49 protein-coding genes, 1 tRNA gene and 1 other RNA gene are annotated in these 57,671 nt (G+C 59.3%); 31 read left to right on the top strand and 20 right to left on the bottom strand.

The window, feature by feature from the left end; translation table 11 throughout:
• From AAE029_RS24340 to AAE029_RS24355, 4 genes are all read left to right on the top strand, one after another.
• Positions 1–354, top strand: a 354-nt coding sequence (locus AAE029_RS24340; protein WP_371075483.1) for a TOBE domain-containing protein, incomplete at its 5' end; no start/stop codon positions are given.
• Between the two features lie 18 nt (positions 355–372).
• A complete protein-coding gene (locus AAE029_RS24345) occupies positions 373–1,878 on the top strand; it encodes a GMC oxidoreductase (protein ID WP_371075484.1) in 1,506 nt (501 codons plus the stop codon).
• Positions 1,875–2,654 (top strand): 3-ketoacyl-ACP reductase, encoded by a 780-nt coding sequence (locus AAE029_RS24350; protein WP_371075485.1) that lies wholly within the window; start codon positions 1,875–1,877, stop codon positions 2,652–2,654. Before AAE029_RS24345 ends, AAE029_RS24350 begins: the two co-directional genes overlap by 4 nt.
• A 12-nt stretch (positions 2,655–2,666) precedes the next feature.
• On the top strand, positions 2,667–4,322 hold the full coding sequence (locus tag AAE029_RS24355) for a GMC family oxidoreductase (RefSeq protein WP_371075486.1): 1,656 nt from the start codon (positions 2,667–2,669) through the stop codon (positions 4,320–4,322).
• Between the two features lie 82 nt (positions 4,323–4,404).
• Here the strand turns inward: AAE029_RS24355 and AAE029_RS24360 are convergent, their stop codons facing one another.
• Positions 4,405–4,689, bottom strand: coding sequence for a hypothetical protein (locus AAE029_RS24360; RefSeq protein ID WP_371075487.1), 285 nt, complete (start codon positions 4,687–4,689; stop codon positions 4,405–4,407).
• Between the two features lie 505 nt (positions 4,690–5,194).
• On the opposite strand from AAE029_RS24360, the gene AAE029_RS24365 reads away from it, so the two are divergent.
• Together AAE029_RS24365 and AAE029_RS24370 are read left to right on the top strand one after the other, a co-directional pair.
• Complete coding sequence (locus AAE029_RS24365; RefSeq protein WP_371075488.1) at positions 5,195–6,409, top strand: cupin domain-containing protein; 1,215 nt, start codon at positions 5,195–5,197, stop codon at positions 6,407–6,409.
• 133 nt (positions 6,410–6,542) lie between these two features.
• Positions 6,543–7,454 carry an alpha/beta fold hydrolase gene (locus AAE029_RS24370; RefSeq protein WP_371075489.1) on the top strand — a complete coding sequence of 304 codons (912 nt, stop codon included), beginning with the start codon at positions 6,543–6,545 and terminating at the stop codon, positions 7,452–7,454.
• A gap of 104 nt (positions 7,455–7,558) precedes the next feature.
• On the opposite strand, the gene AAE029_RS24375 is transcribed toward AAE029_RS24370, so the two are convergent.
• The 6 genes from AAE029_RS24375 to AAE029_RS24400 all read right to left on the bottom strand — a co-directional run bounded on the left by AAE029_RS24375 (position 7,559) and on the right by AAE029_RS24400 (position 16,861).
• Positions 7,559–8,857 carry a carbohydrate porin gene (locus AAE029_RS24375; RefSeq protein WP_371075490.1) on the bottom strand — a complete coding sequence of 433 codons (1,299 nt, stop codon included), beginning with the start codon at positions 8,855–8,857 and terminating at the stop codon, positions 7,559–7,561.
• 311 nt (positions 8,858–9,168) lie between these two features.
• Positions 9,169–12,966: a vitamin B12-dependent ribonucleotide reductase gene (locus AAE029_RS24380; protein WP_371075491.1), complete on the bottom strand. Its 3,798-nt coding sequence runs from the start codon at positions 12,964–12,966 to the stop codon at positions 9,169–9,171.
• 535 nt (positions 12,967–13,501) lie between these two features.
• The gene (locus tag AAE029_RS24385; RefSeq protein ID WP_371075492.1) at positions 13,502–14,035 is read right to left on the bottom strand and encodes a hypothetical protein; all 534 of its coding nucleotides are present in this window, start codon (positions 14,033–14,035) and stop codon (positions 13,502–13,504) included.
• Between the two features lie 309 nt (positions 14,036–14,344).
• On the bottom strand, positions 14,345–14,842 hold the full coding sequence (gene gpt, locus AAE029_RS24390) for a xanthine phosphoribosyltransferase (protein WP_371075493.1): 498 nt from the start codon (positions 14,840–14,842) through the stop codon (positions 14,345–14,347).
• A 286-nt stretch (positions 14,843–15,128) separates the two neighbouring features.
• The gene (locus AAE029_RS24395; RefSeq protein WP_371075494.1) at positions 15,129–15,971 is read right to left on the bottom strand and encodes a universal stress protein; all 843 of its coding nucleotides are present in this window, start codon (positions 15,969–15,971) and stop codon (positions 15,129–15,131) included.
• Positions 15,972–16,093: 122 nt separating this feature from the next.
• A complete protein-coding gene (locus tag AAE029_RS24400; protein WP_371075495.1) occupies positions 16,094–16,861 on the bottom strand; it encodes a competence/damage-inducible protein A in 768 nt (255 codons plus the stop codon).
• 306 nt (positions 16,862–17,167) lie between these two features.
• Here AAE029_RS24400 and wrbA point away from each other — a divergent pair, with 306 nt between their 5' ends.
• Complete coding sequence (wrbA, locus tag AAE029_RS24405) at positions 17,168–17,764, top strand: NAD(P)H:quinone oxidoreductase type IV (RefSeq protein ID WP_371075496.1); 597 nt, start codon at positions 17,168–17,170, stop codon at positions 17,762–17,764.
• 270 nt (positions 17,765–18,034) lie between these two features.
• Positions 18,035–18,943 (top strand): hypothetical protein, encoded by a 909-nt coding sequence (locus AAE029_RS24410; protein WP_371075497.1) that lies wholly within the window; start codon positions 18,035–18,037, stop codon positions 18,941–18,943.
• 202 nt (positions 18,944–19,145) lie between these two features.
• Here AAE029_RS24410 and AAE029_RS24415 read toward each other — a convergent pair.
• Positions 19,146–19,231: transfer RNA gene (locus tag AAE029_RS24415), tRNA-Leu, on the bottom strand.
• 410 nt (positions 19,232–19,641) lie between these two features.
• The gene (locus tag AAE029_RS24420) at positions 19,642–20,016 is read right to left on the bottom strand and encodes a VanZ family protein (RefSeq protein WP_371075498.1); all 375 of its coding nucleotides are present in this window, start codon (positions 20,014–20,016) and stop codon (positions 19,642–19,644) included.
• A 180-nt stretch (positions 20,017–20,196) separates the two neighbouring features.
• Between AAE029_RS24420 and ilvA the strand changes: the two genes are divergently transcribed.
• On the top strand, positions 20,197–21,447 hold the full coding sequence (gene ilvA / locus AAE029_RS24425; protein WP_371075499.1) for a threonine ammonia-lyase IlvA: 1,251 nt from the start codon (positions 20,197–20,199) through the stop codon (positions 21,445–21,447).
• Between the two features lie 37 nt (positions 21,448–21,484).
• Positions 21,485–21,811, top strand: coding sequence for an HlyU family transcriptional regulator (locus AAE029_RS24430; RefSeq protein WP_371075500.1), 327 nt, complete (start codon positions 21,485–21,487; stop codon positions 21,809–21,811).
• A 372-nt stretch (positions 21,812–22,183) separates the two neighbouring features.
• Here AAE029_RS24430 and AAE029_RS24435 read toward each other — a convergent pair whose 3' ends face one another.
• Positions 22,184–22,960: an SDR family NAD(P)-dependent oxidoreductase gene (locus AAE029_RS24435; RefSeq protein ID WP_371075501.1), complete on the bottom strand. Its 777-nt coding sequence runs from the start codon at positions 22,958–22,960 to the stop codon at positions 22,184–22,186.
• A gap of 106 nt (positions 22,961–23,066) precedes the next feature.
• Between AAE029_RS24435 and AAE029_RS24440 the strand changes: the two genes are divergently transcribed.
• Entirely contained in the window at positions 23,067–23,678 is a 612-nt protein-coding gene (locus tag AAE029_RS24440) for a TetR/AcrR family transcriptional regulator (protein ID WP_371075502.1), read from the top strand.
• Positions 23,679–23,756: 78 nt separating this feature from the next.
• On the opposite strand, the gene AAE029_RS24445 is transcribed toward AAE029_RS24440, so the two are convergent.
• Positions 23,757–24,371, bottom strand: a complete 615-nt coding sequence (locus AAE029_RS24445; RefSeq protein WP_371075503.1) for an FMN-dependent NADH-azoreductase — start codon at positions 24,369–24,371, stop codon at positions 23,757–23,759.
• A gap of 402 nt (positions 24,372–24,773) precedes the next feature.
• Here AAE029_RS24445 and AAE029_RS24450 point away from each other — a divergent pair, with 402 nt between their 5' ends.
• Together AAE029_RS24450 and metF are read left to right on the top strand one after the other, a co-directional pair.
• Positions 24,774–25,802, top strand: a complete 1,029-nt coding sequence (locus AAE029_RS24450) for an ArsR/SmtB family transcription factor (protein WP_371075504.1) — start codon at positions 24,774–24,776, stop codon at positions 25,800–25,802.
• A 1-nt stretch (position 25,803) separates the two neighbouring features.
• Entirely contained in the window at positions 25,804–26,709 is a 906-nt protein-coding gene (gene metF, locus AAE029_RS24455) for a methylenetetrahydrofolate reductase [NAD(P)H] (protein WP_371075505.1), read from the top strand.
• Between the two features lie 466 nt (positions 26,710–27,175).
• Here metF and AAE029_RS24460 read toward each other — a convergent pair whose 3' ends face one another.
• On the bottom strand, positions 27,176–28,093 hold the full coding sequence (locus AAE029_RS24460) for a DMT family transporter (protein WP_371075506.1): 918 nt from the start codon (positions 28,091–28,093) through the stop codon (positions 27,176–27,178).
• 123 nt (positions 28,094–28,216) lie between these two features.
• Between AAE029_RS24460 and AAE029_RS24465 the strand changes: the two genes are divergently transcribed.
• On the top strand, positions 28,217–29,575 hold the full coding sequence (locus tag AAE029_RS24465) for a cation:proton antiporter (RefSeq protein ID WP_371075507.1): 1,359 nt from the start codon (positions 28,217–28,219) through the stop codon (positions 29,573–29,575).
• An 87-nt stretch (positions 29,576–29,662) separates the two neighbouring features.
• Here the strand turns inward: AAE029_RS24465 and AAE029_RS24470 are convergent, their stop codons facing one another.
• The 4 genes from AAE029_RS24470 to AAE029_RS24485 form a co-directional block, all read right to left on the bottom strand.
• Positions 29,663–30,868 (bottom strand): lytic murein transglycosylase, encoded by a 1,206-nt coding sequence (locus AAE029_RS24470; protein ID WP_371075508.1) that lies wholly within the window; start codon positions 30,866–30,868, stop codon positions 29,663–29,665.
• Positions 30,869–30,946: 78 nt separating this feature from the next.
• Entirely contained in the window at positions 30,947–31,735 is a 789-nt protein-coding gene (locus tag AAE029_RS24475) for a GH25 family lysozyme (protein ID WP_371075509.1), read from the bottom strand.
• 133 nt (positions 31,736–31,868) lie between these two features.
• On the bottom strand, positions 31,869–32,516 hold the full coding sequence (locus tag AAE029_RS24480) for a class I SAM-dependent methyltransferase (protein WP_371075650.1): 648 nt from the start codon (positions 32,514–32,516) through the stop codon (positions 31,869–31,871).
• A gap of 17 nt (positions 32,517–32,533) precedes the next feature.
• The gene (locus tag AAE029_RS24485) at positions 32,534–33,781 is read right to left on the bottom strand and encodes a DUF3419 family protein (RefSeq protein ID WP_371075510.1); all 1,248 of its coding nucleotides are present in this window, start codon (positions 33,779–33,781) and stop codon (positions 32,534–32,536) included.
• Between the two features lie 218 nt (positions 33,782–33,999).
• Between AAE029_RS24485 and AAE029_RS24490 the strand changes: the two genes are divergently transcribed.
• Entirely contained in the window at positions 34,000–35,373 is a 1,374-nt protein-coding gene (locus tag AAE029_RS24490) for a serine hydrolase domain-containing protein (protein WP_371075511.1), read from the top strand.
• A 122-nt stretch (positions 35,374–35,495) separates the two neighbouring features.
• Here the strand turns inward: AAE029_RS24490 and AAE029_RS24495 are convergent, their stop codons facing one another.
• From AAE029_RS24495 to AAE029_RS24505, 3 genes are all read right to left on the bottom strand, one after another.
• Complete coding sequence (locus tag AAE029_RS24495) at positions 35,496–36,623, bottom strand: transglycosylase SLT domain-containing protein (protein ID WP_371075512.1); 1,128 nt, start codon at positions 36,621–36,623, stop codon at positions 35,496–35,498.
• 133 nt (positions 36,624–36,756) lie between these two features.
• Entirely contained in the window at positions 36,757–37,392 is a 636-nt protein-coding gene (locus AAE029_RS24500; RefSeq protein ID WP_371075513.1) for a LysE family translocator, read from the bottom strand.
• 110 nt (positions 37,393–37,502) lie between these two features.
• Positions 37,503–38,714 (bottom strand): pyrophosphate--fructose-6-phosphate 1-phosphotransferase, encoded by a 1,212-nt coding sequence (locus tag AAE029_RS24505; protein ID WP_371075514.1) that lies wholly within the window; start codon positions 38,712–38,714, stop codon positions 37,503–37,505.
• A gap of 399 nt (positions 38,715–39,113) precedes the next feature.
• On the opposite strand from AAE029_RS24505, the gene AAE029_RS24510 reads away from it, so the two are divergent.
• The 16 genes from AAE029_RS24510 (at position 39,114) to murB (ending at position 56,156) form a co-directional block, all read left to right on the top strand.
• A complete protein-coding gene (locus AAE029_RS24510; RefSeq protein ID WP_371075515.1) occupies positions 39,114–39,821 on the top strand; it encodes a TerB family tellurite resistance protein in 708 nt (235 codons plus the stop codon).
• Positions 39,818–40,579 carry an N-acetylmuramoyl-L-alanine amidase gene (locus AAE029_RS24515; protein WP_371075516.1) on the top strand — a complete coding sequence of 254 codons (762 nt, stop codon included), beginning with the start codon at positions 39,818–39,820 and terminating at the stop codon, positions 40,577–40,579. Before AAE029_RS24510 ends, AAE029_RS24515 begins: the two co-directional genes overlap by 4 nt.
• Before the next feature lie 261 nt (positions 40,580–40,840).
• Positions 40,841–41,362, top strand: a complete 522-nt coding sequence (locus AAE029_RS24520) for a lytic transglycosylase domain-containing protein (protein ID WP_371075517.1) — start codon at positions 40,841–40,843, stop codon at positions 41,360–41,362.
• A gap of 159 nt (positions 41,363–41,521) precedes the next feature.
• Positions 41,522–41,919, top strand: an RNA gene (gene rnpB, locus AAE029_RS24525) — RNase P RNA component class A.
• A 407-nt stretch (positions 41,920–42,326) separates the two neighbouring features.
• The gene (gene mraZ / locus AAE029_RS24530) at positions 42,327–42,767 is read left to right on the top strand and encodes a division/cell wall cluster transcriptional repressor MraZ (RefSeq protein WP_371075518.1); all 441 of its coding nucleotides are present in this window, start codon (positions 42,327–42,329) and stop codon (positions 42,765–42,767) included.
• Between the two features lie 14 nt (positions 42,768–42,781).
• Positions 42,782–43,807, top strand: coding sequence for a 16S rRNA (cytosine(1402)-N(4))-methyltransferase RsmH (gene rsmH / locus AAE029_RS24535; RefSeq protein WP_371075519.1), 1,026 nt, complete (start codon positions 42,782–42,784; stop codon positions 43,805–43,807).
• 1 nt (position 43,808) lies between these two features.
• A complete protein-coding gene (locus AAE029_RS24540) occupies positions 43,809–44,234 on the top strand; it encodes a hypothetical protein (RefSeq protein ID WP_371075520.1) in 426 nt (141 codons plus the stop codon).
• Positions 44,234–45,991, top strand: a complete 1,758-nt coding sequence (locus AAE029_RS24545; RefSeq protein WP_371075521.1) for a peptidoglycan D,D-transpeptidase FtsI family protein — start codon at positions 44,234–44,236, stop codon at positions 45,989–45,991. Before AAE029_RS24540 ends, AAE029_RS24545 begins: the two co-directional genes overlap by 1 nt.
• A gap of 61 nt (positions 45,992–46,052) precedes the next feature.
• Complete coding sequence (locus tag AAE029_RS24550; RefSeq protein WP_371075522.1) at positions 46,053–47,516, top strand: UDP-N-acetylmuramoyl-L-alanyl-D-glutamate--2,6-diaminopimelate ligase; 1,464 nt, start codon at positions 46,053–46,055, stop codon at positions 47,514–47,516.
• Positions 47,513–48,943: a UDP-N-acetylmuramoylalanyl-D-glutamyl-2,6-diaminopimelate--D-alanyl-D-alanine ligase gene (locus tag AAE029_RS24555; protein WP_371075523.1), complete on the top strand. Its 1,431-nt coding sequence runs from the start codon at positions 47,513–47,515 to the stop codon at positions 48,941–48,943. The genes AAE029_RS24550 and AAE029_RS24555 overlap by 4 nt, the downstream gene beginning before the upstream one ends.
• Positions 48,944–48,965: 22 nt before the next feature.
• The gene (gene mraY / locus AAE029_RS24560; protein WP_371075524.1) at positions 48,966–50,066 is read left to right on the top strand and encodes a phospho-N-acetylmuramoyl-pentapeptide-transferase; all 1,101 of its coding nucleotides are present in this window, start codon (positions 48,966–48,968) and stop codon (positions 50,064–50,066) included.
• A 7-nt stretch (positions 50,067–50,073) separates the two neighbouring features.
• A complete protein-coding gene (gene murD, locus AAE029_RS24565; protein ID WP_371075525.1) occupies positions 50,074–51,486 on the top strand; it encodes a UDP-N-acetylmuramoyl-L-alanine--D-glutamate ligase in 1,413 nt (470 codons plus the stop codon).
• A gap of 1 nt (position 51,487) precedes the next feature.
• Positions 51,488–52,642: a putative lipid II flippase FtsW gene (ftsW, locus tag AAE029_RS24570; protein WP_371075526.1), complete on the top strand. Its 1,155-nt coding sequence runs from the start codon at positions 51,488–51,490 to the stop codon at positions 52,640–52,642.
• Between the two features lie 5 nt (positions 52,643–52,647).
• On the top strand, positions 52,648–53,772 hold the full coding sequence (murG, locus tag AAE029_RS24575; RefSeq protein ID WP_371075527.1) for an undecaprenyldiphospho-muramoylpentapeptide beta-N-acetylglucosaminyltransferase: 1,125 nt from the start codon (positions 52,648–52,650) through the stop codon (positions 53,770–53,772).
• Positions 53,769–55,181, top strand: a complete 1,413-nt coding sequence (murC, locus tag AAE029_RS24580; protein WP_371075528.1) for a UDP-N-acetylmuramate--L-alanine ligase — start codon at positions 53,769–53,771, stop codon at positions 55,179–55,181. The genes murG and murC overlap by 4 nt, the downstream gene beginning before the upstream one ends.
• Positions 55,182–56,156, top strand: a complete 975-nt coding sequence (murB, locus tag AAE029_RS24585) for a UDP-N-acetylmuramate dehydrogenase (protein WP_371075529.1) — start codon at positions 55,182–55,184, stop codon at positions 56,154–56,156.
• 74 nt (positions 56,157–56,230) lie between these two features.
• Here murB and AAE029_RS24590 read toward each other — a convergent pair whose 3' ends face one another.
• Positions 56,231–57,541: an MFS transporter gene (locus AAE029_RS24590; protein WP_371075530.1), complete on the bottom strand. Its 1,311-nt coding sequence runs from the start codon at positions 57,539–57,541 to the stop codon at positions 56,231–56,233.
• Between the last annotated feature and the right edge of the window lie 130 nt (positions 57,542–57,671).

The raw sequence follows: 57,671 nt of genomic DNA on the forward strand, positions 1-57,671 counted from the left end.
GTCTCGCTCGAACGCTCGAATGCGGACGTCTTGAGACTGCCGGTGGCGCCCGGCAGGGAGATGCTCGAGGCTCACACGGGTCGTCAGGTCGTCTTTGGCATTCGTCCAGAGGCCCTCACCGATCCGGACGGTGCAGACCGTAATGCGAAAACATTGGCGGAAGAGGACTGCCTGATCGAGGTCGTGGAGCCGGCCGGCTCCGACACGTTCGCGGTGATCAAGCTCGGCGGCAAGGAGGTTGTGGCTCGGCTTCGCGCGGATGCCCGCATTCAAGCCGGTCAAAGCGCTCGGCTCGCCTTCAATCTCGACAAAGCGGTGTTCTTCGACCCGCAGAGCCAATTGCGCATCGCGTGAGGGGCAGGATATCGGAAAATGGGCAGGGCTCCTGACATCGTTATCATAGGCTCGGGCGTAGGCGGCTCTACGATCGCCGCCGGACTGGCCGCGACCGGGGCCGAAATCCTGATCCTCGAGGCTGGGGATTACATTGCCGATCGCCCGGAAAACCGCGATCAACGGGCGATATTCCAGCGTGGGTACTTCCGTCCCAAGGAAACCTGGTATGAAGCCGACGGGACCGGGTTCAATCCTGGCAACTACTACTATGTCGGCGGCAATTCGAAATTTTATGGGGCAGTGCTTTCCCGTTACCGCCGGGAGGACTTCGAGGAAATCCAGCACAGGGAAGGGGTGTCGCCCGCATGGCCGTTCCCTTACGAAACTCTCGAACCCTGGTATAGCCGCGCAGAGCGAATGTATCGCGTCCGGGGATGCCTCGGGGAAGACCCCACGGAGCCCGCTCATTCTCTCGACTACGATTATCCGCCGGTCCCCGACGAGCCGCCCATTGCCGAAGTGAGAACACGGCTGAAAAAGAAAGGGCTCCATCCTTTCTCGCTGCCTTTGGGGATCGATCTGGAGAAATGGCTCTCGAAGGCCAGGACGCCATGGGACGCCCATCCGAATTCACGCGACGGTAAAATGGACGCAGAGACTGCAGCACTTGCCCCGGCACTTGCGCATGGCAGTGTTCGACTGGAAACGGGCGCGCGGGTCATGAGGCTCGAGGCCGGACCTGACGGCCGGATTGCCGGTGTTACCTACCGCAAGGACGGCCAGGACGTCACCGTTTCACCCGGACTCGTCATTCTGTCGGCGGGAGCAGTGCAGTCCGCCGTGCTCCTGCTGTGTTCTGCGAATGGGCGGTATCCGAGAGGATTGGCGAATTCCTCCGACCAGGTGGGGCGGAACTTCATGAACCATAACGCGTCAGCGGTGATCGGCGTGTCGCCAACCTACCGCAACACCGCGGTCTATCAGAAGACCTTCGGGCTCAACGATTTCTATCTGTCCGATGGAAACGGCGGTCCGCCGCTTGGGAACATCCAATTGCTCGGTAGGATATCAGGCAAGGTGCTCAAGGGATCGTTGCCAATGGTTCCCGAGTGGATCCTCGAACATATGACCGGCCGGGCGATCGACTTCTATGCGATGAGCGAAGACGTACCAAGCCCGGAGAGCCGCGTAATGGTCGATGGTGACCGCATCATCTTGAAGTGGCGGCGCACCAACTGGGACGCACATCTCGCGCTCGTCGCCAAGCTCAAGGAAATACTGAAATCGATCGGCTTTCCGATCGTGCTCTCGCGCCCATTCGACAAGCGCACGCCATCGCACCAATGCGGCACGGTTCGGATCGGCAATGATCCCGATACCGCTCCTCTCGATCCCTATTGCCGCTCTTACGACCATCAGAACCTCTTTGTGGTCGATGCGAGCTTCCTGCCCACCTCGGCGGCCGTGAACCCGGCGCTCACTATCGCCAGCCAGGCGCTTCGCGTCGCCGATCACATCGCGACGAAGGATTTGAACGCATGACGGACCATGTTGAAAAACCAGTCGCAGTGGTCACGGGAGGGCGTCGGGGTATCGGTCTCGGGATCGCCATCGCGATGGCGAAAGCCGGCTACAACATAGCGATCACCGGCATCGGAGCCGAGGAGAGCGGCGAACACGCGATCAATGGGCTCAGGGCTTTGGGGATTGATGCGATCTACCTCCAGGCGGACATTTCCGATGTCGGAAAGCATGATGAGACCGTTCACGCCATCCTTGCTCGGTTCGGCCGCATCGAGTGCCTGGTCAACAACGCCGGCATGGCTTCGGTCGTTCGCGGTGACTTCCTCGGTCTTCTGCCTGAGAACTTCGACACGATCATCGCCACCAACCTGAAGGGCACGGTTTTCTTCACACAGGCTGTGGTCAAGGCGATGCTGGTCTCAGGCGGCAGCCCGCATCCTCGGTCGATCATCAACATCACGTCCGTATCGGCTGCGGCAAGTTCGCCTGAACGGCTGGACTACTGCATCAGCAAGGCGGGGCTTGCCGCCTTCTCGCAAGGCCTGGCGCTGCGCCTTGCCGATTCAGGCATTTCGGTATTCGAGGTCCGCCCCGGCATCATCCGCACCGATATGACCGCGGGCGTCACGTCCAAATACGACGCCCTCATAGAGAGTGGGCTGGTGCCCATGAAGCGCTGGGGCGAGGCGGAGGATCTCGGCAGGATCTGTACCGCGCTGGCCTCGGGCGATTTCGGTTTTGCGACCGGAACCGTGATCGACGCGGACGGTGGTTTGTCCATTCCCCGGTTATGACAGGATAAGGAAATGCGTTTCGATTATATCATTACCGGAGCCGGCCCCGCGGGATGCGTCCTTGCAAATCGCCTCAGCGAAGATCCTGATGTGAACGTATTGCTTCTGGAAGCGGGCGGCGGGGATTGGAATCCGCTTTTCCACATGCCCGCGGGCTTCGCGAAGATGACCAAGGGCGTGGCGAGCTGGGGCTGGGAAACCGTCCCACAGAAGCACATGAAGGGCAGAGTCCTCCGCTACACGCAGGCCAAGGTCATTGGTGGCGGATCGACCATCAACGCTCAGCTCTATACGCGTGGCAATGCGGTGGATTACGATCTCTGGGCAAATGAGGACGGCTGCGAAGGCTGGGACTACCGCTCAATCCTTCCCTACTTCAAACGCGCTGAAGACAACCAGCGCTTCTCGGATGACTATCATTCCTATGGCGGGCCGCTCGGCGTTTCCATGCCGGTCTCCGCGCTGCCGATCTGTGACGCTTATATCCGGGCAGGGCAGGAACTGGGTATTCCCTATAATCACGACTTCAATGGCCGTCAGCAGGCGGGCGTCGGCTTCTATCAGCTGACGCAGCGCAATCGCCGTCGCTCCTCCGCGTCGCTCGCCTATCTCTCGCCGATCAAGGGTCGGAAAAACCTGAAGGTCAGGACGGGCGCTCGCGTGGCCCGTATCGTTCTCGAAGGCACGCGGGCGGCAGGCGTGGAAATAGCGACGGAGCGGGGCTCGGAGATCGTGCGCGCCGAACGCGAGGTGCTTGTCTCGTCTGGGGCGATCGGATCCCCCAAGCTGCTCCTGCAATCCGGGATCGGTCCCGCCGATCACCTGAGGTCCGTCGGGGTTAAGGTCCTCCATGACCTGCCGGGCGTCGGCGGCAACCTGCAGGATCATCTCGATCTTTTCGTGATTGCGGAGTGCACGGGCGACCACACCTACGATGGAGTGGCAAAGCTCCATCGAACGATCTGGGCGGGGATCGAATATATCCTGTTCAGGACCGGTCCCGTTGCCTCGTCTCTCTTCGAGACCGGAGGCTTCTGGTACGCCGACCCTGATGCGCGCTCTCCCGACATCCAGTTCCACCTCGGCCTCGGATCAGGGATAGAAGCGGGTGTCGAGCGCCTGAAGAATGCCGGTGTCACGCTGAATTCGGCTTATCTTCATCCCCGTTCCCGCGGCACCGTCCGGCTCTCGTCTTCCGACCCGGCCGCGGCACCTTTGATCGATCCGAACTATTGGTCCGATCCTCACGACAAAGCAATGTCGCTGGAAGGCCTGAAGATTGCGCGTGAAATCATGCAGCAGGCGGCGCTCAAGCCCTTCGTCCTGGCCGAACGCCTCCCAGGTCCGAAGGTGATGACTGACGAGCAGCTCTTCGACTATGGCTGCGCCAATGCCAAGACGGACCACCATCCCGTGGGGACATGCAAGATGGGCACCGGCCCGGAGGCCGTCGTCGGGCTCGACCTGAAGGTCCATGGGCTGGAAGGCCTTCGCATCTGCGACTCCTCCATCATGCCTCGCGTGCCCTCATGCAACACCAATGCCCCGACGATCATGATCGGCGAGAAAGGATCCGACCTCATTCGGGAGCTCCCGCCACTGCCCGCGGCGATCTTCGCCCATGAGCGCAACGATACGCGTCCTAGGGCGCGCGCCGGTATCCGGTAGGCCAGACTACAATTTCCCGTCGTCGATCGATGGGCTCGTCCGCTATCGTCTGCCGGCGTCGCGTCGACATTGCAGCTTAGGATTACATGCAGCCCTCACCCTGCGTCAGATGGGAACCGTTGGAGGACTGTGTGTTGTTGCTGTTCTGGTTGGTGCAGCCGGAATCGGTGCGATTGATGCTGTTGGTAAACATCTCGTCGATTCGTGTTCGAGTCCTGGGAGTTTGCGCGTGAGCCTCGCTATTGAAGCCGAAACTCTCTTCATGGGACTGCCGATTCGACGATTGCATATAATCTCTCGCCATGGCGTCGCCCGCCATTCCAGTCGTCAGTACCAGTACTGGCAATGTGATCAATGTCATACGCATGGGAATAACCTCTGTTTTGCATCCGGGCACGTTTTTCGCCCGCTTCGAACATTGGTCCTCTGCCATTTCGTTGATGTGCCAAAACGCGGGAAGGTGAATACAGATGTGATGGCTCGATTTCATCTGCAACTGGGGCGGAGTGCGGGTCCCATGCCAGCGGACCGGCTCCTGCGCATCCGACAAGAGATCCCGGCTTCAGCATTCCGCTGACGGTTGCCCTTCGGTGTGCGCAGCATAGTTGCACTTGCGGCGGAGTGGCAGAACTATACAGAAGGATAGTTCGGATCTTCGCGCAAACGTGCTCCGCCGAGCCCTGATCGGTAAGGAAAAAGCATTACGTTTCGAGTGGATACGGATGGATTCTCAGAATTCACATAACATCTGCGCTCCGCATGCCCGATCTGCCGAATGATGAATGGCAGCGTCAACTATACCAGAGAATAGTTTTGCGGTTGCGATTGCACCCTATCTTCATAGTTGTCTCAACTTGACGAGGTTTACTCCTATGACCGGTTTCTCACGACGCGACGCACTGGTGGCAATTACAGCGGGAGCTGCAGTCTCGCTCGGAGCGGCGGCTGCGGCGGCGGAGGTGCCACAGCCAAAGCGGCCGGGCCTGGGTGGCGATGATCCGGGACCGCGAAACACGACCCTCGACCTGCAGAACCCCGATATGCTGAACCAGCCTTCGACGGACGCGGGCACGCTGCCGAACCTGAAGTTTTCTTTCGCTGATGCACCGACGAAACAGTATCCCGGAGGCTGGACACGACAGATCACCGTCCGCGAGCTCGGCGTATCGAAGAGCATCGCGGGGGTCGGCATGCGACTGAATTCGGGTGCCGTCCGCGAACTGCACTGGCATAAGGAGGGCGAATGGGCCTTCATGCTCTATGGCTCAGCCCGCATCACGGCCGTCGATGCGACCGGCCATAACTTCGTCGACGATGTCGGTCCCGGCGATCTGTGGTATTTCCCGTCGGGCATTCCGCACTCGATCCAGGGGCTGGGCCCCGATGGCTGCGAATTCCTCCTGGTTTTCGACGACGGCGGCTTTGACGAGGATAGTACCTTCCTGCTGACGGACTGGTTCAACCATGTGCCAAAGCCGTTGCTGGCGAAGAATTTCGGCGCATCGCCTGAAGAGTTCGACAAGCTTCCGAAGGAGAGCGAGCGCTATATGTTCCCGCTGCCGCTTCCGCCCCAGAATATCGCCGAGGACAGGATAAAGGGCGCCGAGCCGGTCGCAGTGAAGTTTAGCCACCGCATGACCGCCCAGGAACCGATCAAGACACCCGGCGGCAGGGTCCGCATCACCGATTCGAACAACTTCCCGGCTTCCAAGACGATCGCAGCGGCGCTCGTCGAGATCGAGCCCGGCGCCATCCGGGAACTGCATTGGCATCCCAATACCGACGAGTGGCAGTACTACATCGAAGGGAAGGGACGCATGGGTGTCTTTGCCGCCAACGGGCATTCCCGCACGTTCGACTTCTCCGCGGGCGATGTCGGCTACGTGCCCTTCGCGATGGGCCATTACATCGAGAACACAGGCGACACGACGCTGAAGTTCCTGGAGATGTTCAAGAGCAGCTACTACGCCGACGTGTCACTGAACCAGTGGCTGGCGCTGACGCCTCCGGAGCTCGTGGAAGGCCACCTCGGGCTCGATCCCCAGAAGGTGGCGTTCCGGACGCAGAAGGTACCGGTGGTGAAGTAATCTCTTGGTTCCGGCTGCGACTTCAGCAAAAAACAGCTACGCGGCCATACTCGGCCGCGTTGCTGCTTGACCTGCCATTACAGGGCCGTACCGTCCTATAAGACGCACCAAGGTTGCAGTAAGGGCAGCACCAATGAATTCGATCGCACTTGAGCCCCGCGGCCGCAGCGGCTTTCTTGCCGGCTTCGAACTCTTCGATGCTGCTCTTCCACGATCGGGCGTGACGCTGAGGGCCGCTCTTGGCGGAAAAGGCCCGCCGCTCCTCCTGCTTCATGGGCATCCCCAGAACCACGTGACCTGGAGGAAGATAGCGCCAGTGCTCGCTGAGCGGTTTTCAATCGTGGCCCCGGACCTGCGCGGATACGGCGATAGCAGCAAGCCTGATGGCGGCGAGGATCATATCAATTATTCGAAACGCGCCATGGCGGCCGATGTTCTGGAATTGATGGAGGTTCTGGGGCATTCCCGCTTTCCGGTGGTCGGACATGACCGCGGTGGTAGGGTCGCTCACCGGTTGGCACTCGACCATCCGGACTCCGTCGAGAAGATCGCCGTCTTCGACATCGCGCCCACGTCGACGATGTATGCCCGCACTGACATGGAGTTCGCCACGCGTTACTTCTGGTGGTTCTTCCTGATCCAGCCGGAACCGCTTCCGGAACGCCTCATTGCCGCTGATCCGGAGTTTTTTCTCAGAACGCATATCGACACCCAGAACAAGGTAGCCGGCGCGACCGAGCCCGAGGCCTTTGCGGAGTACCTGCGCTGCTATCTCGACCCGGCAACCCGCCATGCCATTTGCGAGGACTACCGGGCAGCAGCAGGGATCGATCTCGTTCACGATGCTGCGGACGCAGACCGAAAGGTCACCGCCCCGCTGCTTGGGTTGTGGGGGGCCAGAGGGACAGTTGGCGCGCTCTACGACGTTCTGGAGACTTGGCGGGAGAAGGCCGTCGACGTCCGAGGACGTGCGCTCGACTGCGGGCATAACCTTCAGGAGGAGCGCCCGCAGGAGGTGCTCGAAGAGCTGCTGGCGTTTCTATAACGAACACTGGGGATGTATTGAACGGAAGTCCCAGGCATCATCGAACAAGTTAGGCGGGGATCGGATGTCTGTTACGCCAGTTAAGCGTGCAAGTCATAGAACGATCAGAAAGTGGCTGTAGTCTTCAAGCCCAGCACGACGACGTCCTTGTTCTCACTGATACCGCCTGGATCAAGCACGTACTGGATGTTCGGGCGGAAAAGCAATCCGGGCGTAGGACGATACGTATAATATAGCTCGAAAGCATATTCGGAGTCGGGGCGCGGCCGGCCTTGCGAGGCCTGGGCGTCGGCTACGCGATCGTTGACGTGCGTCGTGCCCACGGCAAAGCCGATATCGTCGTTTGGGCGCGCGCTGAACGGGCCTGTGTAGATAAATCCCGCCGCGATCTGACGATCAGTGTTTGCCGTGCGATTATCCGCCACGACGGCATTGAGGAAGAGGCTCAGGTTGCTCGTCACCTGCTGCTGGAAATTGATGTAAGCGCCGTACCGCCCACGGTGCCTGAGCGGGGGCAGGCCTGTCAGTGCGAAAAGATCGCCATTGACGTCGGAGACGACATCGTCCGCGGTAGATGTGTCATACCACCCGCCGATCTTGTAGCTGCCCGGCAACTCCTCATCGCCGAACTTGGGAAGCCATGCGAGTTCCACCGGTATCAGCGCTCCGGTTGAACCGGAAAAGAACACCGGAAGCACTTGGTCATCGACGCCCAGGTATTTGGGGTTTGCATCATAGACCCCGGCCTGCACGTAGCCGAACCCGCCTAAAGCCACCTTGACCCGGGTCGCCCACTGGCTGATAGGCCAGTTAAAAATATAGTCGCCGACGAGGTTGCCGGGATTCGCGCCACAGAATGTCAGATTCTGGAAGTCGCAGGCAAATGACGCGAAGTCCCCGCCGAATGGCATGCGGCCGATCTTCCAGTCAATCAATCCGTCCGCATATTTCTGGTCGAACCAGAATTCGGTCAATCGGATGGTCTGTCCTCGACCGAACACCTCTTGCACTTGCTGAAGCGTGCCGAGCTCGGCGTCCTCGCTGAGGTTGCGACCGAGCCGCTGCGTAAGCGTGACCTGGAATTGTGCGGCCGGGACGTCGAGCAGGCGATCGAGATCGAATGTCACTCCGGCTGTATACTGGTCAGTGTATCTCGTCTTGTGATCGATGCCACCGGCCGGGTTGGATGCGATTTCGCTCGTATATCCGAACTGAAAATCGATACCCATTTCTTGCAAACGGGTTCGTTCTCCGTTCCAGTCGCCAAGCAGCCAGGCAGGCGGCGCCGCGCTGGTGGTCGTCTGATCAACTGTTTTGGCCCCGCGCTCAGCGGCATGGGCAACGCTAGTCGCAAGGATGCCCGCCAGGAGGGTTATTACAGCCGATAGTGTTGCTTGCCGCATACTCGCACCCATCCTACTGGGTCTCCACGAGGCAAACTACCACGATTCGCCAAGGCGCCTATTGTCCATAAGGATATTCAACACAGTTGTCCGTTTTGACCTGCAGCGAAAGCAGGAATGTACGGAAATGCATTTGGCGTCCGCTTCCGCCTTGTCTGAGAACGTGATGCGCCGGTTCCGGTATGGGTATCGGCCTGCGTTATGCGATGTAACGCATAAGAGCGGCCAAGTGGCCGCTCTCTGATTTTTGTATAAAATCTGAGTCCAACGTCTTTTCTGCGGGACCCACACACACTACGGAGTAGGAGCAATCAAGAGCACCCGCTCGTCGCACCGCACGTGTCGCACTTCTCGCATGTCCCGTTGCGCACCATCGTGAAGTTCTGGCACTCGGTGCACATGTTGCCGGTATAGCCCTGCATGATCGAGCGCGTCCGGCGTTCGGCCTCCAGCTTCTTGGCTTCGGACTTCGCCGCTTCCGCTTCCGCGGCGGCCTTGTCGGAGAAGAGGTCGGTTGCTTCGTCGACCAGCTCTTCCGCGATCTCCTCGGCCAGTTCCTTGGCGCGCTCTTCGTAATCGCGCTTGAAGGCGACGATTTCGGATGTGGAGATGGCAGCGGCCGTCTCCAGCTTGCGGACGGCATTGCCGGCGAAAGCGGTGATCGTGGCGCCGGACGAGGCGCGGGCAGGGGCCGCGGTCGCTGCACCCTTGACATCCGCCTGGCGTTCGCCGCCGGTGCCGGAAACCAGCGTCGGCTTATAGCCCCGCGTCAGGCCCTTGGAGACGACATCCGCCTTGCCTTCAGAGACGCCGCGGCCGAGCGCGGTGCTGTTGAAGTCGGACGTGTCGACATGGGCGAGGTCGTGGCGGCCGAGATAGGAGACGGCGAGTTCGCGGAAGATGTAGTCGAGCAGCGACGTGGCGTTCTTGATCGCGTCGTTGCCCTGCACCATGCCGGCCGGCTCGAACTTCGTGTAGGTGAAGGCGTCGACATATTCCTCCAGCGGCACGCCATATTGCAGGCCGAGCGAGATGGCGATCGCGAAGTTGTTGAGCAGGCCGCGCAGCGTGGCGCCTTCCTTGTTCATGTCGATGAAGATCTCGCCGAGGCGGCCGTCATCATATTCGCCTGTGCGCAGGAAGATGGTGTGGCCGCCGATCTTGGCCTTCTGGGTGTAGCCCTTACGGCGGGTCGGCAGCTTCTCCTGCTGGCGCACCACCTTCTCGATGACGCGCTCGACGATCTTCTCGGTGATGGTCACCGCCTGGGCGGCGGTGGGAGCCTGCAGCAGTTCCTCCAGCGCATCCTCATCCTCGTCGTCCTCGATCAGCGAAGCGTTCAGCGGCTGCGAAAGCTTCGAGCCGTCGCGGTAGAGCGCGTTGGCCTTGAGGCCGAGCTTCCACGAGAGCATGTAGGCGCTCTTGCAATCGTCGACGGTCGCATCGTTCGGCATGTTGATGGTTTTCGAGATCGCCCCGGAAATAAAGGGCTGGGCGGCCGCCATCATGCGGATGTGGCTCTCGACCGAGAGATAACGCTTGCCGATCTTGCCGCAGGGATTGGCACAATCGAAAACGGCCAGATGCTCCTTCTTCAGGAAGGGCGCGCCTTCAAGCGTCATCGCACCGCAGACATGGATGTTGGCGGCTTCGATGTCCTTCCTCGAGAAGCCCAGGTGATCGAGCAGGCTGAAGCTCATGTCGGAAAGCTGCTCGTCCGTGACCTTCAGCGTCCCCTTCAGGAAGTCGGCACCAAGTGTCCACTGATTGAAGACGAACTTGATGTCGAAGGCGCTCTTCAGTGCTGCGTTGACGGCGGCGACCTTGTCGTCGGTGAAGCCCTTGGCCTTCAGCGTGCCGGGATTGATGGCCGGCGCCTGGTTGAGATTGCCGTGGCCGACGGCATAGGCCTCGATCTCGGCGATCTGGCTTTCGGAATAGCCAAGCGTACGCAGTGCTTCCGGAACGGCGCGGTTGATGATCTTGAAATAGCCGCCGCCGGCAAGCTTCTTGAACTTCACCAGCGCGAAGTCGGGCTCGATGCCGGTCGTGTCGCAATCCATGACGAGACCGATCGTGCCGGTCGGCGCGATCACGGTCGCCTGCGCATTGCGGTAGCCGTGCTTTTCGCCGAGCTCCAGGGCCTTGTCCCAGGCGGCCTTAGCATGGGCGGCAAGATCCTGGTCCGGATTTTCGGCATGGATGAGCGCGACCGGGTTGATCGACAGGCCCTCATAGCCCGAGGTCTCGCCATAGGCGGCGCGGCGATGGTTGCGGATGACGCGCAGCATGTGCTCGCGGTTCGGCTTGAACATCGGGAAGGTGCCGAGTTCGGAGGCCATTTCGGCCGAAGTCGCATAGGAGATGCCGGTCATGATCGCCGTCAGCGAGCCGGCGATGGCGCGGGCTTCGTCGCTGTCATAAGGAATGCCCGACGACATCAGCAGGCCGCCGATATTGGCATAGCCGAGGCCGAGCGTGCGGTATTCGTAGGAAAGCTCGGCGATGCGGCGCGAGGGGAACTGCGCCATCATGACCGAAATTTCGAGCACGACCGTCCAAAGACGCACGGCGTGTTCATAGTCGCCGATGTTGATGCGCTTCGTCGCGGCATCCTTGAACTGCATGAGGTTCAGCGAAGCGAGGTTGCAGGCCGTGTCATCGAGGAACATGTATTCCGAGCACGGGTTCGATGCGCGGATCGCGCCGGCGGCCGGGCTCGTGTGCCAGGCGTTCATCGTCGTGTTGAAATGCAGGCCCGGATCGGCCGAAGCCCAGGCAGCGTAGGAGATCGATTCCCAGAGGTCGCGCGCCTTCAGGGTCTTGATGACGCGGCCGTCCTTGCGGGCGGTCAGGTTCCAGTCGCCGTCGTTCTCGACGGCGTTGAGGAAGTCGTCCTTGATCGAGACGGAGTTGTTGGAGTTCTGGCCGGAAACGGTCAGGTACGCTTCCGAATCCCAGTCCGTGTCATAGGTCTTGAACTCCATGTCCTTGTAGCCCTGGCGGGCGAACTGGATGACGCGCTGGACGTAGTTTTCCGGAACCTGGTCCTTCTTGGCGGCGCGGATCTCGCGCTTCAGCGCCGGGTTCTTCGCGGGATCGAAGCAATCGCCGTTGTCGCCTTCGCAATTGAAGCAGGCCTTCATGATCGCCTTCAGATGCTTGGCGACGATCTTCGAGCCGGTGACGAGGGCTGCGACCTTCTGCTCTTCCTTGACCTTCCAGTTGATGTAGTCCTCGATATCCGGATGGTCGATATCGACGACGACCATCTTGGCGGCGCGGCGGGTGGTGCCGCCGGATTTGATGGCGCCGGCTGCGCGGTCGCCGATCTTGAGGAAGCTCATCAGGCCGGAGGACTTGCCGCCGCCGGAAAGCTTTTCGCCTTCGCCGCGCAGCATCGAGAAGTTGGAGCCGGTGCCGGAGCCGTATTTGAACAGGCGCGCCTCGCGCACCCAGAGATCCATGATGCCGCCTTCATTGACGAGATCGTCCTCGACCGACTGGATGAAGCAGGCGTGCGGCTGCGGATGTTCGTAGGCCGACTTGGATTTGGTCAGCTTGCCGGTGAAGGGGTCGACATAGAAATGGCCCTGGCCCGGGCCGTCGATGCCGTAGGCCCAGTGCAGGCCGGTATTGAACCATTGCGGGGAATTCGGGGCGACGCGCTGGGTCGCGAGCATATAGGCAAGTTCGTCGCGGAAGGCGGAAGCATCTTCCTCGGAAGAGAAATAGCCGCCCTTCCAGCCCCAATAGGTCCAGGTGCCGGCGAGACGGTCGAAGACCTGGCGGGCATCGGTTTCGGAGCCGGTCTGCTCATCCTTCGGCAGATCCTTCAGTGCTGCTTCGTCGGCAACGGAACGCCACAGGAAGGAGGGGACGTCGTTTTCCTCGACCTTCTTCAGTTTCGCGGGCACGCCGGCCTTACGAAAATATTTCTGCGCCAGGATATCGGCCGCGACCTGCGAGAACTGCGCGGGTACGTCGATGTTTTCGAGCCGGAACACGATCGAACCGTCCGGGTTCTTGATCTCGCTCGTCGCCTTGCGGAATTCGATGTCCGCATAGGCTGATTGATCGGCCTTCGTAAAACGACGTTCTATGCGCATATCCCTTACCTCATCTTCTGAAGCGCGCCCGACCCCCGTGACCAGGGCGCAAAAATCCTTTTCCAGCGTCACGGTTGTCGTGCAGCCAGTGTTCGTATCCGTATTCTGACAGGAGTCTCATCCGGAGATGTTATTCCTGTATCTTGTGGTGATGGTGGCTGCAAACACTAAATATAGTATTAACAGCTTCTTATCGCCAGTGCAGAATGTCGCTTTTTGGGAAGGCAGAAATCGCGCACAAATTCCCTCGGGGCCACACGCCGCCATCGGTGCAAGGCCCTGATTCTACGTTCGATTTCAGTGAGGAACCGGCCTCGTTATGTCCGGTTCAGTCGCCGCCGCAACATCAGAGCCATTAAGTTTAAAACAGGTGATTCCGTCAAGGGGTTGTTTTTGACAGAATTTTTACCACAACATATTGTGCAATGCGGTTGTGGAAAACGGGGAGAAGCCTGAAAGTCCTGTAATCCGGGCATTTGCGGCAAGTGGCGGTGCCGCGCGATCCATGATCCTGCTGCCGCAAGAAAATGGCGATCTAGAGGGCGTCGAGGCAGATTGTGACCGTGACGGCGCCGATCGGCACGTCATTTTCATCGTCTATCGCAAAACTCGCTTGTGTCTGCAGGCACTGAGTCGATTCGTCCCGTTCCGCCCCTTCGATCATGATGCCGCTGGAAGAGGAGGCGACTGTCTTTAGATATTTGTCTTCGTCGCCCTGCCAGTAATCGGCCGTCACCGTGCTCTGCGCGACATTCAGCCCGCGGGCATCCATGACGAAGATCTCGGTAATGGCGCCTTGCGAATCACGTTGCTTTGCCTTCAGCAACTGCGACAGGGGATTGCTGAGCAGCTGGCGGATCAGATGCCAGTTTCCGCTTCTCGCCTCCGCGCGCCACGTTCGGTCGAGCGATTCCAGATCGATCCGCTTGAGGCCGGCCGTTCTGGCGTTCTGCGTGGTCAGCATCGCGGTTACCATGGGATTGTCGATCAGAGGCTTGATGTTGGTTTCGACATAGTCCCGCACGACGCCGATATAGGCGGGTTCGGCCGCTGCCGACAAGACTGGCATGAGAAAAAGCGGCACAATCGAAGTAAGCAGTCGCACTCGGCGTGAATTTGCCCCCAATCTTATTTCCCTCTCTCTCACGCCCGAATCATCAGGCGCCCCGCAGTGCCGCTCCCCGGAGCAGCTTTTGCTCCGATTGCGGCTAGTTAGTTTTGCAAAGCATACGAGCAGAATCGTTCGGAGGAGAGAACATAATTTGGAACAATCTCAGATTGTGCAATTTGCGATCCGAAAATGGTGGCTCAGTTTGCCATGCAAGTCACGAAAAAAGGGGCGCCACTCGCCCCTTATTACTCATCGCTTCTGTCTGGATTAGCCGCGCGTGCCCTTGGATATCGGCTCCTGATAGGTGAAGCCCATGTCCCAGGGGAAGTAGATCCAGGTGTCCTGGCTCACCTCGGTGATGAAGGTGTCGATCATCGGCACGCCCTTCGGTTTGGCGTAGACGCACGCGAAATGCGCCTTCGGCAGCATGGCACGCACTTCCGCGGCCGTTTTGCCGGTATCCGTCAGGTCGTCGATAACGAGGATTCCCTGGCCGCCATCGGCAGTAAGATCAGACGTGATGCCCTTCAAGAGAGTCATTTCACCCTGGTTCACGTAGTCATGATAGGAAGCGATGCAAACCGTCTCGATCAGGCGGATGTTGAGCTCCCGGGAAATGATCGCAGCCGGAACAAGCCCGCCGCGTGTGATACAGACGATCGCTCTGAAATTCTGATTGAGGCCGGAGAGCCGCCAGGCAAGGGCGCGCGCATCGCGATGGAACTGATCCCAGGAGACGGGAAAGGCTTTATCGGGGAGGGACATGAAGAATAGGCTCCGCAGCATGAAGGGCAACGCGTCGGCAGCGCCGACGCCCCTGACGGGAACTCCTACTGCATGTTTCCTTAAATCGGAACCGATTTGAGGATAAAAACATGCAGCAACTCCAAGTGCTACAGCGTCCTTTGTGCGTCTGAAAGACGCACGGCGCTGTAGGAGGCAGGCGGCCGATGCCCCCAAACCGTCACCTCGCCAGTGTTCCATCGATGGTCGCCGCAATTAGCGGGATTTGCAGCGAAAAGGCAAGACCTGCCAATGCCGCTGTTTCTGCCTATCTCGCCAACAGTGTGAGAGCCGTCATAGACTGCAGCAGTGTCTTCGTCACGCCGCCGAAAATCATCTGCCAAAGGCGCGAATGGGTGTAGGCGCCCATGACGAGCAGGTCGATACTGTTGTCGGAGAGGCGGTTCTCGATGATCTGCGATGCGGCGAGGCCGCCACTTTCGGCCGTCTTCAACGTTGCCTTCACGCGGTGACGCGCGAGTGTTGCCGCAATCTCTGCGCCCGCCATCAGCGGCGACTGCGATGATGACTCGGCGGGATCGACCGAGAAAATCTCGACAGTATCGGCACTCTTTAGAAACGGCAGCGCGTCGAAGGTGGCGCGTGCCGCTTCCTTCGATCCATTCCACGCAATCAGCACTCGCTTGATGGGCTTGGGTTCCTTGATGATAAATGGGACCATCAGCACCGGCCGCCCGCTTTCGAACAGGAAGTTGTCGATGTCGACCTGTCGGTCGGAGGATTTGGAAGGGTCCGGCTGTGCGGCGAGCAGAAGGTCTGCGCTGCGGGCGCTTTCGATCAGGGGCGCGGAGCCATAGCCGGTGGCGGTCGAAAAGCTGCGCCATTCAAAGGAAATGCCCTCTCCTTGTGCGCTGCTATTAAAGATATTGCGGACATTTGCCGTTTCCGAATGGGCCATCTCCTGCAGCGCTTGAACGGCGACGGGATCCGGAATTTCCATCGGGGCGACCAGTGGAACAGCGGAAATCGTCTCGGCATGCAGCCCGATGACATGAGCATCGAAGGTGCGGGCAAACGCAATCGCGAAATTCGTGATGACGCGGCAGTTATCCGGCGTATCCAGTATGGCAAGTATGGTTTTATAAGACATATCCGGTCTCCTCGACGGCAGAAAAATACTTATTCCGCATGAGAATAATGCATCAGGTTGCGCTGCGTTCCTTGATCGGCGTCAAGTTTCCCGTAGCGGATCCCGCACCAACTGCCGCAGCGTTATGCCTTAACGGTATGTGTGTCCCTCGCATTGCGAATCGTCTCTATCATGGCACGGACATCGGCGCCTGCCCCATCGAGGGCCTCCTGCGCACGGGCCCGCACGACGATCTCGGTGGAGAACTGCTGGCCGTCATAGCGGGGATAGGAGCCGATGCTCGTCTCAGGGTGCTCTTTCTGAATGGCCGCGAGCGGCGTGCCGATTTCGCCTTCGCCGTAAGGGCAGACGATCGCAAGGGAGAGAATGCGCACACCCATGCGCAGGCGCGGCAGTATGTTGTCGAGCATTGCCTGGAACACCTGCGGCACGCCGGCCATGACGTAGACATTGCCGATGATGAAACCCGGTGCGGTCGAAACCGGATTGGGAATATGGGCGGCACCTCTCGGCATGCGCGCCATGCGCTGTCGTGCTTCGGTAAACTCCATACCGCGGCGGGCATACATCTCTCCCATCAGCCGCATGGCTTCCGCGTCGTGTTCGCACGGTACGCCGAAGGCCGCTGAGACTGCATCTGCCGTTATGTCGTCATGCGTCGGACCAATGCCGCCGGACGTAAAGACATAGTCATATTTGCCGCGAAGCGTGTTCAGGGCCTCGACGATGGCATCCTGCTCATCGGCGACGATGCGCACTTCCTTCAGGTCGATGCCCGACAGGGTCATTACATCGGCAAGATGGCCTATGTTCTTGTCCTTCGTCCTTCCGGACAGCAACTCGTCGCCGATGGCCAGCATCGCGGCGGTGACAATCGTTTTATCATTCATGGAAATATCCGGAGATAGTGAGGCTACGTGAATAGGTAGCGCCATTTGAGCGGATTGCAAACGGGGCCGGTTCACCTAATGCATGTCGCGCAAATAATGCATGTCGCGCAAAAGTGTGGAGCGGTTTTGCGGCAACGACATGCATGTAGGTCCAAAGCCTGTTGCCGAACCCAAAACGGCACCAAATGAATTTTTGTCTACGGTCGTTGAACACTGCGTTCCCGAAGCGGGGGCTGATCCTGACGATGCCCGCTGATACGATCACCTGAACTGCAAGTTCAACCCTTTCGAAAAATGGAGATTTTCATGGCAAAGGTTCTGGTGCTCTACTATTCCTCCTATGGTCATATTGAGACCATGGCCTACGCCGTTGCCGAAGGCGCCAAGTCGGTCGGCGCCGACGTAACTGTCAAGCGCGTGCCGGAACTCGTGCCGGAGGAGGTCGCAAAGGCGTCCCATTACAAGCTGGACCAGGCCGCTCCGATCGCAACCGTCGACGAGCTCGCCGATTATGATGCGATCATCGTCGGCGCCGGTACCCGCTTCGGCACGGTCGCCTCGCAGATGCGCAACTTCTGGGACCAGACGGGCGGCCTGTGGTTCAGTGGAAAGCTTGTCGGCAAGGTCGGCTCCGCCTTCACCTCTTCCGCCACCCAGCACGGGGGCCAGGAATCGACGATCCTGGGTTTCATCACGACGTTTATGCACCAGGGCATGGTGGTCGTCGGCCTTCCCTATGCCTTCCAGGGCCAGATGGGCACGGAAGAAGTCAAGGGCGGCTCGCCCTATGGCGCGTCAACGATCACCAACAGCGACGGCTCGCGCATGCCGTCCGCGATCGAGCTGGAAGCTGCGAAGTATCAAGGCGCTCACGTCGCCAAGATCGCAGCCAAGCTTGGCTGAGGGCCACTCCGTGCAGGATGAAACAGGCGCGGTCTCCCGCGCCTTTTCGTATCAGCTATATTCATCCCTTGGTTGAGGACGTGCCCGATTTCTTACCAACAGCGGTTAGTTGGCTAACTAGTATAAGTATCAACGTTCACCTGCGTTCAACCAATGGCTCAATTCCTCAACTCCTGCGATTCGAGCAAAAATTGGAACTTCTGGGCGGGAAGCGATTGCACGCCGCTTGATTGGGGGAAATCAATGGCAGGTGTATTTATAGATTCAGATTTGAGCGATGAAATCCGGCGCCAGAGGCTGTACTCCGGCGATATATTCATCTGCTCCGCTACCGATACGACGCGTGAGCTGGTAGCGCTCGCCCGGCACATGCTGGACGAGGCGTTTGCACCGCATGATCCGCGTATCATCCATAAGCACAAGACCCCGGAAGAGGTCGCGGCAATCCTTTCCACGACGAAGCCCGCCTTCATCCACCATCCGGAATGCAAGCGCCTGATGCCGCTCATCATGAAGGAAAGCGGTGTCGACATCGAGAAGCTCTATTTCGACGTGCCGCGCATGCGGTCGGCTTACCCTTCGCACTTTCTTTCGTCAGGGATTGCCTACGCGTTCCATCCTCATCGCGATACTTGGTACTCCGCCCCAATGTGTCAGCTGAATTGGTGGCTGCCGATCTATTCGATCGATCCGGAAAATGCGATGGGCTTCTATCCGGACTATTTCAATGTGCCGGTCAAGAACAATTCCGAGATCTACAACTACTATGAATGGAACAGCAAGAACCGCGCCACGGCGGCCCAGCACGTCAAGTCAGACACACGCGAACAGCCGAAACCACAGCAGGAGTTGAATTCGGAATCCCTGCGCTATCTGCCACCGCCGGGCGGCATCATCATCTTCTCAGGCGCGCAGCTGCATGAGACCGTGCCCAACACAACGGACCTCGCGCGCTACAGCATCGACTTCCGTACCGTACACATCGATGATGTCGTCGCCCGTCATGGCGCTGTCAATCTTGACTCGCGCTGCACCGGCACGACGATGCGGGACTATATCTGCGCGGCGACCGGCGAACCTCTGCCTGAAGAGCTGATCAAGCTCTACGACGATGGCACGGCGACGTCCGACAGGATACTTCGCTTCGGCGATCGCATGGTCGCAACTGCAGCGCAGTAAGGCGTCAGCCGAAGTCGGAACGCCACTCTTCAGTTAATGGCGGAGTTCCAAGACTCCGCCACAGTTTTAAGAATTTGATAATGTTCCTAGGTACCTCGTCAGGCATTCCATATGGATGCGAGCCTGCCAACGCTGCACGCAAGAGGTCGTATGAATTGGATTAAAAGTAAGGACATTGGCAATTTTTGTAATTATTTCAAACTGGTGCGGGCGACGGGGGTCGAACCCGTAAGGGCAAAGCCCGAGGGATTTTAAGTCCCTTGCGTCTACCAGTTTCGCCACGCCCGCGCGCCACACTCAATCAACGACTGTGACGATTCCGTCAAGCAGTTGTTTTTGCCCTCTTCCCCATCTCTTTCGAATGCGCTTTTATAGCGCCGCTTAAACTACCGCATGCGGTGGGTGGCATTTCGATGGGACAGGTCGAAGTGCTGTAGCGTTGTCTTATGGGAGTAGGATGATGGTTTACGATTGGGAGGGGATAAGGACACGCCGTATCAGACTTTATAAGACTGGCACGGTGTTTCTGCTGGGATTGGCATTGGTGGGCGCATCCATACTGCTTTTCGCCTCTAGATTCCTAGAGGTTTACGGCTGATCGCAAAGGCAAGTCAGCCTACGATCTAGAGCGCGCGGCGCTTGCGACCGCGACGATCCCGTATGCTCTTTCCAAATCTCTGACCATATAGATGCCATGCTCAGCTTGTCATGGAGACCTTCGCAAGCCTGACCTTGCGGATGTCGGCAAGCTTGAAAAGGATCCATCCCGAAAGAACACCTGTAAATGCGCCGAGTGCTTTGACGTCTGCATCGTGGAGACGCGCATGGCGGCTCGGCGACAGATATTGCAGGCATTCGATGCCGAGAGCACCAAGAACAAGGAGGGCCGCCACAGTCTTCAGGCGTTGCGGATAGGCGAGGGCGAAGAGGAAGCCCGCCGCAGCGTAAGCGAGAGCGCGGTCGAGATCGACAGTGATGATGGTGTGCGGTCTGAGACCGATCGGCGAGACGGTGACGAAGATGATGGCTGCGAGCAGCAGCCATGCGACGGGCTTCACGATTTTAACATTCATGGTGCTGCCATATAATTGCGGAAATCATGAATTGATAGCTGGCGGACGCAATCATTGTGCATTGCAGTTAATAGCGGGATACTTGGCCGTTTGAAGTATCGCCAGCGGGATAGGGGCTTTCTTCCAGGGCGTTCGTTATGCCATAGCGGAAGGTGCATCGAAAACAATGGATCGTCACCCGTGACCAAAGAGCAAGTCGACAGCGCCACCGAGGCAATGCGTGGCCTTTTCCCGATAACGCCGCTTCAATTCAACGATCATCTTTCCGCCCGCCATGGCGCAGATATCTGGTTGAAGCGCGAGGATCTGTCGCCGGTTCGCTCCTATAAGATCCGCGGCGCCTTCAATTTCTTCCGCAAGATCATCGCCTCAGGCGGCAGCGGCAAGACCTTCGTCTGTGCCTCAGCTGGCAATCATGCGCAGGGATTTGCCTTTGTCTGCCGGCATTTCGGCGTGCCGGGCGTCGTCTTTATGCCAGTGACGACGCCGCAGCAGAAGATCGACAAGACGCGCACGTTCGGCGGCCAGTTCATCACGATCAAGCTCTTCGGCGATTTCTTTGATCAGTGCTATCAGGCGGCACGCGACCATGTGGAGGCGATCGACGGCGTCATGGTGCCGCCTTTCGACCACGCCGACATCATCGAGGGGCAGGCGACGGTCGCCGCCGAAATCCTCGAGCAATTGCCGGAAGGCGTCCTTCCGGATCTGGTTGTCATGCCGGTCGGCGGCGGTGGACTTTCGGCCGGGGTGACAGGTTATCTCGACGGCCGCCTGCCGGCGTCAGCCTTTCGTTTTGCAGAGCCTGCCGGCGCGCCCAGTCTCAGGCGCAGCCTCGAAGCCGGCCATCCGATAACGCTGGAGAAGGTGGACAATTTCGTCGACGGGGCGGCCGTTGCCCGTGTCGGCGACTTGAACTTCGCCGCACTCCGCCGTTTTTCGCCCGAGCAGGTCATGCTCATGCCGGAGAATGCGATCTGCGTGACCATCACCGAGATGCTCAATGTCGAGGGCGTCGTGCTGGAGCCGGCCGGTGCGCTGGCGCTAACGGCCATCGAGGCCATGGATCCCGCCTCGATCAGGGGAAAGACGATCGTTGCGGTCGTTTCCGGCGGCAATTTCGATTTCGAGCGTCTTCCCGACGTCAAGGAGCGCGCGATGCGCTATGCGGGGCTGAAGAAGTATTTTATCCTTCGCCTGCCGCAGCGTCCCGGCGCGCTCAGGGATTTCCTCAATCTTCTCGGCCCCGACGACGATATTGCGCGTTTTGAATATCTCAAGAAGACGGCACGCAATTTCGGCTCGGTTCTGATCGGCATCGAGACCAAGGATCCGGACAATTTCAGGCAACTTTTCCAGAACTTCGAAAAGGCCGGTCTCGGCTTCGAGGACATCACGGAAAACGACATTCTGGCGAACCTGATTATTTAAGCTTTCCGGGCCGATGCGCCTATGCTAAACGCGAAGTATGGCTTCGATCCTTTCAAATATTCTTTCGCTTTTTTCCGGCGGCGGGGCGCCAGGCGCCAAGCAGCCGGCAGCCGACGTCGAGCCGCAGCTTTATGGCGATTGCACGATCTATGCGACGCCTCAGAACGAGGGCGGCCAATACCGCCTGGCGGGCCGGATCGAAAAGCAGGTAAATGGCGAGACGCTGGTTCGCACGTTTATCCGCGCCGATATCTTCTCGTCACGCACCGACGCGATCGAGACCACCTTCCGTAAGGCGCAGCAAATCATCGATCAGCACGGACCGGCGCTCTTTTCCGACGGTGAGAAACAGCGCCCGATCTGAACCTGCTTAAGATCCGTTGATCTTGCGTAGGTCCCCTTAACTCGCGGCTCACCAGCGGCCAGACAATTTCGGGAAAGATTTACCCCTTGTTCAAAGCCGTCGGAATTTCCGACGGCAAGCAAAGGGTTTTGTCGCCTTCTGTAGTTTCGAAATCGTTATAAACCAAAAACCAGCCGGAACTGCGTCGTCGGCTTGAGCGGGAGAGTGGCGCCTAATGCATGTCGCGCAAAAGTGTGCAGCGGTTATGCGGCAACGACATGCATGAAAACAACAAGCTAAAGCCTGTCGCGTGAACTTACCTTCACGCGACAGGCTTTATAGGATGAGGCCACCATGTCCGGCGGTCTCATGTCTCTTCTGTTGATGATGGTGTCAGGCGGCGCGGAATATTTTCGCACCGGACGGTGCGCTGGTCGCGCCGCCGTCCACCGTGATCTCGATGCCCGTGACATTCGCCGAATCATCGGAAGCGAAATAGAGAGCGGCCTTGGCGATCTCCTCGGCTTCGCTCATGCGGCCGAGGGCACTCATGCCGCCGATCCGCGCTTCAAGTGCCGACATGTCGTCCTGGGTTGCTGCATAGGGCGACCAGATCGGTGTTTTCGTGCCGCCGGGCGTCACCTGATTGACACGGATGCCGCGCGGAGCAAGCTCGGAAGCAAGATTGCGCGTCATTGAACGCACGGCGCCCTTGGTTGCGGCGTAGGCCGAATAGCCGACCGCGCCGAGGACGGCATGGACCGATCCGTTGAGGATCACGGAACTGCCGTCATTCAGGTGGGGATAGGCTGCCTGTACCGTGAAGAAGACGGATGTCAGATTCGTACGGACGATCGATTCGAATTGTTCGAGCGAGGTCTGCCCGAGGGGCGTCGTGCCGCCGATACCAGCATTGGCGAAGACTACGTCGAATTTTCCAAGCTTTTCCGCCGCTTCGTTGAAAGCCTTTTCCAGGGCTTCGACATCGGTCACGTCCACCTGCAACGGGAGCACGTCGTTGCCGAGCGTCAGCACGGCCTCGGCAAGCGTCTTCGGATTGCGGCCGGTGATTGCGACCTTTGCGCCTTCCTTCAGGAAGACGCGTGCAGTTGCGAGGCCGATACCGCTGTTTCCGCCGGTGATGATGGCAACTTTATTTTCCAAGCGCATCTAGGTTACTCCTTCTTGGCTTTTTTGAAAAACTGGATTACAATCATTTTCCAGAAGGATTACGATCATAATCCAAACAAGTCAAGAGCCTTCCAGGAGAAATTCGATGGGGCATTCACAGATTGAAAAACAGAAGACGCATGAGCGCATCGTATCGATCGCCGCCAAGCGCCTTCGAGAAGACGGGCTCGAGGGTGTCGGCGTCGCGGATTTAATGAAGGAGGCGGGGCTAACTGTCGGCGGTTTCTATAAGCATTTCGCCTCCCGCGACGATCTAGTCGCGGAGGCTATGCGGTCCGCTTTCGGCTCATGGTCGAAAAAACTGGAGGCGAGGGGCCTGAAGCCGGAGAACCTGACGATCGGTCAACTCGCGGAATACTATATGAGCTCCTCCCACCGCGACAATCCAGGCGATGGGTGTCCCTTTCCCGCGCTGACGGCCGATTTTGCCCGCAGCGGGCCGAAGACGCGTGAAATCGCCACGGCGCAACTGATATCCAACTTCGAAAGCTTCCAAAAGAGGCTCGCCAATGGAGACGACGACGTGGCACGTCGTAAGGCCATAATCGCCTTCAGTGCCATGGCGGGAGCGGTGGGTCTTGCCCGCATCTCGGATGACGATGCGCTCTCCAATGAGATTCTGGAGACAGTCAGGGCTTTCGCTGTCGAACTTGGCGAAGAGGCTGAGCAAATGGCTCCGAAATCGAAAACGGTTTGAGAAGACGATATGCTTGGATGAAAGTGAAAACGGCCGGTCGACAACCGGCCGTTTTGCGCTCGCGATCGGGGGCGGCGATCAGGCGGCGCTTGCAAGCTCTTCCGTACGGGCCTTGGCGGCGCCAATGGCCTTCTCAGCGGCTTCCGGCCCGAAAGCGAGACCTTCGACATAGATTGTCTCGATATCGGTGATACCCATGAAGCCGAGGACAGACTTGAGATAGGGGACGGCGTGGTTCATTGGCGCGGCCGGGCCCTGCGAATAGACGCCGCCGGAAGCCAGCACGATGTAGACCTTCTTGCCGGTGGCAAGTCCGACCGGACCTGATTCGGTGTACTTGAAGGTTCGGCCGGCGCGGGCGACATTGTCGATCCAGGTCTTCAGCGACGAATAGATGTTGAAATTGATGAGACCGGTGCCGATGACGACCGTGTCGGCGGCCAGCAGCTCGTCGACCAGGGCGTCGGACGTCTTGACGGCTTCGTTTTCTTCCGCGGTGCGGCTTTCAGCCGGCTTACGGATGGCGGCCGTGAAGAGATCGTCGATATGCGGCAGAGGATGTGCGGCGAGGTCGCGGCGAACAATGACGTTGCCCGGCTTCTGTGCCTTGATCTTTTCGGCCAGCTCCTTGGCAATCGTCGTCGAAAGCGACTCGGCTCGCGGGCTGGAGGTCAAAAGAAGAATGGACGACATGAATATTTCCTTTCGAATTGGGTTTTCGGCGGCTTGCGGGAGGATGAGCCGCGCTGTCGAAGGGAAAAATATGGCTGGCCCCTTATCTAAAAAACCGGGATAATGTCGATTGTAATTATCGATGGATTGGATGAACCGGGGCACTTGGAAATCGCAGGCTACTCCCACCGTCGCCGGGATCGGAAGCTATTCCGCTGCTGTACAATCGCCAATCTTGAAGCCTCTGATGCATGTCGCGCAAAAGTGTGCAGCGATTTTGCGGAAACGACATGCGTAAAGGCAACAGTATGAGGCTTCGGCGGAAGCCGACATCAACACCGCACTGACGTGCGACGGCAAATTGCGCTTGCCACCTTGTGATAAATCACATAAAGATATGTTTATATCTTGATTGGGTGAGGAATGGCGGAATCGAACAAATTCGCAGTGGATGAACTGGTGGACGTACTCAAGGCGGCCGGCGAGCCGACTCGCCTGCGTCTCCTGTCTCTTCTGGCCGCAGGCGATCTCACGGTAACCGATCTCACGGAGATTCTCGGTCAGTCGCAACCCCGCATATCCAGGCACTTGAAGCTTCTGGGTGAGGCGGCACTGATCGACCGCTACCAGGAAGGCGCTTGGGCCTATTTTCGCCTGAAGCAGGAGGGCCGGGCGGTTACGCTTGTGCGCACGCTGTTGCGCTACGCATCTGAAAACGACCCGGTCATACTGCGTGACGGCGAACGGCTGGCTGCGGTGAAACGGCAGCGTGCCGAGCGTGCACAGGCTTATTTCAGCCGCAATGCCGCCGAGTGGGATGAGCTGCGGCGCCTGCATGCATCCGACGAAGATGTGGATGCCGCTCTGATCAAGCTTCTGGGAACTCAGCCTGTCGATTCGTTCCTCGATCTCGGCACAGGTACCGGACGCATGCTGCAGCTTCTTTCCGGCCTCTATCGGCGCGGGATCGGCGTGGACGCCAGCCGCGACATGCTGGCAGTTGCGCGGACCAATCTCGACAAGACCGGTATCACCACCAAGGCTTCGGTGCGGCATGGCGATATATTGAACCTGCCGCTCGATCAGCAGGATTTTGATCTCATCACGATCCATCAGGTACTGCATTTTATCGACCAGCCCGAGGTCGCCATTGCCGAGGCCGGTCGCATGCTGCGGCCGGGCGGTCGTCTGGTCATCATCGATCTCGCCCCGCATCAGCTGGAATATCTCAGGGACGAGCACGCGCATCTGAGGCTCGGCTTCTCACACAACGCCATGGAGGAATGGTTGAAGAAGGCGGGGCTTGATGTCGAACAGGTCATCGATCTCCATCCGGGAAAGCAGGGCAGCCAAGCGCTGACTGTTACAATCTGGCTCGCGCGCGACCCGCGCTTGCTGATCGCCGCCGGCCAGAATGGCCAGTCATCCCCCATTCTTGTCGGGAGCAGTTGATATGACCTCGAAAATCGACACCGACCGCCGCGACATCAGGATTTCCTTCGAATTCTTCCCTCCGAAATCGGAGGAGATGGAGGCCCAACTCTGGTCGGCTGCAGCCGAGCTGCAGGACTGGAATCCCGATTTCATTTCGGTCACCTATGGTGCTGGCGGATCGACAAAGACGCCAACCCTTTCAACCGTCAGGCGTTTTATCACCGAAACACCGCTCGCCACTGCTTCGCACTTGACCTGCGTCGGTGCGACGCGAGAGGACACGCACCGGGTGGTCGAAGATTTCCGCGCGGCTGGCGTGCGCCATTTCGTGGCCCTGCGCGGCGATCCTCCGGGCGGCGTCGGGACAGCCTATCAGCCGCATCCCGGCGGTTATGCCAATGCGGCCGAACTGGTGGCGGGGCTGCGTGATATCAGCGATTTCGAGATTTCCGTCTCCGCCTATCCGGAAAAGCATCCGGAAAGCCACGACACCGCTGCTGATATCGACATGCTGAGGCGCAAGGCGGACAATGGCGCAGATCGCGCTTTGACGCAGTTTTTCTTCGATAACGATGTTTTCGAGCGTTATCTCGGCCGCGTCCGGTCGGCTGGCATTAATATCCCCGTCGTGCCGGGCATCATGCCGATCCAGAATCTCACACAGCTGAAGCGTTTCGCCGGAGCCTGCGGAGCAACCATCCCATCCTGGCTGGACGATCGCTTCGATGGTTTTGATGACAAGCCCGCCGAGCGCGCCGAAGTGGCCGCTGATGTCGCTGCAGAACAGATCGAGGATCTCGTGCGGCGCGGCATCCATGAATTTCATCTCTATACGATGAACCGCGCGCCTTTGATTTCGGCGGTCCTTGAGCGGCTGAATTTGCGGCGCGACGTGAGCCGTGGGCAGGCCGGCGCGGCAGCTTGAGGTCGATGCATCAAACAAAAAGCGCATGCCGTGTTTCCGGCATGCGCTTTTTGTTGGATAGACTTTGTTAGCTCTTAGGAGTCTTGCATTCTTTTGCTTGTGTTTGGTGGTACCCTGCTCAAATGAAGAGCATTGATACCACGAACGCGAACGCTGCACCGACCAGTAGGACATTCAAGGATTGCGTAAGTCCCATGTCTGCCTCCCTGCGTTAACGGTTAGGCATTATGTCAGAAATATGTCTCCTGCAAAGCGGATTTTATGCTGCGCCGCCGAAGGCGATTTAGCAGGCGTTGCAGACTGAATTTTCAAGCTATTGAAATAACAGGGAAAAATAGCCTCATATATGGCTCACACTTTTTAATGGGGTGTTAAGAAAGCGGCGCTGGCGTTAAGACTTGCCTCGCTCTACATCTTGCCTCGGCAACGTTCTGAAAAGATGGGTCTTTTAGCGCTCGGAATGGTTTCACGTCGCTGAGAGCATCTTGCGATGGAAACGCCCGTCGAGGATGACGAGACCTACCCCGATCAATCCCATACCGGCAAGCTCCGGAAATCCCAACCGTTCACCGAGTAAAAGGAAGCCGAGCAGGATTGCGCCTGGCGGAACGAGGAGCGTGACCAGTGACGCATTGGTGGCCCCGGCAAGCGTCATGATGCGGAAATAGAGTATGTAGCCGAAGGCCGTTGACAGCAAGGCCAGCGCGAGGATGGCGAGGACGGTTGCGAGCGGCGGCATGGAGAGCGTCCAGGGCTGATCGGAGAGCAACGATACCGGCAGCATCACGAGGGAGGACGCGGTGAGCTGTCCGGCGGCGGTCACCTGCGGGCTGACATCCTTGAAGCGCTTTGCATAGGTCACGGCAAATCCATAGGAGACTGCCGCAAGAACGGGAAGCAGCAGCGCCCAGAGCGGAACGTCGCTGCCGGTCGTGACGCTCGGGCCGAACAGTATGATCGTTCCTGCCAGTCCTACGAGGCAGCCGAGCAGCTTCGCCGAAGACAATTTTTCGTCTGTGGTGAGGTGGTTGGCGATCAACACGGTCCAGATAGGCGTCGTGGCGTTCAGGATAGCGGCCAATCCGGCGCCGATCTCCGTCTGACCGAAGAAGATCAGGGCATGCGGAATAGCATTATTGACGAGCCCGAGAACGAGGAATTGGCGCCACCGCCGGCGGAGTACTTCGTAAATGCCGAAGCGTCCGACAATATAGAGATGCAAAGCTATCGCCGCGAGCGAGAGCCGCAGAAAGACCAGCGTCAAGGGTGGCACATCCTGAACCGCGATGCGGGCGAAGAAAAAGGAACCGCCCCAAATCAGACCGAGCAGCAGCAATAGCCCCCAGGTCAGAGCGTTCATTCCAGTACCCCGTTGGCCGCCCATCTGTCTCTCCTCTCTTCTGTTTTTCTAGCCTTTGCGTATTGGAGAGCGGATTGCCACCCGATTCCTGTCATGCATCAATGCGATGGAAGATTCGAAGGAAAGATGGGCGGGCTGGACACTCTGGTGACAAATTCGATCGGCTCGGCGGCAGAGCAAGGGGGCGACCTTGTTCCGATCGCGATCGTGATTGCCGTCGCGGCATTGCTTGGCCTCGGGTTTCTGTGGTTGCGTCAGCCTCCACTTGTTGGCTTCATCCTTGCGGGCGTAGCGCTTGGCCCTACGGGCGCCGGCGTCGTGGCGAGCTCCGGCAATGTCGCGCTATTGGCTGAAATGGGCGTCGTCGTCCTGCTGTTCTTCATTGGCATGGAGCTTTCGATCAAAGCCTTCATGCTGACCCTACGTCAGGCGCTCTTGGTCATGAGCGGTCAGCTGCTGGCCGCAATGGCGCTCGCCATCGTCATTGCACTGGTGGTTGGTGCTTCTTCCTCCGAGGCGATCATCCTCGGTTTCATTATCGGCATGTCATCGACGGTCGTCGCCATGAAGATGCTGGAGGAAATGGATGCTCTGCGCGGCGAGGCGGGGCGGCTGGCAATCGGCGTGCTGATCGCGCAGGACCTGGCCGTGGTGCCTATTCTGATTTTCGTCACCAGTCTCGGCGGCGGCGAGGTGGACGTAACAGCCATTATGTTCAAGGTGGTGATCGCCGTAACGCTGATGGGTTGGCTCATGTGGTGGCTGAGCCACCGCGGCAAACTCAGGATTCCCTTCGCCGAACAGGTGGAGCACAAGGTTGAGATCCTAGCGCTCGGCTCGCTCGCGGTATGTTTCGCCGCCGCAGCCATTTCCGGCGTTGCTGGCCTTTCGCCGGTCTACGGCGCCTTTCTCGCCGGCATCGTTGCGGGTAACTCGACCCTGCGCAGCCGGGTCATCCCTGTGATCGAGCCGATCCAAAGCATACTGCTGGTCGTCTTCTTTCTGTCGATCGGACTGCTGATCGACCTCGATTTCATCTGGGATCATCTATGGGCGGTGTTTGCGGTCTCGCTGATGGTGCTTGCCGCTAAGACCGTTCTCAATATCTTCCTGTTGCGCAAGACCGGATCGCCGCCACAGACGGCCCTTGTAGCCGGCCTCTCGATGGCGCAGATAGGCGAATTCTCCTTCGTGCTCGCCGCCGCGGGACTCTCGGCCGGCGGGTTAAGGCTGGATCTCTATCGATTGGCGATCGCCGTGACGGCCGTCTCGCTATTGGTTTCGCCGATCTGCGTGGGTCTCATGCACAGGCTGGAGAATATGGCAAATGAGAAGCTTCAGACCTACCGCCAAATGCTCGGCATTGCCTATTCCCACGAGATTCACGAAATGAGCCGGGGCCGGGACGCGGTTGCGCGCGGCCTGCACGGACTGCGCGTACGCTATCGGGCGATCCGGCTTGCGCTTTATCACAGCAGGAAGGCACGCCGCAGCGGTCGAAACTGACGCATTCCCGAAAATTGGTTTCGATTTTCGGGAAGGCTATGCCTGTCTGTCGCGTAAGCCTACCTTCATGCGACAGGCTTTGGCGCGTCAGAGCGCCTTGAGCAGCGACGGCGTCGCCCAGCCGTCGGCCGGGACGCCGAGACGCTGTTGCTCCTTCTGAATGGCGAGGCGTGTGCCGGAACCAAGAATGCCGTCGATTTCTCCGACATCATAACCAAGCGACTGCAGTTTCGTCTGCAGCGCCTTCATTTCGTCGCTGGCAAGGCCGGGTTCCGGGGTGCCCTTGAGATAGGGCGCCGCGCCCGTCAGCCGCGTGGCGAAGTAAGCGGCCGATGTCGTATAGATGAACGACTTGTTCCACTCGAGATAGATCTGGAAGTTGGGATAGGTGATGAAGGCTGGGCCCATGCGGCCCTGTGGAAGAATGAGATCCGCCTTCAGGTTCGCGAAGTTCGTGTCGCCGTCGCGCGGCTTGACGCCGAGCGCAAACCAATCGCCGGCCGTCATGGAGCCGCCAAGACCGGATTTTTCCCAGGGAAGTTCCTGGGGTAGCGTCACCTCCTGGAGCCAGGGCTGGCCGCGCTGAAAACCGAGATTTTGAATGAATTTCGCTGCCGTCAGGATGGCGTCAGGGCTGCTCTGCTTCAACTTCACGTGGCCATCGCCGTCGCCGTCCACCCCATAGGCGATGATATCGCGAGGCAGCATCTGGACCTGCCCGATTTCTCCGGCCCAGGCGCCGGTATTGGCGTCGGGATCGAGATCCCCGTGCTGCACCATTTCCATCAGAGCAATGAGCTGCGGGCGGAAAAGCTCGGGACGGCGGCAGTCATGCGACAGTGTTACGAGTGCATTGCGCGTATTGAAGTCGCCCTGGACGGCGCCGAAATCCGTTTCCATAGCCCAGAAAGCAGTGATAACCCCGGCCGGCACGCCAAACTCCTGTTCCGCGCGGGCGAAGACATCGGCATATTGCTTCATTTTCTGGCGGCCGATATCGAGCCGGGCTTGGCTGACAGTGCGCTGCGAAAATTCGAGGAACGTCTGCCGGAAGACCCCTTGCGCGCGGTCGCGGCTCAGAACTTTCTGGTCGATCTGCGCCCCAGCAAGCGCCTTGTCGGCGGCCTCTGAAGGCACACCCGCGGCAACGGCATCGGCTTTCACGCCCTGCAGGAAGGCGGAGAGATCGCCGCCGCACGCGGCCTGTGGCCCCTGTTGCGCGGCCGCGCCCGTCGCGATCATGGAAACAAACAGAAGAGCAAGTGCAGAGCAGCTGGCGAGCGAGCGGTGCATGTGAAGTATTCCTTTGGGAGACGATTTTTTTGCTTTCACAGAATATTGTGACCGAAGCAAGAATAATCGTTGTCGCTTTTAGGATTCTTCCGGCTTTGAAACGGAGGCCACCCAATTGCGCCAATTCTTCTCCGTACCCGCGAAGACGTTGATATCCGTCGGTCCCTTGATCCCGGGAATGACGCCCGTGGAGGTGTACTGCCAGAACGCCCAGCGCCGATCGGCATAGGTGACTTGCGGATGCTTGGCGACCGATCGGACCCAGAAGTGATAACCCTGGAAATAACCGACCAGATTGTCGCGGTGGAAGTCCACCGACGTGTAAATGATGGGGCGCTTGCCGTAATAGGCTTCGAGCTTGTCCATGAAGCGTTGCATCTCCGCCCGCACGGTCGCGGGGTCGGGACGACGGTTGCAGGTCGGGGAATCGGGGTTCCATTCCACATCAAGAACCGGCGGCAAGGCTATGGCTTGCCTGGGAACATTGCGGATGAACCAGTCCGCCTGCTCCTCCGGCGTCGAGCAGAAGTAATAGAAGTGGTAGGGAGCATGCGCAATGCCGACAGCGCGCGCACGCTGCCAATATTCGTTGAAGCGCGAGTCCAGCCTGTCCTTGCCTTCGGTGGCCTTGATGAAGGCAAAACTGACGCCGGAGGCCTTCACCGTCTGCCAGTCTATGTCGCCCTGCCACTTCGAGATATCGATGCCGTGAATAGCGTGGTTCTGGGGATGATCACGGCCGAAATCCTGCGGATCCGTATCCTTGAAGCGGGTCTTTACCGCTGAAGTTTCGAGATAGTCGTAGGAAGATGTGCAGCCGCACAGCAGGGCGAACAACGGCAGGACGCAAAACAACAGCCGACGCATAGATGTCTCGTAATGACGCGAGTGGTCTCGGTTCCCCACAGTCCGGCTTTCGCAAGAGTCGAATCTAACGGGGCCCAACACCCCCCTCTTTCACCATATCAACGTAAAAATTTGGTTAGTTTCAAGTAAAATATTAGGCCTTGGTGATACGAGCCCGCCAGGCGTAGCCGCCCCCGACCGTCTCAAACACCATCCGGGCGCCGTTTGCTCTGGCCCGGGCCTCCAGTACTTCGCGCAGATCGGCCCTCGGCGTCACATGAAACTTTGCGAGCCAGGACTTGAGCAGGCCTCGAAACCAGCCGGGCAAACGCTCCTGTTGGCCGAAGTCGACGATATGGACAGAGCCGCCGGCATTGAGGGCCGCAATCGATGCATCGACCGCCTTCTGCCAGTCGGGAATCATCGACAGGGCATAGGAGATCAGGATGCGGTCGAAGCCTTCTGCTCCGAATTCCTGCGGCGCGAAGGACGTCGCGTCGGCGACGCGAAATTCGGGCATCTGCGTCTTGTAACGAAAGGTCCTGCGGGCAGAAAGCAGCATTTCCTGCGAGATATCGAGACCGTAGAGCCGCGCCGATGGATAGCGGCGATGGGCCAGCGCAAGATTGCGGCCGGTGCCGCAGCCAATCTCGAGCAGCGTGCCGTTTGGCGGTACGTCGAGATTGCGGATCGTCTGGTCGCGGCCGAGCAGGTAGTATTTGCGCGTCAGATCATAGATATGCCGCTGGTAGCGATACATCCGGTCCATGAGACCGGCGTGCCCGTCCGCTTTCGCCTGCATGCCGGTTTCGACCTGTGTCACGCCTTCTTCCCATAGATGTGGAAACCGCCATAAATGGCTGAACGGTCCTGCCCTGTCAGCTCCAGGGACTTTTCTTCGAAATAGTCCCACTGATCGCGGATCGCCTGGGAAAGCCGGCCCTCGATGATGCTCTTTTCCGCGGCGGTGCGGAAAATGACACGCGCACCAGCCCGCGCCGTGCGGGTGATTTCGGCCCAGAGATCGTTGAGTTGCGCATCCGTCATCCAATCCTGGGCGTCAAGCAGGATGTAGCGGTCCATCGAACCGGCCGATTTGCCGGAAAGAAGCTCGGTGAAGCTGGCATGATGGACTTGCACGCGATCGACGTTTGCGCGGATCGTCTGGTAGTGTTCCGGCTTCAGATAGGTCGGAAGCGGACCTTCCTCCGGCGTCGCGTAACGGCGAGCGAAAGCTTGCCAGGCGAAGTAATTGTCGCGCATGGGGAAATGGCAGGCGAGCTTCTCGAGGCGGTACTTCAGGACCGGTGCGATCGACCGGCCGTCTGCAAGGCTTGCCAACTCGTCATATTGCTGCGGTGGAATGCCGAGACCGAAGAGCGAGCTTTTGCGATCGGTAATCCAGCGCACCAGCGGCTTTTCGAAGAGTGGAGCGATCTTGTCATCAAAAAACTGACGCTGCTCACGGATGGATCGTGTCTGCGCCATTTCCCTGAGATTGACGCCATGCAGGCGCGCCATCAAATGTGCCGCACCGATGAAGCGGCCGAGCAGGCCGGTTTCATAAATATTACGGTCGAAGACCGTGACGCGGCGGCGTCTGGCAAGGGTACGGCTGTTCCAGTAGGTGCGCGTTGCGTTATCCAGGGCCGGCGCGAGGAACTGATCGAAGGCACGGCTGTTGGAGCGTGCGTTCGGCGTCGCGAAAAAGCGGACAAGTTCCGCATGGCTTGGGAGATGGCGGAAAGCGGCGAGCTTCAACCGATTGAGCGCGATGTGGTGCGGATTGAGGTCGACGACATCGATCGAGGCCGGGCTTCGCGACAGATAGGCGAGCATGTTGCAGCCGCCTGAACCAATCGTGACGACACGATGATCTGGTTGAAGTTCCATCGCCTCCATGTCGACATCCGGATCTTCCCAGATCTGCGGATAGACGAGGCCGGAAAAAAGCAGGCCGAAAAGGCGTTCGGAGAAGCCTTCCTTTGAGAGTGCCTTGTGCCGGAGGAGAGCGTCCTTGAGTTTCCGGTTCTTTCGGAAGCCGGCATCCGGTGCGAGGTCCGCCATGTGAGTCTGTTACCGATTTCTAACGTTCAGCGCGTGTAACCCGATACTGCTACAGTTTCATGACGCGACATGTTGTTAAAGACTGGCGATCCCTTCGCGCCTTCCAAATGCTACGACGTTCACGCGAAATTTGAATGCATAAATTGATCAATATTCGGCCACGCTCTTTTCGGCCGTCGCCTTTCCTGCTTCTGTCTCGCTGAAGTGGAGAAATATGCATGCGGTTGATTTCCCGGCTCGCGAAAAGACTATTTGGCGGTGTCGTCCTGATCGTGGCAGCTGGCGCAATCTGGCTCACCGTGGCGCCGCCGGAATTGTTGAGGGTCGGCGATGGCTACGCCGCCAAGATCATCTGCTCCAATGTATTTATTGCCGGACGTGATCCGGATGTCGTTCTAGCGCACGACGTCCAGGCGCCGGGCAATCCATTGCTCCGCCTCGTCCGGGCATCCGTCGACCGGGACGAGGGCGTTGTGTCGGCGCGCATTCTCGGCCTTTTCGCTCCGGGCTATGCTGTCTATCGCGGCGCTCTCGGCTGCGCCAGCGTTCCGGACGGCGACCTGAAGGCGGCAATGGACGCGACGCCGATGCTGGAGAACAACAGCCAGGTTGAGAAAAGCGGCGCGCTCTGGCCGCAAGGCGACCGAGTGGATATCGATCCGGCTAGCAAGATCGCGTCGCTTGTGGCCGATCAGGCGTTGGCCGGCCCTTCGATGCGCGCGATCGTCGTCGTGCATGGCGGCAGGATTGTTGCAGAGACCTATGGCGAGGGCTTCGGCCCCCGAACGCCGCTCATCGGCTGGTCTATGACCAAGACCGTCAATGCCACCATCATCGGCCGCCTGATGCTCGATGGGCGCATCTCCTTCGACGACGACGATTTGTTGCCGCAATGGCAAAAGGATGATCGGGCGCGTATTCGGCTGAGCGATCTGCTCGGCATGGAAAGCGGCCTGGCCTTCAACGAGAACTACGGCAATGTGAGTGATGTCACCCGCATGCTCTATCTCGATCCGGATATGACCGCACTGCCTGCGAATGCGTCTCTTGTAGCGCAACCCGGCGCGCGGTTCAGCTATTCCAGCGGCACGAGCGTGCTTCTTTCCAGGATCTGGATGAACCGGGTGGGCAATGAGAATGCCGCTTTGACTTATCCCCGGGACGCGCTTTTCAATCCGCTCGGCATGTCGAGCGCCATATTCGAAGCCGATGCCCGCGGCACGCTGGCCGGTAGTTCCTATATCTATGCGACAGCGCGCGACTGGGCGCGTTTCGGCCAATTCCTTCTGCAGGACGGCGTCTGGAATGGACAGAGGCTGCTTCCGGAGGGCTTTGTCGGCGCCATGCGCACGCCAACTGCCGCATCCAATGGAAGCTATACGCAGGTCCAGGCGTGGCTTGCCGGGCCGGGTGGCGGCACGAGCGCCGAGTTCGGACTGCCGGAGGATACGTTCTGGATGGAGGGGCATGACGGGCAGAGCGTGGCCATTGTGCCATCGGCCGATCTGGTCGTCGTTCGGCTCGGCCTGACCCCGATCTGGCTCGGCTATCATCCGCAAGAACTCGTGAAGGAAATCTTGAAGGTACTCTGAAGCGCGCCTAAAGCCTGTCGCAGGAAAGGAGATTCACGCGACAGCCTTTAGGCTATTGTTTTGATGCATGTCGTTGCTGCAAAACCGCTGCACATTTTTGCGCGGCATGCATTATAGCGCCGTCAGTAGTTGCCGTTGGCAATGTCGCTCATGCCCTTGCGCTTGGCATCATAGTAATAACCACGGGCATAGAGCCTGACGGCGTCATCTTCCTTGTTGTCGGCGACGACCCAGGCGCCGCGAAGATATTTCGCCGCATACTTGATATTGGTTTCCGCATCAAACAAGCCGTTTGCCGGCCCGTCATAGCCCATCGACTTGGCCGTATTGTACCTGATCTGCATCAGGCCGAAATAACCGCGCTTGTTGTAGGCGCCTGGATTGTAGCGGCTCTCCCGATGGACGACCCTGTGAAGCAGGGATTCCGGAACCTCGTAGAGCTTCGCATACTTGGAGATCAGCTTGCTGATATAGCTCTTTTCGACAGTCGGTCCCGACGTGTCATCGTCGGCATCATCAAGGGCGGCAGGAACTTCCGTCGGTCCGGATTCGTCGAAGCGGAAGTCCATCATGGCCGGCGCGGCGTCCATTGCGGAAAGCGCCGCCGTGCTCAGCTGGGGTGTCCCGGCATAGGCAAGTTGAATTGTCGGCTGCGCCGGCGTGCCAGGACGCGGTGTCGGAACAACGGCCTGTATCGCGGTCATTTCTGGCGTCAGCGGAATGGGCGCATAAGCAGTTGTGGCCACCGTAGCCGGAGCGCCGGCGGCAAGCTGCGCCGGGGAGGCCACGGCCGGCATCATGGGAGCAGCAACAGCATTCACGGCTGGAGCAGCGGCGGCGACTAGCTCCTGCCGGCTGGGATTGGGCATCGGAACGGCGACCGCAGCAAGCGTTTCTCCCGTCTGCTGATCGATTGCCGGAAGCGGACTTGTCGGAGGCGCCACCGTGGCAACTGCCATGGCGGGCGCGCCGGCGACCGTTTGCGTTCCGGGTGCGACCATGCCGGGTTGAAGTGAGGCGGCTGCGCCGACCGCGGTTGTTGCAGATCCTGTTGTCGCTGAAGGTTGCGTGGCTGCGGCAATATTTGCTGTCGCGCCGGTTGCAGGTTTTGGTAGCGAAGCGACCGCCGGAGCAGCCTTTAGATCAGCCTTTGATGTTTGTTCGACGCTTGTGCATCCCGACAAGGCGCCGCAAACAATTGCGGCCAAGGCAACACTCTGTCTGAGGCCGGAAGATCCGATCGCTACCATTATGTCACTTTCGAAAATCGCGCCGCCCAGTTGGGCAAATCAACTAGGAAATCCTTAAACCCTAAAATCACCCATTAACCTATTCGCGATTACGCCGCAAGCTGCGGCGATCAGGCGGTGATCAGCCGGCAATTCAGGCGGCGATGCGGCGATATCCGGCGGTGACGGCGCCGGCCGCAATCAGCAATGTCCCGCCGGTCCGATTGACGGCGCGCTGCACGCTCGCCTTGCGAATCATGCCGCGAGCGGCATTGGCGAGAAGGGCGTAGGTCGAGGCGTTCAGAGTGGCGAGCACGAGGAACGTTGCCTCCATGATGACCATCTGACCAAAGAAGGGCAGGGCCGGATTGAGGAATTGCGGGACGAAGGCAACAAAGAAGACAATACTCTTTGGATTGAGCGCCGTAACGATGTAGGCATGTAGGAAAATCTTGAGCGATTTTTCCTCGCGAAGGTTGTCATTATCTGCCATCGGCTCGGTTACGATCGGCGCCCGCCAGAGCTTGATCCCGAGCCAGATAAGATAGGCTCCGCCGATCCACTTCAGCACCGTGAAGAGCGTCGCCGATGCCGCAAGTAGGGCGCCCAGGCCGAACAGCGACGCCGTCATGGCGGTAAAATCGCCCAGCGCGACGCCGCTGACCGTTGCAAACGCCGTCTTGCGCCCGTGACCGAGTGCATAGGAGACGACGAGGAGGATCGTCGGCCCCGGGATCGCCAGCATGATCGCGGAGGCGGCGGCGAAAGCGAGCCAGGCTTCGATGGACATGGAATTGCTCCTATTCGGTTCGCCGGCTGGGCGCACGCAAACTGAATCGCCCTAGTGTCAAACTCTTCCTATTCCAGTCCAGCAAAGACACCGTCTTCACCATCCGTCAATCATACGGAGGTGTATTTTTGGCCGATTTCCTCCATAACCTCGACGAACCATTTCGTGGAAAGGTCAAACGGCTTGCCGCCCTTGATGCGGGGGAATTCGATCGTACGCAGTTTGCCGTTCTGCGCCTCGTCATGGCCGGTGACGCCCGAGATCTTGTTGAGCGCGCTTTCGACGGCGAGATCGACCATGCCCTGGATGAGACGCAGGTCTTCGCTGTTGGCGGGAGCGGAACGGGCGAAATAGCCGGACTTCTGAACCATCGAGCGCTCGGCGCCGAGCAGGGCTGCGAACTGCTTCTGGAACCAGTTGCCGACATTGATCGTGTCAATCTTCACATGGCCGAAGGCATCACGCTTGATTGTCTCGCCGGCCGCTTCCCGTTCAGCGACGATGGCGTCGAGGCAGGCGCCTTCCGAAACGAAGAGCGCGACAGTGCCTTCCTTGTCCATGACCGCCTTTAACCGCTCGGCTTCGGCTTCAAGATCGAAGGCCATTTCAGGCAGATAGAGACCGTCGATGCGCTTCATCTCTTCGTTCATCATGAAACCGTCGACATAATGATTGCCTCGGGTCTTCTGGAGGTACGCCCGTGCAGTCGCAGCGGTCAGCCAGCCGCAATGCCGTCCCATGACCTCGTGAACGACCAGCGTCCGCGGTGCGGCACTCTGTTCGTTGCTGACGTTATCGAAGAAATTTGCTCCGACTTCCGCGGCCGTCCAGGCGCCGAGCGATTGGCGGATCGGCACGACATCGTTGTCAACGGTCTTCGGCAGCCCGACGACCGTCAGATCGTAGCCGTTGGCGCCGAGATAGGCGGCAAGATCGGCGGCAGTCGTATTGGTGTCGTCTCCGCCGATGGTGTGAAGAATGGTGACGCCGTCTGCGGCGAGCTTTTCAGCTGCGACACGCAGCGGATTTTCGCCGTCCTTGCAAAGGCCGCGTTTCACGCAGTCCGCGGCATTGGTCAGCTTGACGCGGCTGTTGCCGATCGGCGAGCCGCCATAGCGGTGCAGCAGATGGGCCTGCTCACGCATGCCGGCGGTGATTTTGACGTGATCGCCGAGGAGCACCCCCTGATAGCCGGAGCGATAGGCGATGAGATCGATCTCGGGAGCGACGTCGCTGTAGCGTTCGATCAGGCCGCCGACGGCTGATGACAAACAGGGGGCGAGGCCTCCTGCGGTCAACATTGCGACTTTCTGTTTGGCCATAGTTCCCTCCTTGCACGCGTTATGCGCCGCTACGATCAACTTGCATAAATGCATGGATGCGACAGGGAAACGAAGCTGTAAAGTAAAGAATTTACGAAATCCGTTCCTCGTGCCAGAGCCGGACAGCGAAAGCGACCAGGACCACAAATATAATCGCAGGGGCGATCCGCGCGCCGAGCATGGCTGTGGAAAAGGCGAGCGTGATGAAAATCTGCAGGAACTTCGCCCGGGCCACCCCGACTAAGGAGGAGGGCAGTGCGCGATGGATCGTTTCGAATTTCGAACAGTTACAGATTTGTGAAAAGTGTTTTCCAAAACACGACCAATCGCCAGCTTGCAATCGCAACAATTATTTGTTCAACGTGTACCTACTATTGAAAAGAGGCTCTTGAGCGCGCCATGTCCTTTTGGGAGAAATTGCTGAATGCCATAGGAAACACCGCAGGCAACGCCCTGTCGGCGGTGGTCGAGGCTATTCGCACCGTTTTCGAAGGTGACCCGGAGACCCGCCGCAAGGTTGCTGTCTCCGTAGCCATCATCGCGCTTTCGGCGAAGATGGCGAAGGCCGACGGCATTGTGTCCGAAAAGGAAGTTGCGGCATTCCGCGAGATATTCGAGTTTCCGCAGGATCAGGCAAAGAATGTCGCCCGCCTTTACAATCTCGCCCGTCAGGACGTTGCCGGCTTCGAGGCCTATGCCGAAAAGCTTGCGGGGCTCTGCAGCACATGCCCCACCAATTGCCCGGTGCTCGAGGACGTGCTGGACGGCCTGTTCCATATCGCCAAGGCCGATGGTCTTGTCCACGAGAAGGAAATGGCGTTCCTCGCCCGCATCGCCGAGATCTTTAAGATGAGCGAGCAGCGCTTCGAGCAAATATCAGCGCGCCACGTTTCAATCGGTCGCGATCCCTACAAAGTGCTTGGCGTCTCGCGTTCCGACGATTTTCCGACGATCCGTCGCCGTTATCATGGTCTGGTCCATGAAAACCATCCAGACCGGTTGATCGCGCGCGGCGTGCCGGAAGAGTTTCAGGCAATTGCAAACGAACGAATGGCGGCTTTGAATGCTGCCTATGCGGCGATCGAAAAGGAACGCCGCGCCGCATGACTTCCTTCAAGGCGGATTATTCCGGAGCGACGGTGATGCCTTCGCCGAACCGTGGCGAACGCGCCGGTGGACGCAAACCGGATATGATTCTCCTCCATTACACGGGCATGCCGACTGCCGAAGGGGCGCTTTCCTGGCTCTGTCGCCCGGAGAGCCAGGTCTCCAGCCACTATTTCGTGCACGAGGATGGCACAATTCTGCAGCTGGTGCCGGAAGAGTATCGCGCATGGCATGCAGGCAAGAGTACCTGGCATGGCGAGACGGACATCAATTCGCTGTCGATCGGTGTCGAGATCGCCAATGCCGGCCATCCGGGAGGCCTGCCGGATTTTTCTAAAAAGCAGATTGAGGCGGTAATCGAATTGTGTCGCGATTGCGGCCAACGTTGGTCGATAGCGCCTGAAAGGGTGCTTGCGCACTCGGATGTGGCGCCTGGCCGCAAGGTCGATCCGGGTGAGAAATTTCCCTGGGATTTGCTCCATCGAGCAGGGGTTGGACACTGGGTGGAACCGACGTCGATCATCGGCGGGCGCTTCTTCCAGAGAGGCGACTGCGGGCAGACCATCGAGGCGTTGCAGTCGATGCTGTCGCTCTATGGCTATGGCACGGAAATCACAGGAGAATTTTCCGAAAAGACAGAAGGCGATGTCGCCGCCTTTCAGCGTCATTTCCGCCAGGCGAGAGTGGACGGTGTGGCCGATTTTTCCACGATCGATACGCTACATCGGCTTATTGCTGCGCTTCCACGCTATTCGTGAGTACGAAATACCAGCTTTTTCGCTGGCGCGGATGAATTTTCTAACGGCGCTGTTTCCTGCCACATCATCTCCCTATTATCTCCGCAATGCGATGGTCTAAACCCCTTCCGTCAACGGCGTTTGCCGCCCGGTTTGTTTGTCGGCGGCGGACGTGAAATGAAATGATAAGAGCAGCTGCGGCGCGGCACCGGTTCTCGGTTCGCGCCGGAACGACGCGGGCGCGCGGTTCAGCTGCTCTTGGGGTCGGAGTAAAAAGACTACATGAAAAATCTGATTGTTGTGGCTGCGGCATGCGCAAGCGTGCTGTTGACGGGGTACGATTGCGCAATTGCTGGCCCGAATGGTCCCCAGCCGGAAGCCATTTCACCGAATTCTGCTCCGGACGGCAGTAATGATGTCACACCAGACACCCCCGACAATCCTTATTCGCAATTGATAAATAAATACGCCGCGGCCTACGGCGTTCCGGTCGAGCTTGCCACAGCCGTCGTCAGCATCGAGAGCAATTTCAACCCGAATGCGCGCGGCAGCGCGGGCGAGATCGGCCTGATGCAGATCAAGCCGGCGACCGCCCGGATGATGGGCTATTCCGGATCCGCGAAAGGACTTTTCGATCCGGAAACGAACATCAAGTTCGGCATGAAATATCTTGCGGCTGCCCATCAGCTCGGCGGCGGCAATACCTGTGATACAATCCTCAAATACAATGCCGGCCACGCCGCCACGCGCATGAACCCGGTTTCCCAGACCTATTGCGGCAAGGTGCTCGCGCTTCTGGAATGAAGGCTGCGTGATTTGCCCGAGAAGCCTGCCTAGCCCGTCGCGGTTCTTGCAATAGCTGCGGGCTACGCTTCGGATTTCGCACCATATTTTCGCGAATCGGGCGCGCTGAGGTGGATATTTTGGTGGCAATTGCCGGCTGTCTCGGCTATTGAGCCACTGCCAGTTGGCCGGGCAGCCGCGCTCCACCAATGCCGAAAGGCGGTAGAGTGAGGAAAGTCCGGGCTCCACGGAAACACGGTGCCGGATAACGTCCGGCGAGGGTGACCTCAGGGAAAGTGCCACAGAAAGCAAACCGCTTGGCCTTTTGGCCGGGTAAGGGTGAAAGGGTGGGGTAAGAGCCCACCGCGCCTCTGGCAACAGTGGCGGCACGGTAAACCCCACCGGGAGCAAGACCGAATAGGGATGACGCGGGCGGCGAAAGCTGTCCGGCCTGTTTCCGGGCCAGTCATCCGGGTGGGTTGCGCGAGGCAGCGTGCGAACGCTGTCCCAGAGGAATGGCTGCCACGTTCCGGTACGCCGGAGCCATACAGAACCCGGCTTACAGGCCAACTGGTTTTTTATCCTGCCGCCTTCTTCGAAAGTCTTTCCTGTCGGTCGGGCAGCTTAATTCGCCGGCTTTTCCCGTCGGCGAGGGCGGCCCGTTGCGCGCCGAATATGGCCTGTCGGGGCCTGCTTCGATCGTCGGCTCTAACTCTTTGTTAAACTTAACAGCTTATAAATATTTGATGATGCGCCCGTATCAAAGCGGGCGTTTCCCATTGACGCCCATATGGTCCCATGTTATCCCAAAACTGCACTGCGCAAGGGCAATCAAGTGCCCATTCATCGCAAAGCTACGGCTACCTTCTGTTCGAGGGTGTCGGACGGGTTTCTTTTCGTCCGGCGTGCGAAGCTGTGTCTGATTTTGGGTGTCCTGGCGGGCGAGTGATTGTCCGGGCGCCCTTGGGGACGGATGTTTCGCGTGATGAGCCGCTTCCTGTCGAATGCGACCAACAGGATCGATGCCAAGGGGCGGGTTTCCGTGCCGGCGGTATTCCGTTCCGTGCTGGCCGAGCGCAATATTCAGGAGCTTTATTGCTTCCAGGATTTTGTGTTTCCGGCGATCAGCGCCGGCGGTCCGGATCTGCTCGACAGGTTCGAGCGGCAGATCGCTGCGGAGGATCCGTTTTCGCCGGATGCGAATGCGATGTCGCTCCTCATTCATGGGGGCGGCGTCTTTATGAAGCTCGATGCCGAAGGGCGGCTGATGATCACGGATTTCATCCGGGACTTCACCGGCATCACCAACGAGGTGACCTTCGTCGGTCGGGCGGACCATTTTCAGCTTTGGCAGCCGGACGCCTTTCGGGCGATGCAGGCGCAGGCAAGAGGGGAGCGCAGGCTGGCGGGCAGGCGTTCCGATTAGAACGAGGGTACGGAATGGCGGCGAATCCTGGCGGAGGTTCTTCTGATGCCGATGGCGGACCGGTTCGTCACATTCCGGTTCTTCTCAAGGAGGTTCTTGCTGCGCTGGAGCCTGCGCCGGGCAAGATCATTCTCGACGGCACCTTTGGTGCGGGAGGCTATAGTTCGGCCATTCTCGCTGCCGGCGCCGATGTGATTGCGCTCGATCGCGATCCGACGGCAATTTCCGCCGGCCAGGCGATGGTTGCCGCCCATGGCGACCATCTGAGGCTCATCCATTCGCAATTTTCCGAGCTTGCGGCCCATGCGCCGGAAGAAGGGCTTGACGGCGTCGTCCTCGACATCGGCGTTTCCTCCATGCAGCTCGATGAAGCCGAGCGCGGCTTCTCCTTCCAGAAAAGCGGCCCGCTCGATATGCGCATGTCGGCGGCGGGCGTTTCGGCGGCCGATGTCGTCAATCGCGCCAAGGTGGCGGACATGATCCGCATCTTTGCCTTCCTCGGGGAGGAGAAGCAGGCTTCCCGCATAGCCCATGCGATCGAGAAGCGACGCGCCGAAAAGCCGTTTGAAACCACCCGCGACCTCGCCGGCCTGATAGAGATCGTCACGCCACGCAAGGCCAAGGATAAGATTCATCCGGCGACGCGTGTCTTCCAGGCATTGCGCATTTTCGTCAATGACGAACTCGGCGAGTTGGCGCAGGCGCTCTTTGCGGCCGAGCGTGTATTGAAGCCGGGCGGCCGGCTGGTGATCGTCACCTTCCATTCGCTGGAGGATCGCATCGTCAAGAAATTCTTCTCCGACCGTTCCGGCAAAGCGGTCGGCTCTCGGCATATGCCGGCCATGCATGAGCGCACCGCGACGTTCGAGCCCGTCGGCAAGTCGATGATCGTTGCAAGCGAGGAGGAGGCGGAGGCCAACCCCCGTGCCCGCTCGGCGAAGCTTCGCGCCGGTGTGCGCACCGCCGCCGCTGCGGAGCCGGCGGACTTTTCCATTTTCGATCTGCCGAATCTCGCTGCTCTCGGAAAACTTGGAGGCTGATTTGCTGAGAACGTTCGATATCGTCCTCATCGGAGTCATGACCGCCGCGGCGGCGGTGACTTATACCATCAAGCACCGGGCCGAGCTGAAACTCGAGGAGGTTCATCGCCTCGAGACCGAGATCAAGCTTGAAAAGGATACAATCGATCTGTTGAAAGCCGATTGGGCATTGCTCACGCAGCCCAATCGCCTGCAGCGGCTGATCAACGTTTACGGCGAAGAGCTCAAGCTTCAGCCGACCCTCTCGACCTCTCTGGCGCAGCCGAAAGAGCTGCCGATGCTGAGATCTCAATTGCCGCCCACGGAAGACGGTGAGCCTAAGGGTGACGTCGCGCCGAGCGCGAAGAGCATTGGTACGATACCAATTCCCGTCGCGCGGGGTGTCGAGGAGACGGACAACATTTCAACGGGATCTGTGGAGGACTGATGTCTTTTCTTTCACGCATCATGGTGTTGAAAAGCCAGGCGCATTTTTCGGCGGGCGCTTACAACCGTGTGGGCGAGCCTTCCTCTTCAACGGTGTTCGAGGGATCTCGAAAAAGAAAGTCGAACCAGGCAAAGAATCGTGTCGGGCTGATCATCGCCGGTTTCGTGGCTTTCTATGGCGTGATCGGCGCCCGGCTTGTCGAGTATGGAGTAGCAAAGCCGGAGACGGTATCGAGCATCATGCCGCCCGACCGGCTGATGGCTTCCCGTCCTGACATTGTCGACCGCAACGGCGAATTGCTTGCGACCGATATCAGGACCGTGTCGCTCTATGCCGAACCGAACAAGATCGTCGATGCCGACGAAGCGGTGGAAAAGCTGGCGACGGTACTCCCCGACCTTGATATCAAGGGTACCTATCACAAGCTCTCGGTAAAAACCTCGCATTTCGCCTGGCTGCGGCGGCAGCTGACGCCGAAGCAGCAGAGTCAGATTCTAGCGCTCGGCATCCCCGGGATCGGCTTCCGTCCGGAAAAGCGCCGCTTCTATCCGGGCGGCCCGACGGCGGCACACATCCTTGGCTACGTTAATATCGACAACCGCGGCGTCACAGGCATGGAGAAATACATCGACAGCCAGGGGCTTGCGGATCTGGCCGCGGCCGGCATGACGAGCGATCAGCCGCTGGAGCCGGTCAGGCTTTCCATCGACCTGCGCGTTCAGAGTATCGTGCGTGAGGTCGTCAACGACGCGGTGCAGAACTATCAGGCCAAGGGTGGCGGCGCTGTCGTGCTGGATGTCTATACCGGCGAAGTCATCGCAATGGCCTCAGCCCCGGATTTCGATCCGAACAATCCCGTCGAAGGCGCGAAGGAAGGCTGGCTCAACCGCATGTCGGACGGCACTTTCGAGATGGGTTCCACGTTCAAGACCTTTACCATGGCGATGGCGCTCGATGATGGCAAGATCACCCTGAACGACAGTTTCGACGCGAGTCGTCCGATCCGCATCGGCGGCTTCACCATTAACGATTTCCACGGACAGCATCGCGTGCTCACCGTACCGGAGATCTTTCAGTATTCATCCAACATCGGTACGGCCAAGATCGCTGACGTCGTCGGCATCGACGGACACAAGGAATTCCTGACGCGCCTCGGCCTTCTGACGAAGATGGAGACCGAGCTGCCTGAGGTAAAAATGCCGAGTCAGCCGCGGGTATGGAAGAAGATCAATTCGATCACCATTTCATTCGGCCACGGTGTCTCCACCACGCCGCTGCAGACGGCGGTGGCAGCCGCAGCTCTGGTCAACGGCGGCAAGCTGATCGAGCCTACGTTTCTGCCGCGTTCTCGCGAACAGGCGGATGAGATAGCAAAGGCCGTCATCAAGAAGAGTACAAGCGACGACGTACGCTTCCTTCTGAATTTCAACGGTTCGAAGGGATCCGGCCGTGTTGCTCGCGTTCCCGGCTTCGATGTCGGCAGCAAGACCGGTACAGCCGACAAGGTGGTCAACGGCCGCTATTCGAACAGCTTGAACTTCAACTCATTCATTGCGGCTTTCCCGATTCGCGACCCGCGATACGTGGTCATGACCTTCTGCGATGAGCCGAAGTCCGGTGAGCGCGCTTATGGCGGTACGATTTCGGCCGGTACGGCGGGGCCGATTGCCCGCAACATCATTGCTCGCGCCGCGCCGTTGCTGGGGGTGAAGACAAAATTTGGGGAAGATGGTTCGGCCTTGCTGGTGTCTTATTGAGCGTGAATGAATATGTCAGGCGATTCGCGAGGGGCGGTCGCCTCGAAACGGAAGTGCATCTATGAAATTGAGGGATCTTGCCGGAAACGCGTTTCCGGAGCTTAACGAACAGATTGCCGGGGGACTTGGGGATCTCGACATTTCCGGCCTATCTTCCGACAGTCGGAAGATTGCACCTGGTATGGCATTCGTCGCCGTTGCCGGAGTAAAGGCAGATGGCGCGAGTTTCATCGCCGATGCGGCATCTCGCAATGCTTCCCTGATCGTTTCAGCCCGACCTTCCCATATAGCTTCCATCCCAACCGTTACACTCAGTGAACCGCGCCGCTTCCTGGCAATCGCCGCCTCGCATCTCTATGGTCGGCAGCCGGAAACCATGGTTGCCGTCACGGGTACGGCGGGCAAGACATCGGTCGCCTCCTTCACCCGTCAAATATGGGCCCACGCTGGCCATGCGGCCGCGATGATCGGCACGACCGGCGTCGTCTCCCCGACGCGCAACGAATATGGTTCGCTGACGACGCCGGATCCGGTCTCTCTGCACAAGCTTCTGGCCGAACTCGCCGACGAAGGCGTAACGCATGCATCGATGGAGGCCTCCAGTCACGGCCTCGACCAGTACCGCCTCGACGGTGTCAGGCTTGCCGCGGCCGCTTTCACCAATCTCGGCCGCGATCATATGGACTACCACCCGACGGTGGAGGCCTATATGGCGGCGAAGATGCGGCTCTTCGAAGGGCTCCTTCCGAAAGGCTCTCCCGCCGTCATCTTTGCCGACGACGTCTGGTCTGAAAAGGCGGTTGCAGTCGCACGGGCGGCGGGCCATGATGTGCGCACCGTCGGTCGCAAGGGCGATTTCCTGTCGCTGAAGCGCGTCGAGCATTTCCGTCACAAGCAAGTCGCGGAAGTTCACGTCGGCGATGATATTTTCGAAGTCGACATTCCCCTGGCTGGCGATTTCCAGATCGCCAATGCGCTGGTTGCAGCAGGCCTTGCAATGTCGACGGGTGTTGCGACTCGGCAGGCGATGGCGGCTCTCGGAAAGCTGCAGGGTGCCTCCGGCCGGCTTGAACTTGTCGGTCACGCCAAGAACGGCGCACTCGCCTATGTCGATTATGCCCATAAGCCGGATGCATTGGAAAATGTGCTTGCATCCGTCCGGCCGTTTACGACCGGACGCGTCATCGTTGTCTTCGGTTGTGGTGGTGACCGTGATCGTGGCAAGCGGCCGATCATGGGCGAGATCGCCTGCCGTCTCGCCGACATCGTGATCATCACCGACGACAATCCGCGTTCAGAGGAGCCTGCGGCAATCCGCGCCGAGATCATGGCTGCAGCAAGCTGCTCCACCGAGATCGGCGATCGTGCGACAGCGATCCGCGAGGCAGTTGGGATGCTTGCCTCCGGCGACACGCTGATCGTTGCGGGCAAGGGGCATGAGGAGGGGCAGACGATCGGGAGCGTTACTCTGCCGTTCTCCGATCATGCGGAGGTACGCAAAGCGTTGGAGGAGCTGAAGTCATGACGTGGCTATGGACATCCGAAGACATGATCACCGCAATGGCCGGCCGGCCATTCGGTTCGTTGCCGGAAGGCATCACCGGCATTTCCATTGACAGTCGTTCTATTACGCCCGGCGAAGCCTTCTTCGCCATCAAGGGCGATCGCGTCGACGGCCATGACTACGCCAGCATGGCAATGGCGAATGGTGCATCCTTGCTCGTCGTCAGCGAGGCACGTCTGCCGGCGATGGGCCGGCTCACCGTCCCGATGATCGTTGTCGACGATGTTCTCGCCGCACTTGGCCGTCTTGGCGTGGCGGCACGCGATCGGTCCAGCGCGAAGATCATCGCGGTAACTGGGTCCGTCGGCAAGACGACGACCAAGGAAATGCTGCGCCACATGCTTGCGCCCTCCGGCAAAGTCCATGCCTCCGTCGCTTCCTTCAACAATCACTGGGGGGTGCCGCTGACGCTGGCTCGCATGCCGGAAGACACCGATTTCGGCATATTCGAGGTCGGCATGAATCACCCAGGTGAGATCATCCCGCTGGTCCAGATGATCAGACCGCATATCGGCATCATTACCACGATCGCGCCGGCTCATCTTGGCAATTTCAGCAGCATCAAGGAGATAGCAGCCGCGAAGGCCGAGATTTTCGAGGGACTGGTCGCGGGTGGCCACGTCATTCTCAATCGCGACAACGACCAGTTCAATTTTCTCGAACGGGCCGCGCAGGCGGTCGGCGTCGAGCATGTCCATTCCTTTGGCCAGCATGCCAAGGCCGATTTCCGTCTGGCGGAATTCAACGGTGCTGATGAGAGCTCGACCTTGTGGCTGACGATCGGCGGCGACACGATGGAAGTTGCCATCGGCGCGCCCGGTCGTCATATCGCGGAAAACGCTCTGGCCGCTTTGGGTGCTGTCAAGCTTGTTGGAGCCGATCTTGGCAAGGCGATTGATACTCTCGCTACGCTGAAGCCGGAAAAGGGTCGCGGACGGCGCCACAAGCTTGCGATCGGCAATGGCAGCTTTACGCTGATCGATGAAAGCTACAACGCCAATCCTGCTTCCATGCGTGCAGCGATCGCGCTTCTTGCCGCCTCGGAACCCTCCAGGGGCCGGCGGATCGCGGTTCTCGGCGATATGCTGGAAATGGGCGACTATGCGCAGAAGCTTCATGCGGATCTCGCGGGACCCTTGCTGGCGGCTGGCATCGAATATGCCTGGCTAGCAGGCCCCGAGATGGCGTCGCTCCGGGAATCGCTTCCCGACAGCGTTCATGTCGAATATCGCGAAAAGACCGATGAACTTGTACCGTTCGTGTTGGATTCGGTCGCTCCCGGTGACGTGTTGATGGTCAAATCCTCTTTGGGAACCGGATTCGGCAAGATCGTCGCCGCGCTGCTTGACAAGTTTCCCGCGTTTTCCGACACGGAGCGCCAACCGTGACCGGAACTGAGAAAGGGCCCGTATGCTGATCTGGCTTGTGGAACTGTCGGAATATTTTAAATTTCTAAATCTTTTCAGATATATCACGTTCCGTACCGGGGCTGCTGTTTTCACTTCTGCAATGATCGTCTTCCTGTTCGGGCCGACGATTATCTCCTCGCTCCGTGTCCGTCAGGGCAAGGGCCAGCCCATCCGTGCCGACGGACCGCAGACGCATTTCAAGAAGGCGGGCACGCCGACCATGGGCGGTCTGATGATCCTTGCTGGCATCGTCGGTTCGTCGCTTCTATGGGCGGATCTGTCGAATATCTATGTCGTGGCGACGCTGCTCGTGACCTTGGGCTTCGGCGCGATCGGCTTTTATGATGACTATCTCAAGGTTACAAAGCAGAGCGATAAGGGCTTTTCCGGCCGTGCTCGCCTTGGCATAGAATTCCTGATCGCCTGCATTGCCGTCTATTTTATGATGCGCTCGGCACTCGCGTCCGGCCCTGCAGGCTCGACATTTGGTTCCTCGATCGCTTTTCCGTTCTTCAAGGATTTCCTGATCAATCTCGGCATCTTCTTCGTGCTGTTCGGCGGTTTTGTCATCGTCGCAGCGGGCAATGCCGTCAATCTCACGGACGGGCTTGACGGGCTCGCCATCGTGCCGGTTATGATTGCCGCCGCCTCCTTTGGCATCATCGCCTACCTCGCCGGCAATGCGGTTTTTGCCAATTATCTGCAGATCAATTTCGTGCCGGGAACCGGCGAACTCGCCGTCGTTCTCGGCGCCGTTATCGGCGCCGGTCTCGGCTTTCTGTGGTTTAACGCACCGCCTGCCGCAATCTTCATGGGGGATACCGGTTCGCTTGCGCTCGGCGGCACGATTGGCACGGTCGCCGTCGCCACCAAGCACGAGATCGTCATGGCGATCGTCGGCGGCCTCTTCGTGATGGAGACGCTATCGGTTATCATTCAAGTGGGCTTTTTCAAGATGACCGGCCGCCGCGTGTTCCTTATGGCGCCGATCCATCACCATTTCGAGAAGCTGGGCTGGACGGAAAGCCAGGTCGTGATCCGCTTCTGGATCATCGCCGTCGTTCTGGCGATGATCGGCCTTTCCACGCTGAAAATCCGGTGAGGCCGCGATGATCCCAGTCACCACGCTCAAGGGAAAGAAGGTCGCTCTCTTCGGGCTCGGCGGATCAGGCTTTGCGACTGCCCAGGCGCTAATCGCCGGTGGCGCAGAAGTGATCGCCTGGGACGACAATCCCGACAGCGTGACCAAGGCGGGCGCCGAGGGGATTCCTGTCGCCGATCTGCGAGGCATCGACTGGAGCACTGTTGCGGCCCTCGTTCTCTCGCCGGGCGTACCGCTTACCCATCCGAGACCGCACTGGAGCGTCGATCTTGGTCGCGCAGCCGGCGTGGAGATCATCGGCGATGTCGAGCTTTTCGTCCGCGAACGCCGGGCGCATGCGCCGGATTGCCCCTTCATCGCCATCACAGGCACCAACGGCAAATCGACGACGACGGCGCTGATCGCACATATCCTCAAGTCGAGCGGGCGTGACACGCAACTCGGCGGCAATATCGGCACGGCGATCCTGACACTCGATCCGCCGAAGTCCGAGCGCTATTTCGTCGTTGAATGCTCCTCCTATCAGATTGATCTCGCGCCGACGCTCGACCCGTCTGCCGGCATCCTGCTCAACCTCACACCGGATCATCTCGACCGTCATGGCACGATGCAGCACTATGCCGATATCAAGGAGCGGCTGGTGGCGGGAAGCAGCACCGCCGTCGTCGGCGTCGATGACAGCTATTCCGCACTGATCGCCGACCGCGTCGAGCGGGCAGGGGTCAAAGTCATGCGCATTTCCCGTCGCACCGTGCTTGCCGATGGTCTCTATGCCGAAGGCAGCCATATTATTCGGGCGGCCGGTGGGGCGACTTCCGTTATCGCCGATCTCGATGGTGTCCAGACGCTGCGCGGCGGCCACAACGCCCAGAACGCGGCAGCCGCGATCGCCGCATGCCTTGCGGTTGGAGTTTCCGCCGAAGATGTTCGCTCTGGTCTGAAGTCCTTTCCGGGTCTCAAGCACCGCATGCAGCCGGTCGGCCGGCGGGGCAGGGTCGTTTTCGTCAATGACTCCAAGGCGACAAACGCCGATGCGGCAGCCCCCGCGCTTTCGAGTTATGATCGCATCTACTGGATCGCCGGCGGTCTGCCGAAAGAGGGTGGCATCACGTCGCTTGCTCCGCTTTTTTCGCGGATCGCCAAGGCGTACCTGATTGGCGAAGCAGCGCCTGCCTTTGCCGCAACGCTCGGCGATGCCGTCCCTTATGAGATTTCCGGCACGCTGGAGCGGGCGGTGGCCCATGCCGCAGCGGATGCCGAAAAGGATGAAAGTGCGGCCTCTGCCGTGATGCTGTCCCCGGCTTGCGCAAGCTTCGACCAGTATAAGAACTTCGAAGTCAGAGGCGATGCATTTGTCAGCCATGTGGCAGCGCTCGATGGGATCACCATGCTGATAGGTTCGGCAACAGGAGACAAATGACATGGTAAGCCGCGCGGAACGGGGGCCTCTGGCCGATTGGTTCTGGACGATCGACCGGTTCTTCCTGGCGATGTTCATACTGCTGATGGGCATCGGCTTCATGTTGTCTTTTGCCGCCTCGCCCGCCGTTGCCCAGCGCATCGGGCTTGAGCCATTCCACTTCGTCAAGCGCCACGCCGCCTTCCTGTTGCCTGCCCTTGCCGTGATGATCGGCCTTTCCTTCCTGACGCCCCGCCAGGTTCGCCGAACGGCCATCGTGCTCCTGATCGTATCGCTGGCAATGATGCTTCTGGCTCTGTTCTTCGGCGTCGAGGTCAAGGGATCACGCCGCTGGATCACGCTGCTGGGGCTTTCGATCCAGCCCTCGGAATTCATGAAGCCTGCCTTTGTGGTGGTTTGTGCCTGGCTTTTCGCCGAGCATGCGCGCCAGCCGGAAATCCCCGGCAACCTCTTCTCGATTATTCTCTTTGGAATGGTCGCGGCCCTTCTCGTCGCGCAGCCGGACCTCGGTCAGACGATCCTGACCAGTGCGGTCTGGGGCGGCATGTTCTTCATGGCGGGCATGCCGTGGCTCTGGATCATCGTGCTTGGCGGCATCGGCGCAGGCGGTTTCATTAGCGCCTACTACATCTTTCCGCACGTGGCGGGACGAATAGACCGCTTCATGACCGGAGAGGGCGACACCTTCCAGGTCGACACCGCGCGCGAGGCGATCATTCGCGGCGACTGGTTCGGGCAGGGGCCTGGCGAAGGCATCGTCAAGCGCATCATTCCCGATGCCCATACCGACTTCATCTTTTCCGTTGCCGCCGAGGAATTCGGCATCGTCTTCTGCATCGTGCTCGTCGCGATCTTCTCGGCGCTTGTCATTCGCGGCCTGTCACACGCCTATAGGGAGCGTGACGACTTCAATCGTTTCGCCGTCGCCGGCCTCGTGCTGCAGATCGGCATGCAGTCGATCATCAATGTCGGCGTCAATCTGGAGCTTCTGCCGGCGAAGGGCATGACGCTGCCGCTGATCTCCTACGGTGGATCTTCCATGATCGCCATCTGCGTGACCGCCGGCTTCATCCTGGCGCTCACCCGCCACCGGCCTGAAAAGCGTGCGCAGGAGCGCAGCCTCTTCCGCGTCACGCATGGCATTCCGGCGGAGTGAGTGGGATGACGAAGGGCATCATTCTGCTTGCAGCCGGTGGTACCGGAGGTCACGTCTTTCCGGCGGAAGCGCTTGCCTATGAACTGAAGGCGCGTGACTATTCCGTGCATCTCGTCACGGACAGCCGGGCCGAACGTTATGCCGGCAAGTTTCCTGCGGATGAAATCCACGTGGTGCCGTCAGCGACCATCGGCTCGAAAAATCCGCTTGCAGTCGCCCGCTCGCTGTGGACGCTGTGGACTGGTACCCGGGCTGCTCGCCGCTTGATCACGCGTCTGAAGCCCGCCGTTGTCGTTGGTTTCGGCGGCTACCCGACGGTACCGCCGCTTCTGGCTGCCACACGCATGGGCGTGCCGTCGATGATCCATGAGCAGAATGCCGTGATGGGCCGCGCCAACAAAGCCCTGGCGTCACGGGTCCAGGCGATCGCCGGCGGCTTCCTGCCGCAGGGCGAGGGCGCCTTCGCCGAGAAGACGGTGACAACAGGCAATCCGGTGCGTCCCGCCGTGATCGAGGCCGCCAAGCGGCCTTATGTGCCTTCCGGGCCTAGCGAGCCGTTCAATCTCGTCGTCTTCGGCGGCAGCCAGGGTGCGCAGTATTTCTCCAAGGCCATACCGACGGCGATCAGCCTGCTTGAGGATTCCCTCAGAACTCGCCTGAAAATCACGCAACAGGTACGGCCCGAGGATATGGAGATGGTCGCCGGCTGCACGGCCCAGCTGCACATGGGCGCCGATATCGCGCCTTTCTTCTCCGACATGCCGGAACGGCTGGCGGCTGCTCATCTCGTCATCTGCCGTTCGGGGGCATCCACCGTGTCGGAAATTTCGGTGATCGGGCGTCCGGCCATCCTTGTGCCCTATCCCTATGCTCTGGATCATGACCAGGCGGCGAATGCCGCCGCGCTTGCGGCGACGGGCGGAGCGAAGGTAATAGCGCAATCCGAACTTTCGCCGGAAAGGCTCGCCGCTATCCTGACGGCGGTGATGAACGATCCAGAGAAGCTTTCCAAGATGGCCGCTGCCGCCAAACAGGCGGGCAAGCCGGATGCGACGAACTTGCTTGCCGACTTGGTAGAGGCTATTGGCGCGAAACGCAAAATTTCAGAGTTCAAGGGGGCACGCGTATGAAAATGCCGAAGGCGATCGGCCTTGTCCATTTCATCGGGATCGGCGGGATCGGCATGAGCGGGATTGCGGAAGTGCTCCACAATCTCGGTCATCGGGTACAGGGCTCCGATCAGTCAGACAGCGCCAATGTGCAGCGTCTGCGGGACAAGGGCATCAAGGTCTTCGTCGGGCATACCGCGGAGAACCTGGGCGACGCAGAGGTCGTCGTCGTGTCGACAGCGATCAAGAAGACGAATCCGGAACTGGTGGCCGCCCGTGAGAAGCTGCTACCTGTCGTGCGTCGAGCGGAAATGCTCGCGGAACTGATGCGCTTCCGCAATGCGATTGCCATCGGTGGGACTCATGGCAAAACGACGACGACGTCGCTTGTCGCCACGTTGCTTGAAGCAGGTGGCCTCGATCCGACCGTCATCAATGGCGGCATCATCAACGCCTACGGCACCAATGCGCGCATGGGCGAGGGCGAATGGATGGTGGTCGAGGCCGACGAATCCGACGGGACCTTCCTGAAGCTTCCCGCCGACGTTGCGGTCATCACCAATATCGATCCCGAGCATCTCGATCACTACGGCAATTTCGATGCGGTCCGGGCGGCCTTCCGCCAATTCGTCGAGAACGTGCCATTTTACGGTTTCGGTGTCCTATGTCTCGATCATCCTGAGGTACAGGCGCTCGTCAGCCGCATCGAGGATCGCAAGGTCATCACCTATGGCGAAAATCCGCAGGCCGATGTCCGTTTTGGAAACGTACGCATCGATGGCACGCGCTCGCTCTTCGACGTAGAGATCCGCAGACGCCGCACAGGCGAGGTGATCAATCTGAACGATCTGGTCATGCCGATGCCGGGTCGTCACAACATCTCCAACGCGACGGCTGCCATTGCCGTCGCTAACCGGCTCGGGATCTCCAAGGAGAACATCGCCAGGGGTCTTGCGTCGTTCGGCGGCGTCAAGCGGCGGTTCACGCTGACCGGCGAATGGAATGAGGTGAAGATCTTCGACGACTACGGCCATCATCCGGTCGAGATCAAGGCGGTGTTGAGGGCAGCGCGTGAGGCCTGCAAGGGCCGGATCATCGCCGTCCACCAGCCGCATCGCTATACACGCCTGTCGAGCCTCTTCGAGGAGTTCGCCGCCTGCTTCAACGATGCCGACAGCATTTTCCTGGCGCCTGTTTATGCGGCCGGCGAGGATCCAATCGAAGGTGTGGATTCAGAAACGCTGATATCCCGCATCAAATCCGGCGGGCATCGCGATGCGCGTTACTTCGCATCGCCCGAACTTCTGGCACCGATGGTTGCAGAGATTGCGCGACCGGGTGATTTTGTGGTTTTGTTGGGGGCTGGCAGCATCACCTACTGGGCGGCGGCGTTGCCTAAAGAATTGCAAGGCCTTTCGGGAAAAATTTGAATGAAACAGGTCAATGGGGAAAAGCTTCTCGCATCCCTTGGAGAAGGCGTAAAGGATATCCGTGGTCGTCTCACGCCGGATGCGCCCATGGACCGTGTCACCTGGTTCAGGGCGGGCGGGCTGGCGGAGCTGATGTTCCAGCCGCATGATATCGATGATCTGATCGCATTTCTGAATATCCTTCCGGCCGAGGTTCCGCTGACGGTCGTCGGTATGGGTTCGAATATTCTCGTGCGCGACGGCGGCATTCCGGGCATCGTTCTGCGCCTTTCCGCCAAAGGCTTCGGTTCGGTGGAGCTTGCCGGCGAAAACCGGATTCTGGCCGGCGCCATCTGCCCGGACAAGCACGTTGCCGCCATGGCCATGGACAATGGAATCGGTGGATTCCATTTCTATTACGGCATTCCCGGCGGTATCGGCGGTGCGGCGCGAATGAATGCCGGCGCGAACGGCTCCGAGACGCGCGACCGTGTTGTCGAGGTGCATGCGGTCGACCGCAAGGGCAAGATGCACGTGCTCTCCAATGCCAAGATGGGCTATACCTACCGTCATTCCACGGCACCGGACGATCTGATCTTCACGCATGTGCTCTTCGAGGGCTATCCGGAGGATCGCGCCAAGATCCGTGCCGAGATGGACGCGGTTCGCAATCACCGTGAAACCGTGCAGCCGATCCGCGAGAAGACCGGTGGATCGACCTTCAAGAATCCCGAAGGTCATTCCGCCTGGAAGCTGATCGACGAGGCCGGTTGCCGCGGGCTCGTCATTGGCGGTGCGCAGATGTCCTCGCTCCACTGCAACTTCATGATCAACATGGAGCAGGCGACCGGCTACGATCTTGAATATCTCGGCGAGACCGTGCGCCAGCGCGTGTACGAGAATGCCGGCATCAAGCTAGAATGGGAGATCAAGCGCCTCGGCGTCTTCATGCCGGGCCGCGAGGTTCGTCCATTTCAGGGCGTCACGACGGAATAGCCCAAACAGGTTCGATAAAAAAAGCCGCGGAGGAGTACCCACCGCGGCCTTTTCATTGCTTCCTCGCAGACGTTTCAGACTTCTTCGCGGCCCGACAACAGGATGCAGACCAGCGAGATTGCCGCCGCGGTCGCCAGGTAATAGCCGACAAAGGCGAGATCGTAGTTGGTCGCGAGCCAGGTGGCGATATAGGGGGCAAGTGACGCGCCAAAAATGCCGCCAAGGTTGAAGGTCATCGACGCGCCCGTGTAGCGAACTGCGGTCGGGAAGGGCGCCGCAAGCGCTGCACCGATCGGGCCATAGGTAAAGCCCATCAAACCGAGACCGATGATCGAGCAGGCAAAGGCGCCGCCGAGACCGCTCTGCAGGAGCGTCGAATAGAAGAAGCCGAAGATCGCAATTCCGATTGTGGTCAGGATGAGAATCGTCCGGCGCGAATAGCGGTCCGAGAGCAGGCCCGAAATCGGGATCGTCAGGCCGAAGAACACGACGCCGACGAGCTGCACGACCAGGAACTGCTCCCGCGAATAGCCGAGTTTCGTCGTGCCCCAGCTGAGTGTGAAGACGGTCATGAGATAGAACAGCACGAAGGTCGCCACGGCGATGAAGGTACCAAGGACAAGGCTGCGGAAATGTGAGCGGAAGATGACCGCGATCGGAACGGAGACGCGCTCGTGCTTTTCGATCGCCTTCTGGAATTCCGGCGTCTCGGTGATGCGCAGGCGGACGTAAAGGCCGATTGCGACGAGCGCCAGGCTGATGATGAAGGGAATGCGCCAGCCATAGGCCAGGAAGTCCTCGTTGCTCATCGTTTCCGCAAGGATCAGGAAGAAACCGGAGGACAGGATGAAGCCGATCGGAGCGCCGAGCTGCGGGAACATGGCATACCAGCTGCGCTTGCCTTCGGGAGCGTTTTCGGTGGCGAGCAGCACTGCTCCGCCCCATTCGCCGCCAAGTCCGAGACCCTGGCCGAGACGGCATAGCGCCAGCAGCAGCGGAGCGGCGACGCCGATCGACTCATAGCCGGGCAAGAGGCCGATCATTACCGTCGACAGACCCATCGTCATCAGGGCGGCGACGAGGGTCGCCTTGCGGCCGACCTTATCGCCGAAATGGCCGAAGATCATCGCGCCGAGGGGACGGGCGAAGAAGGCTATGGAAAATGTTGCGAAGGACTGCAACATTGCCGATGTCGGGTTGCTCGCCGGAAAGAAGAGATGCGGGAAGACGATGACGGCGGCGGTTGCGTAGACATAGAAATCGAAGAATTCGATCGTCGTGCCGACGAGGCTCGCGATCAGAACGCGCGCCGGCGAATTGACTTGCGCTGTGTTCGATGTCGCGGAGGTCGGCGATATGGGGGATATCGCGTCTGACATTTTCATTCCAATCAGGATTACATGAATAAGCCTTTCGATAAGGCCGCTGGGTCTTTAACGCAATTTTTGTTCGGCGCAAACGCAAATTGCGCAAGAATGCGACGACATCGGCGCCAGACAATATCGGAAAGCCTCT

The organism is Sinorhizobium sp. CB7, assembly GCF_041357635.1.
Taxonomy (GTDB): domain Bacteria; phylum Pseudomonadota; class Alphaproteobacteria; order Rhizobiales; family Rhizobiaceae; genus Rhizobium.

Excerpts from the sequence above, each read along its gene's own strand:
- AAE029_RS24345 (WP_371075484.1), top strand. The coding sequence starts at position 373 with ATGGGCAGGGCTCCTGACATCGTTATCATAGGCTCGGGCGTAGGCGGC.
- AAE029_RS24350 (WP_371075485.1), top strand. The coding sequence starts at position 1,875 with ATGACGGACCATGTTGAAAAACCAGTCGCAGTGGTCACGGGAGGGCGT.
- AAE029_RS24355 (WP_371075486.1), top strand. The coding sequence starts at position 2,667 with ATGCGTTTCGATTATATCATTACCGGAGCCGGCCCCGCGGGATGCGTC.
- AAE029_RS24360 (WP_371075487.1), bottom strand. The coding sequence starts at position 4,689 with ATGCGTATGACATTGATCACATTGCCAGTACTGGTACTGACGACTGGA.
- AAE029_RS24365 (WP_371075488.1), top strand. The coding sequence starts at position 5,195 with ATGACCGGTTTCTCACGACGCGACGCACTGGTGGCAATTACAGCGGGA.
- AAE029_RS24370 (WP_371075489.1), top strand. The coding sequence starts at position 6,543 with ATGAATTCGATCGCACTTGAGCCCCGCGGCCGCAGCGGCTTTCTTGCC.
- AAE029_RS24375 (WP_371075490.1), bottom strand. The coding sequence starts at position 8,857 with ATGCGGCAAGCAACACTATCGGCTGTAATAACCCTCCTGGCGGGCATC.
- AAE029_RS24380 (WP_371075491.1), bottom strand. The coding sequence starts at position 12,966 with ATGCGCATAGAACGTCGTTTTACGAAGGCCGATCAATCAGCCTATGCG.
- AAE029_RS24385 (WP_371075492.1), bottom strand. The coding sequence starts at position 14,035 with ATGCCAGTCTTGTCGGCAGCGGCCGAACCCGCCTATATCGGCGTCGTG.
- gpt (WP_371075493.1), bottom strand. The coding sequence starts at position 14,842 with ATGTCCCTCCCCGATAAAGCCTTTCCCGTCTCCTGGGATCAGTTCCAT.
- AAE029_RS24395 (WP_371075494.1), bottom strand. The coding sequence starts at position 15,971 with ATGTCTTATAAAACCATACTTGCCATACTGGATACGCCGGATAACTGC.
- AAE029_RS24400 (WP_371075495.1), bottom strand. The coding sequence starts at position 16,861 with ATGAATGATAAAACGATTGTCACCGCCGCGATGCTGGCCATCGGCGAC.
- wrbA (WP_371075496.1), top strand. The coding sequence starts at position 17,168 with ATGGCAAAGGTTCTGGTGCTCTACTATTCCTCCTATGGTCATATTGAG.
- AAE029_RS24420 (WP_371075498.1), bottom strand. The coding sequence starts at position 20,016 with ATGAATGTTAAAATCGTGAAGCCCGTCGCATGGCTGCTGCTCGCAGCC.
- AAE029_RS24430 (WP_371075500.1), top strand. The coding sequence starts at position 21,485 with ATGGCTTCGATCCTTTCAAATATTCTTTCGCTTTTTTCCGGCGGCGGG.
- AAE029_RS24435 (WP_371075501.1), bottom strand. The coding sequence starts at position 22,960 with ATGCGCTTGGAAAATAAAGTTGCCATCATCACCGGCGGAAACAGCGGT.
- AAE029_RS24440 (WP_371075502.1), top strand. The coding sequence starts at position 23,067 with ATGGGGCATTCACAGATTGAAAAACAGAAGACGCATGAGCGCATCGTA.
- AAE029_RS24445 (WP_371075503.1), bottom strand. The coding sequence starts at position 24,371 with ATGTCGTCCATTCTTCTTTTGACCTCCAGCCCGCGAGCCGAGTCGCTT.
- AAE029_RS24450 (WP_371075504.1), top strand. The coding sequence starts at position 24,774 with ATGGCGGAATCGAACAAATTCGCAGTGGATGAACTGGTGGACGTACTC.
- metF (WP_371075505.1), top strand. The coding sequence starts at position 25,804 with ATGACCTCGAAAATCGACACCGACCGCCGCGACATCAGGATTTCCTTC.
- AAE029_RS24460 (WP_371075506.1), bottom strand. The coding sequence starts at position 28,093 with ATGGGCGGCCAACGGGGTACTGGAATGAACGCTCTGACCTGGGGGCTA.
- AAE029_RS24470 (WP_371075508.1), bottom strand. The coding sequence starts at position 30,868 with ATGCACCGCTCGCTCGCCAGCTGCTCTGCACTTGCTCTTCTGTTTGTT.
- AAE029_RS24475 (WP_371075509.1), bottom strand. The coding sequence starts at position 31,735 with ATGCGTCGGCTGTTGTTTTGCGTCCTGCCGTTGTTCGCCCTGCTGTGC.
- AAE029_RS24480 (WP_371075650.1), bottom strand. The coding sequence starts at position 32,516 with ATGCAGGCGAAAGCGGACGGGCACGCCGGTCTCATGGACCGGATGTAT.
- AAE029_RS24485 (WP_371075510.1), bottom strand. The coding sequence starts at position 33,781 with ATGGCGGACCTCGCACCGGATGCCGGCTTCCGAAAGAACCGGAAACTC.
- AAE029_RS24490 (WP_371075511.1), top strand. The coding sequence starts at position 34,000 with ATGCGGTTGATTTCCCGGCTCGCGAAAAGACTATTTGGCGGTGTCGTC.
- AAE029_RS24495 (WP_371075512.1), bottom strand. The coding sequence starts at position 36,623 with ATGGTAGCGATCGGATCTTCCGGCCTCAGACAGAGTGTTGCCTTGGCC.
- AAE029_RS24500 (WP_371075513.1), bottom strand. The coding sequence starts at position 37,392 with ATGTCCATCGAAGCCTGGCTCGCTTTCGCCGCCGCCTCCGCGATCATG.
- AAE029_RS24505 (WP_371075514.1), bottom strand. The coding sequence starts at position 38,714 with ATGGCCAAACAGAAAGTCGCAATGTTGACCGCAGGAGGCCTCGCCCCC.
- AAE029_RS24510 (WP_371075515.1), top strand. The coding sequence starts at position 39,114 with ATGTCCTTTTGGGAGAAATTGCTGAATGCCATAGGAAACACCGCAGGC.
- AAE029_RS24515 (WP_371075516.1), top strand. The coding sequence starts at position 39,818 with ATGACTTCCTTCAAGGCGGATTATTCCGGAGCGACGGTGATGCCTTCG.
- AAE029_RS24520 (WP_371075517.1), top strand. The coding sequence starts at position 40,841 with ATGAAAAATCTGATTGTTGTGGCTGCGGCATGCGCAAGCGTGCTGTTG.
- mraZ (WP_371075518.1), top strand. The coding sequence starts at position 42,327 with ATGAGCCGCTTCCTGTCGAATGCGACCAACAGGATCGATGCCAAGGGG.
- rsmH (WP_371075519.1), top strand. The coding sequence starts at position 42,782 with ATGGCGGCGAATCCTGGCGGAGGTTCTTCTGATGCCGATGGCGGACCG.
- AAE029_RS24545 (WP_371075521.1), top strand. The coding sequence starts at position 44,234 with ATGTCTTTTCTTTCACGCATCATGGTGTTGAAAAGCCAGGCGCATTTT.
- AAE029_RS24550 (WP_371075522.1), top strand. The coding sequence starts at position 46,053 with ATGAAATTGAGGGATCTTGCCGGAAACGCGTTTCCGGAGCTTAACGAA.
- AAE029_RS24555 (WP_371075523.1), top strand. The coding sequence starts at position 47,513 with ATGACGTGGCTATGGACATCCGAAGACATGATCACCGCAATGGCCGGC.
- mraY (WP_371075524.1), top strand. The coding sequence starts at position 48,966 with ATGCTGATCTGGCTTGTGGAACTGTCGGAATATTTTAAATTTCTAAAT.
- murD (WP_371075525.1), top strand. The coding sequence starts at position 50,074 with ATGATCCCAGTCACCACGCTCAAGGGAAAGAAGGTCGCTCTCTTCGGG.
- ftsW (WP_371075526.1), top strand. The coding sequence starts at position 51,488 with ATGGTAAGCCGCGCGGAACGGGGGCCTCTGGCCGATTGGTTCTGGACG.
- murG (WP_371075527.1), top strand. The coding sequence starts at position 52,648 with ATGACGAAGGGCATCATTCTGCTTGCAGCCGGTGGTACCGGAGGTCAC.
- murC (WP_371075528.1), top strand. The coding sequence starts at position 53,769 with ATGAAAATGCCGAAGGCGATCGGCCTTGTCCATTTCATCGGGATCGGC.
- murB (WP_371075529.1), top strand. The coding sequence starts at position 55,182 with ATGAAACAGGTCAATGGGGAAAAGCTTCTCGCATCCCTTGGAGAAGGC.
- AAE029_RS24590 (WP_371075530.1), bottom strand. The coding sequence starts at position 57,541 with ATGAAAATGTCAGACGCGATATCCCCCATATCGCCGACCTCCGCGACA.